The following is a 47341-nucleotide window of genomic DNA, read 5'->3' as shown; positions in this document are numbered from 1 at the left end:
CACATAAATAAGAGAGGAAAAGTAACTTAGCAGTCACTTTTCGTTTTATTACATTAATTAATTCGCCTCAGGTACTCGGACAACGCCTTCCATTAGCACACGAGCACTACGACTCATACTGGCCTTGGTAACCTGCCACTTACCGTTTTGAAGTATCGCTTGCGCGCCTACAGTTAATGTACCTGACGGATGGCCAAAATTAACTTCGCTCAACTGACCGCCACCAGCTGCAAGATTAACGAGCGATCCTGCTATCGCAGCTGCGGTGCCGATTGCAACAGCGGCAGTACCCATCATGGCATGATGAAGTTTCCCCATCGACATGGCACGTACCAGTAGGTTGATATTATCACTGTGAATTTCTTTACCGCTTGAAGCTAGGTATGTCATTGGTTTATTAATAAATGCCACTTTTGGTGTATGTTGACGCGCTGCCGCCTCACTAATATGAGCGATCAAGCCCATTTTAACTGCCCCATGCGCTCTAATAGACTCAAGCTTAGCTAATGCTTGTTCGTCATTATTTATATCATCTTGAAGTTCAGTGCCGGTATAGCCGATATCTGCTGCATTAACAAAAATAGTAGGGATACCCGCGTTGATCATAGTGGCTCTAAGTACACCAAACTCAGGGACTGCTAGTTCATCGACCACATTGCCTGTTGGAAATAGCGCTCCATCGCCATCCGCTGGCTCAATGAACTCTAATTTCACCTCAGCGGCGGGAAATGTCACCCCGTCGAGTTCAAAGTCACCCGTTTCTTGTACTTCACCGTTGGTCATTGGCACATGCACTAAAATGCTTTTTTTAATATTAGCTTGCCAAACTCGCACTATAGCCACACCGTTTTCTGGAATACGGCTAGCATCAACAAGACCATTACTAATTGCAAATGCGCCAACTGCAGAAGTTAAATTGCCGCAGTTTCCGCTCCAATCAACAAACGCTTTATCAATAGCAACTTGGCCAAATAAGTAATCAACATCGTGATCAGCTTGCTCACTTTTACTTAAAATAACGGTTTTACTGGTACTAGAAGTAGCCCCCCCCATACCATCGGTTTGTTTGCCATATGGATCTGGGCTACCAATCACTCGCAGCAATAAATTATCTCGCACAGAACCTGCCACTTGTGCAGCCTCTGGTAAATCGCTGAGATTAAAGAATACCCCTTTACTAGTGCCACCGCGCATGTAGGTGGCAGGTACTTTAATTTGTGGTTTAAATGTCATAGCTGTTTTCCTTATACACTTTGCGTGGCTTCTAAAAAGTCTTGAGCAAAGCGTTGTAATACGCCACCTGCAGCATAAATGGATAGTTCTTCTTGAGTATCAATACGGCACTTTGTTGGCACATTTAATACTTCACCATCAGTGCGGGTAATCGTTAAATTAACGCTCGCACCTGGTGTTAATTCACCAGTTACATCGTAACTTTCACTACCATCTAGCTTAAGCGTTTTACGGGTGGTGCCCGCTTTAAATTCCAGCGGTAATACCCCCATACCAATTAAGTTAGTACGGTGTATACGCTCAAAACCTTCTGCAGCAATAACTTCAACGCCTGCTAAACGCACGCCTTTGGCTGCCCAATCACGAGAAGAACCTTGGCCATAGTCAGCTCCTGCAACAATAATTAATGGTTGTTTGCGCTGCATATAGGTTTCGATTGCTTCCCACATCCGAGTAACTGTGCCCTCAGGCTCAATACGGGCATATGAGCCTTGTTTCACTTCGCCATTTTCAATCACCATTTCATTAAGTAATTTAGGATTAGCAAAGGTTGCACGTTGTGCAGTTAAATGGTCGCCGCGGTGCGTTGCATACGAGTTAAAGTCTTCTTCTGGCACACCCATATGCGTTAAGTACTCACCTGCTGCACTACTGGCCATAATTGCATTTGACGGTGATAAATGATCAGTTGTGATGTTATCGCCAAGTACCGCTAATGCGCGCATACCTTTCATGGTACGCTCACCAGCGAGTGCGCCTTCCCAATATGGCGGGCGGCGAATATAAGTACTTTGTGGGCGCCAATCGTAAAGTGGGTCGTTATCTTCACCGTAATCAACGGTTAAATTAAACATCGGCTCGTAAACCTTCTTATACTGCTCAGGTTTTACGCTTTGTTTAATCACTGCATCAATCTCTTCATCTGATGGCCAAATATCTTTTAAGGTTACGTCATTGCCCTGCAGGTCTTGTCCGAGTACGTCTTTTTCAATATCAAAACGAATAGTTCCTGCAATGGCATAGGCAACTACTAATGGCGGAGACGCTAAAAATGCTTGCTTAGCGTATGGGTGAATACGGCCATCAAAATTACGATTACCAGAGAGCACTGCCGTGGCGTATAGGTCGCGATCAATCACTTCTTGTTGAATAACGGGATCAAGCGCGCCACTCATACCGTTGCAGGTAGTGCACGCAAAGCCAACAATACCAAAACCAAGTTGCTCTAATTCTGACAGTAATTTGGCATCTTCAAGATACGATTGCACTGTTTTTGAACCCGGTGCTAATGAGGTTTTAACCATGGCTTGCGAGTTAAGCCCTTCGCATTTGCATTACGCGCAATAAGACCAGCTGCAATGACGTTACGTGGATTACTGGTATTCGTACAACTAGTGATAGCAGCAATAATACAGGCACCGTCCGGCATTAAACCATCTTCATTTTCAACAACCCCAGAGATCCCCTGCACTGCCAAATCACTGGTTGAAACACGGCGATGCGGATTTGACGGTCCAGCAATATTGCGGCCAACGCTTGATAGATCAAATTTTAATACCCGATCGTACTGCGCTGTTTTTAGGCTGTCGCTCCACAGACCGGTAGTTTTTGCGTAATTTTCAACTAAGGCAATTTGCTCTTCTTCACGTCCTGTTAGGCGTAAGTAATCAATGGTCATCTGGTCGATATAAAACATCGCTGCGGTGGCACCAAATTCTGGTGTCATATTTGAGATAGTAGCGCGATCGCCTAATGTCAATGCATCTGCGCCTTCACCATAAAACTCTAAATAGCTTGATACGACACGCTGGCCACGTAAAAACTCAGTGATCGCAAGCACGATATCCGTTGCTGTAATACCCGGTTGACGTTTGCCACTGAGTTCAACACCAATAATATCGGGCAAACGCATATAAGAGGCGCGGCCAAGCATCACGCTTTCGGCTTCAAGGCCGCCAACACCTACTGCAATGACACCTAACGCATCAACATGCGGTGTGTGGCTATCAGTACCGACTAAGGTATCAGGAAAAGCAATCCCATCGCGGCTTTGGATCACCGGCGACATTTTCTCAAGGTTGATTTGATGCATAATGCCGTTACCCGGAGGGATCACATCAATATTTTTAAACGCAGTTTTAGTCCAATTAATAAAGTGGAAACGGTCATCGTTACGTCTATCTTCAATAGCGCGGTTTTTTTCAAAAGCATCAGGATCAAACCCTGCGTATTCAACGGCTAATGAGTGATCAACAATCAGCTGTGTTGGTACTACTGGGTTAACTTTAGCTGGATCGCCGCCTTTGGCTGCAATGGCATCACGCAAGCCAGCTAAATCAACCAGCGCTGTTTGTCCCAAAATATCGTGACAGACTACGCGCGCGGGATACCAAGGGAAATCTAAATCTTGTTTGCGTTCGATAAGCTGCGACAGAGCTGCGGTTAGCATTTGCGGCTCACAGCGGCGTACTAAATTCTCTGCTAAAACACGTGATGTATAGGGTAAGGCTGCGTACGCACCAGCCTTAATTTCATCAATTGCAGCTTGGGTGTCAAAATAATCGACATTAGAGTTAGGTAAGGGTTTTCTGTATTTAGTATTGTTTATGATAGTCATTACAAGACTCGCTAATTTGGTGACGGTGGTCGCACACGTATAGCGTGTTTAAGGGATGTATGAAAAAAGAGGCCTTAAAAACTATGCGCTAGTGGCAATGTGCAAAAAATAAAAGGTGAGCGTATTTTCGCCCACCTTTAATAGTCTTAACGTGATTCGATTGGCGTATAACTACGCGCTTCTGGCCCAGTGTAATCTGCACTTGGACGAATAATACGGTTATTAGCGCGTTGCTCTTTTACGTGTGCGGTCCAGCCTGTTACACGGCTCATAACAAAAATAGGGGTGAATAACTTAGTTGGAATGCCCATAAAGTGATACGCCGATGCATGGAAAAAGTCTGCGTTACAAAATAACTTCTTCTCACGCCACATAATTTCTTCACAGCGCACTGATACTGGATAAAGTACCTCGTCGCCTAGCTCTGCAGCGAGTTTTTCAGACCACTTTTTAATGATCACATTACGTGGATCTGATTCGCGATAGATTGCGTGACCAAAGCCCATAATTTTATCTTTACGCTCCAGCATGCCCATGATTTCTTGCTCTGCATGGTCTGCATCTTTAAAGCCTTCAATCATATCCATTGCCGCTTCATTCGCGCCGCCATGTAATGGGCCACGTAACGTGCCAATGGCACCTGTTACACAAGAGTGAATGTCAGATAATGTCGATGCACAAACGCGACCAGTAAAGGTTGAGGCATTAAATTCATGCTCTGCATATAAAATCAGCGATACATTCATCACTTGAGCAAATAACTCTGATGGCGCTTTATCATGTAGTAGCGTTAAAAAATGCGCGCCAACTGAGTCATCATCAGTTTGTGTTTCAATACGCACACCGTCGTGAGTAAAACGATACCAGTAACAAATAATGCTTGGGAATACCGCAACCATACGGTCAATGGCATCATTAGCCTGACTAAAGTCATGCTCCATTTCAAGGTTACCTAGCATAGAGCAACCTGTACGCATAACATCCATTGGGTGCGCGTCTTTTGGAATGTTTTCAAGTACAGTTTTCAGTGCCGGTGGTAAACCACGTAAACTTTTTAGTTTAGCTTTGTATTCGCTAAGCTCTGCAGAGGTCGGTAATTCACCGCGCGAAAGCAGGAAAGATACTTCTTCAAACTGCGCTTTTTCAGCAAGCTCTGCAATGTCGTAACCACAATACGTTAAGCCTGAACCGGTTTGCCCTACTGTACAAAGTGCTGTTTGGCCTGCTACTTGTCCGCGAAGTCCTGCGCCGCCTAATGCTTTATCTACCATGATGTGTCTCCTGTTGAATTTATTATTATTTATCAGATTTTGCTGAAAAAAGGTTATCGAGTGTATTTTCATACGAGTGATAATCTAAAAAGTCATAAAGCTCAGCACGTGTTTGCATATTTTCAATTTGGCTCTGTTGAGACCCTTCATTTAAAATTGCTGAATAGACGTTAAGTGCCGCTTTATTCATTGCTCTGAACGCGCTGAGTGGGTAAAGCACCATTTCTACGCCTACATCACTTAGTTGCTCTTTAGTATAAATTGGCGTTTGGCCAAACTCAGTAATGTTGGCCAAAATAGGCACATTAATCGCTTTGGTAAAGGCTTGATAGTCGGCAAGATCGTGTACGGCTTCTGCAAAAATCGCATCGGCGCCGGCTTCAACACAGGCTGCTGCACGTTCAATCGCGGCATTTAAGCCTTCTTTTTGAAACGCATCAGTACGCGCCATAATGTAAAAGTCACTGTCAGTTTTAGCATCAACAGCTGCTTTAATACGGTCAACCATCTCGCTTTGCGAGACAATTTCTTTGTTCGGGCGATGGCCGCACCGCTTTTGCGCTACTTGGTCTTCAATATGAAACCCCGCCGCGCCAGCTTTGGTCATCTCTTTGACTGTGCGAGCAATATTAAATGCTCCACCCCAACCAGTATCGGCATCAACAAGTAATGGTAAATCGCTGGCACCTGTGATGCGGCGAATATCTTCCAAAACATTATCAAGACTGGTCATCCCCAAATCAGGCATACCAAATGAAGCATTCGCGACACCTGCACCTGAAAGGTAAATTGCTTGATGACCCATTTTTTCAGCCATCATCGCCGTGTAAGCGTTGATTGTGCCGACGACTTGTAATGGATGATTATTGGCAATCGCCTGTTTAAATTTTAATCCTGCTGACATTACATTCTCCTAACTTTGAACGGGGTTGCTTTATGACAACTTATATTTTTTAATGGTTTAATATGACGTTTTTACTGCTCCGCGCGCTCATTTTGCGCGGCATGTAAATTAAACTTCGTTTGTATATTGGCTTGCGATGCACTGATATGGCGCTTCATCAATAACTCAGCTAATTCCCCATCATGGTTTTCAATCGCATTAATAATGGCTAAGTGCTCATCAAACGCTTTTGATACGCGAGGCCCAACCATACCCATTTGCACACGATACATACGAATTAACTGATAAAGTCCGTTACTCAATAAGTGAATAAGGTGGTCGTTTTTACTGCCTTTAATAATGCGATAATGAAAATCCAGATCGCCGGCTTCTTGATAGTAAGATTCACCCTCTTTTACACGTTGTGTTTTCAGATGCTGATTAAGTAATTGCTTTAAACTTTGTACTTCATCGGGTGCCATATTGTCGGCAGCTAAACGACACGCTAAACCTTCAAGCGCACTGCGAACTTGATATACTTCTATTAAACGTTCAGCTGTAAGTGCCACAACACGACAACCCACATTCGCTTTACGCTCAACTAAATAACAACTTTCAAGGCGGTTAAGCGCTTCACGAAGCGTTGCACGGCTTACACCATAACGCTTTGCCAGTTCTGGCTCGGATATCTTGCTACCTTGAACAATACTGCCTTCGACAATTTCTCGACGCATATCCACAAATACCTGATCTGAGGCGGTAGTAATAGGTGTTTCACTAAAAGCATCTTGCGTCATTATTCACCTTTCCAAGATTGTCGACAATTTACGGATACACTATGGTCTTTAGCTGTAAATGTGTCAACCCTAAATCAGTAAAAACTGCGTTTTAAAACGGCTATTGTCGACATAAGTATAATAAATAATGTTTAAAAACACTTAAAACACACATTTATGCACCAAGTGTCGACAGGTTTGCATACTTTAAAAGATTATTTAAGGCACTGCTCTGAGCCACTAATAATGCTAGAATACAACTTTAAAATTCTCTGTGAGCACGACCTTGGACGCCAATACCTATATTCCCCAGCATTTTATAGATGACGTAAAGACCTATTTACCTGCACACCTAACATTGGATGACTTTCTCAATGCCTGTCGCAGACCGCTTCGTAAATCTGTACGTGTCAATACGCTTAAAATGTCGGTTGAGGATTTTCAGCAGTATGCCCTTGATAGAGGCTGGACATTAAGCCCAATCCCATGGTGTAGCGAAGGTTTTTGGTTAGAGCGCAGTGAACATGAAGAGCAAGCTCTGGCACTGGGTAACACGGATCTACATTTAAGTGGCGCTATGTATGTACAAGAAGCCAGTTCGATGCTGCCACCAATAGCACTCAAAGACGCATTAACTGATGCAACTCATGTGCTCGACATGGCATCCGCTCCTGGCTCTAAAACTTCACAATTAGCAGCATTAATGAATAATCACGGGGTATTGGTTGCCAATGAATTGTCGTCATCTCGTTTAAAAGTACTCAGCGCAACCTTAAAGCGTATGGGAGTTGGCAATTGTGCATTGTCGCATTTTGATGGGGCTATTTTTGGCGATTATATGTATGAATGCTTTGACAGTATTTTACTCGATGCCCCATGCTCTGGCGAAGGTACGGTTCGAAAAGATGCTGATGCCTTAAAGAATTGGTCGATTGAGTCAAACATTGATATTGCCAAAGTGCAAAAAAACTTAATAAAAAGCGCTTTCTATGCATTAAAACCAGGCGGTACATTAGTCTATTCAACCTGTACTTTAACCCCGCTCGAAAATCAGCAAGTGTGCGAATATCTTCTCACTGAGTTTACAGAACATCTTGAAATACAACCATTAGATCATTTGTTTGCAGGTGCAGAGCGAGCCACAACCAGCGAAGGCTATTTGCATGTCTGGCCGCAAACATTCGACAGCGAAGGCTTTTTTATTGCTAAGTTTAAAAAGCTTGCTAGCTGCGATAATCCAAATCAAAAAGTAAAAAAAGGTGCATTCCCTTTTCAGCCGTTTGACAAAAAATCCAGCCAAGCATTTTACACTGAGCTAAAAAAACAATTTGACCTGACATCACTCAGCGGCTCACTAATGCAGCGCGATAAAGAACTGTGGCTATTCCCTGAGCAGTTTGCCGCCATTGAAAACAAAATAAAATACGCGCGACTTGGTATCCACCTCGGCATGATCCACAAAAATGGGGTGCGTCTTAACCACGAATTTGCCACCGTATTTGGTGGCCAATGTAAGGCTAATGTAATTGCGCTAAGTAACGAGCAGGCCAATGACTACTTTCAAGGTAAAGATATTCGTTTAAGCGAACCTAGCAACGCACTTGGCGAAGTGGTTTTAACCCTTTGTGGCTGTCCGATAGGGCTTGGAAAATGGCAAAAAAATAAAATTAAAAACTCCTTACCTCGAGATTTAGTACAAAACACTCAACTGATCAGCTGGTGATAATAATAAGGTGTGGATAAGTTGGCAACAACCAATGTATAAAATTTAAGCTTTGCGCTTCGTTTTAAGACAAACAGTTGTTTTATAAGCAGTATAAAAAATCATCATTTATTGGGTTTTTTTACATATGTTAACTACACTTAATATTACTTTCTACTTCTCCCTTAATGAACTTAGAAGGTGTTTTTAAAGTTAGCGCAGGCTCATTAGAGCCATCCCCTAAGCCCAGAACAATGCGGATTCGTTCTGGGCGTTTTTTTGTCTATAAATAAGCTATCGTCTTGAAATTTATTCAGTCTCAGTCACATAGGTAATCATTGCTTTATTACACATAACTTGTTTCTATATATAGACTAAGAAAGTGTAAGGACTACCATGTTAAAAATATCTTCATTGATCATGACTATTTCAGTACTGTCATTCTCTGTTATTGCCAATCCTGAGTCGCAAAAATACCTTGGTTTTAATTACCCGCATAAAGCGCAAAATGCTGTGAGTATCACGTTTGATGATGCCCGTCACAGCCAAGTCGATGTTGGCGCTGCGATTTTGAACAGGCACCAAGTCAAAGCAACTTTTTATGTTTCCCCTTTTAACGTCAAGCAGCGCCTAACTCAGTGGCAAGACGCGGTAAAATCGGGCCATGAAATTGCAAATCATACCAGCAGCCACGTATGTACAGGGAATTTTGAATGGTTAAGAGCACAAGACTTATCACTTGAACACACTACACTCAAGTGGCTTGAAAATGATATTTTATCAGCGCAGCAATACCTAAAAGATCATTTAGGAGTGACCCCTCGCGCCTTTGCTTATCCGTGCGGCAATACATTTGTTGGCCGGGGCATTGATACTAAGAGCTACGTGCCTTTAATCGCTAAACATTTTGACAGCGGCCGAACTTGGTTAGATGAGTCAGCTAATAATCCTAATTTTACTGATTTTGCACAGCTAACAGGACTTAGGATCGACGGAATGAGTTTTGATGAAATCATTACCATGCTGGATCAATTACGGGAAAATAATGCTTGGTTGATTTTGGCGGGCCATGAAATTGGTAACGGAGATCAATATACCACTGACGCAAAAGTACTCGAGCAATTGCTTGTTTATCTGAAAGATCCTGCTAACGGTTATTGGTTAGATACAGTAAGTAACGTTAGCGACTATGTAAGACAACAGCGCAAACCATTAAATTAATCATTGCTTAAATCAAACTCTGTGGTGCGATTATCGGGATGGAGTAACTGATAACGCGCCAGCTTTCCTTGTTGTAATTCAATCAAACTAATCGCTGAATCACTCACCAAGTATTTTTGCCCCTCCCCGATGGTTTGATGTTTATCGACTTCCATCTGCCAACGCTTTGTAAAAAAGTTTAACGGGCTTTTCGGCGCGTATAAAATCGAGTCTAACTTATCCAGCACGTTAATTAATTTACGCGGAAACTCATTTTTAATACCACTGGCAGTAAGTTGCCAAATTCTATTGGGGTGCTTACCAAAGCGTTTCTGTACGGAAAAACAGAATGAGTAATGTACATCACCCGATAAAATAAGCGTTTCTTTAGGGGTATCGTCACGGCGAAAGGTATCCAGTAACTTTTTAGCTGAGCCTTCGTGGGCCATCCAGTTTTCAACATCAACTAATAGTGGCTGTCCGCAAATATTAAACAATGACTGAATAGCTTCAATTGATTTAACGCCAAACACCGGTGCGGGTGAGACAATGATCACTTGTTCATGAGTCACTAAACTTTCTTCGAGCTCAGTGAGACGCTCCCAATCAAGTAGACCAGAGGGCTCATTAAAGTTTTGCTCATTACGCCAACGATGAGTGCGGGTATCCAGCACGACCACTTTAGGCACAGTATTCAGCTCATAATGCCAATGATTAAACTCGAGAATGGTTTTATCAAACGCTTTAAATTGCCATTGTTTTTGCTCAGAAAAACTCGTCTTAAACGCATCAAGTAAAGCGGCTGTTTTATGACCTGCATCATTGCCAAAGCCTTGCATCAGCCAATAACTGATCAAGCCATTATTAACAATACGGCGGCTAACTGGATGTTGGTAAATAACCTGCTCCCAACCAGCCGTCAAGTTCCAATCATCGGTAACATCATGATCGTCAAACATCATTAACGTTGAAATATTTGCCAGTAGCACCTGAACGTGTACTAAGCCATTTTTAAAATCCGTTAAAGCTGCTTTTTCATTATCAAAAACTTGCTGGCATTTGGGCGAGCTTGCTTGATAGCTAATACTATCAAAGTCAATTAAGTCCCACAGTAACGGGCTAAAATTGAGTAAATAAAGGGCTATAAACTCTTCAAAAAAGATCAAGTGATTTGCAGCTTTTAAGCTTGAAAAATGTGGCTCATCTTTTTTTAGCCAATAGCCAACCCCTATTTTATTGCGTTTTTGCCAAGGGACCGTCGGTAAATATAAGTGGCGCTGATAAAGTTGTTCACTTAACTGTGCAGGTAAATCAATTGCCAGTGGTTGCTCTTGGTATATTCCTAATACGCTGATCAGTCGTTCAATTGCTAATAACATCGCACCAGCAACATCATCGGCATACACTTGATCACCAGAGAGCAGTAAAACATCCGCCCCGGTTTTATTTACACTGCGATTTTGCTGTTGAAAATCATTCGCAGCCACTAAGCTATCTTTTGCAGGATGATGTGGGTTACGGCATGAGCCATGTAAAATCTGCTCAAGTTTTTGCGGGATCACAAATTCAGGGGTGGCTTTTCCTTGATAACAAAAATCACTTAAATCAACGTCTAAGTTGCTGTTTAATAGGCGGTAGCTGATCAGCTGATTAACAGGCAATGTTGCGGCAATCGGTTTTACGATCACAAAGTGCAAGTAAAGATGAGTACCTAAAGCAATGCTCTGTTGCTCACTAAAAACGTCTATATCATCAAATTCAATACTAAATTGTGATGCTACAGACGTTGCAAACTGTATGCAAACCTCTGCAGCATCAGCTCGGCGCACCATCGGCCCCATTATTAATAGAGGAAGTGATGCTGTGCTCATATGCTAATTAACCTTTGTTCACTAAGTTGAACAATGAGTAGAAGTTTTCCGTAGTCGCTTTGGCTAGCTCTTTGTAGCTAATACCTTTTAAATCAGCAATGTAATAAGCAACATCTTGCACATAAGCGGGCTGATTAGTTTTCCCACGATACGGTACTGGCGCTAGATAAGGCGAGTCTGTTTCGATTAATAATCTATCAAGTGGAATTTGTTTAACAACATCTTTAAGCTCTACGGCATTTTTAAAGGTCACAATGCCAGAGATAGAAATATAAAAGCCTAAGTCGATGGCTTTTTTAGCCATATCCCAATCTTCAGTAAAGCAATGCAATACACCACCACACTTTTGTGCGTTATGTTCACGCATTAAGTTTATGGTGTCGTCGCGCGCATCGCGAGTATGGATTATAAGTGGTTTTTGTAACTCGTTCGCCACTTCAATATGACCCACAAAACTTGCTTGTTGCACGGCATGGGTGTCTTTCGAATAATAGTAATCAAGCCCTGTTTCGCCAATTGCTACTACTTTATCGTGGCTTGCTAAATCAATTAAGCGTTGTTTATCAAGTGCGTCTTTTTGATCAAGCGGATGAACACCACACGAGGCAGAGACATCACTATAGCCTTGAATTTTTTCTAGCATACTAGGGAATTGATCAAGTGTGACACTCACACATAAAAAGTGTTCAACTTGTTTAGCCCGTGCACTATCAAGTACTTGGTCTAAGTTTAAATCGAGTTTATCAAAATCGAGTCGGTCTAAATGGCAATGAGAATCTACAATCATGTTACTGCTTACTACATGGTATAAGTTGGATTACCAGAGTTTAACATAGTCCCTAGTAGTTTTTCGATCTTCACATTTAGGTTAGTTTTATCATCGATAAAACTAATACCAATGCCCGGTGGATTAGAACTTTGCGCGCCTTGTGGCGTGATCCATGTAACTTTTCCGGTTATTACATCATCTTCAAGCGCATCCGGTAATGTCACTTTTAATGCCAATGAATGACCCATCTCATAACGCATATTAGTGCGCACAAATAGTCCACCATTTTTTAAATACGGCATATAGCAGCGGTATAATTCATCTAGATCATCTAAATCGACTAATAATTCTTGCACAATAATCCTACTTATAGCTTTTACGTAAACGATACGCTAAACGAGACACTGCCAACGGCAAGTTCAATCCTAATATCTGTGTACTGTTTTGCACAAATTCGGCCAATGCATTTTGCGCACTCTGATATGAATCAAAATCCATTCCAGCAATGAGTTGTTGTTTTAATTGTTCGCTTAAAAATAAACAAAAGACGCGAACACGCTCTGTATCTTTACTGATAATATCAACTAACGCACTGAAATTATGGCCTTGTTTTAGCTCAGTTGCAAACTTATACAATTCATCGATTACCTCCAGCTGCTCATCTTGTTGCCAACGGGCAATCAATAATGGCTGCTGGGTAAACATTTTTAACCATGGATATGCAGGAACGTGCAGTTGGGAAATCCAATTCATAGCAACATTGGCGTCATTCACTTTTACTTGTGTAAGCGCGCAGCGACTTAAAATAGTGGCCGGTAATTGCGTTGTCGCACTCGTTGTTAGTAACAAAAATCGCTGCGGGCTGGGCTCTTCTAACGTTTTAAGTAAGGCATTGGCCGCCGCTGTGGTCATTTTATGGCAATCATTGATCACCACCACTTTATTGGCATTTTGCGCCGCTGATTGATGCATGAAATCGCTGACACTGCGAATATCATCCACACCAATGCTTTGTCCATCAGCTTGCACTACATATTTGTCAGGATGAGTAACCGCTTGATTTAAATGGCAGCTCTTACAATGCCCACAAGGGACTAAGTTAGTTGCAGACAAGCACAATAATGCATTAGCCAGCTGCTCCACTAAGGCGCGCTTACCAACACCTTGTTGACCATTAAATAATTGTCCATGGTGAAAACGCCCAGCATTAAAACTGGCTGCTAATTGCTGCTCAACATTGCTAAGCCAAGGATAAATCATGTTAATTGTTACTTTTCATAAATTGTTCAAGCACGGTAATAATATCTTGATGTACTAATTGCATACTTTGACCTGCATTAACTGTTTTAATAGTGTCATCACTATTTGCGAGTTCTAAATAGCGTGCGCGGGTACGTTCAAAAAAACTCAATGCTTGTTGTTCTATACGATCCAGTTCACCGCGTCCTTTCGCACGGGCAAGGCCCACCGCAGGTTCAATGTCCAAATAAATGGTCAGATCTGGTTTTAAACCTTTTAATACAATATTGGCGAGAGAATCTAACGTAGTAGCGGCAATTTCACGTCCGCCGCCTTGGTAAGCTTGCGATGATAGATCGTGACGATCGCCTAATACCCATTGTCCTTTAGCAAGTGCTGGACGAATAACATTATGTAGCAGTTGCGAACGGGCTGCATACATCAGCAGTAATTCTGTTTCGCTGGCAATCTGTTCGACATGGTTATCTTTTACAATAGTGCGCAGTGCTTCAGCGATGGGTGTCCCGCCGGGCTCGCGTACATTAATAAAATCAACTTTGTGCTGCTCTAAAAACTGTTGGCAAATTGCTATAGCTGTCGATTTACCGGCCCCTTCTAAGCCTTCAATCACAATAAATTTTGCTGCTGTCATGATCTCTCTTTTTAGTTTGAGAAAGCATTAATCGGCTTTCTCGTTTTATATTTTTTACTCTGATTTGCTTAACTGTTTTTGATAACGTAAGTAATCTTGTACTGCTTTGTTATGTTCTTTTAAGGTTTTAGAAAATTGATGGCTACCATCGCCTTTGGCAACAAAATAAAGGTACTCAGACTCAGGTGGATTGACTGCTGCAAGTATTGCCGCTTTTGACGGCATAGCAATCGGCGTAGGCGGTAAGCCATTAATTTTATATGTATTATACGGAGTATGATTAGTTAAATCTTTACGTTTTATATCACCATCAAAGTCAGCACCAATGCCATAAATCACGGTTGGATCAGTTTGCAAGCGCATTTTTGTATTTAGTCGATTAGTAAATACAGAGGCTATTAATGGCCGTTCGCTGGCAAGGCCTGTTTCTTTTTCAATAATTGAGGCCATAATCAATGCTTCGTAGGCCGTTTTAAACGGTAAATCAGCAGCCCTGTTTTGCCAAGCCTCATCAAGTACATTTTGCATTATTTTATGCGCTCGTTTGAGCACTGAGCTTGTCGTATCATTAGCATGATAATAATAGGTATCAGGAAATAACCACCCTTCTAAATGCTGATCAGAGCCGACTATTTGCTGAGATAACTCACCAAGACTTAAATCTTGACGAAGGTACTGGGCTTTACTTATTGCCGCTAACACGTCACGAAGTGACTGACCTTCAATAATTGTAAAACTAAAGCTTACTTGTTTACCTTGATTGATTTGCCGAATGTTATCAAGCACCGTGGCGTTATTAAGTTGATATAAACCAGCTTTTAAATCCGTCAGTGTCGGATCGAGTTTCGCGAGTATCTGATAACGTAAGCACCCATCTAACCATTTTTTTGCTTGCCACTGTTGGCAGAGTTGATTAAACCCCGTGCCTTTTTTAACTTCAAACAACGTATTCGCTGGCGCTTTTAAACTACTGTTAATAGTAGCTTGCAACTGTTGATAACCAACTCCAGTTACCAATAATGCTAGCAACACAATCGATATAATCACTCTTAACACGCAGACTCCTTGGTAAATAAACCATGCAATAATACTAAACTGTTTGCTAACTCAAACTGCATACCATCAATCGCTGTAACAGGCACAATTCCCATTAAGCTATTACAACTAAATACTGCCTCCATTTGCAGCAATTGTTCTAGCTTAATATCAGTAAATTCAATGGTTAACTTATCACACAGTGATTGCAGATAAACCCCTTGAATGCCACAGTTTTGCAAACTTGGACTAAAAACTCGACCATTTTTAATAGCAAAAATATTTGCCGCAGAGGTTTCAATCACATTATTGTGATAATCACACACCATCACATCATCACAATCTTGCCCTTGCATGGCACGTTTGATCATTACTTGCTCTAAACGATTTAACGTTTTCAAACCAGCAAGCAGTGGTTGCGATGCAAGTTGCACAGGACTAATAGCAAGTTTAATACCTTGTTGTGCTAATTGAGCGTAGTGTGAAGGAAACGGTAATAGCGACAGTACAATCAATAAATTGCTTTGTTCAGGAAGGCCATAACCACGCCCTCCTTCACCACGTGTAACCACTATTTTTAACACGCCCAGCGAAACCGTCTTAATATACTCAGCGATTGCTTGCTGCAGTGCCGATAAATCCAGCTCACCAAAACTAAGTCGCTGCGCGCATTCAACTAATCGTGCCCTGTGAAGTGGCCAATGCTCTACTTCAGCATCAACTATTTTTGCAGTTGTAAAAAAGCCATCGCCATAATTAAAGCCGCGATCATTGCTACTTATGCTAACGCCTTGCTGTGGCGTGACTAATTTTATTGTTTGCGCTATGTGAGTTTTTTGTTTTGGCATATTTTGCATATAAAAAAGCCCAGTAACAACTGGGCTCTTATTTTGTCTCGTTGTTAAAAAAGATTATACCTTTTTAAATACCAACGAGCCATTAGTACCACCAAAACCAAATGAGTTACATAATGCGTAATCAAGTTTCGCATCACGAGCCGTGTGTGGAACGTAGTCCAGATCACAGCCTTCATCAGGGTTATCAAGATTAATTGTTGGTGTTACTTTTTGATCTTGTAACGACAAAATAGTGATAATTGATTCAACAGAGCCTGCTGCACCGAGTAAATGACCCATCATAGATTTTGATGAACTCACCATCACATCTTTGGCAGCATTACCAAAAATTGACTTAACTGCAGAGGTTTCTGCTTTATCGCCAGCGTTAGTCGATGTACCGTGAGCATTAATATAACCCACTTGATCTGCATTGATTTGCGCATCGTTTAAAGCATTTTCCATTGCCAAGGCTGCACCGGCACCATCTTCTGGTGGCGACGTCATGTGATAAGCGTCACCGCTCATACCAAAACCAACCAACTCAGAATAGATTTTTGCACCTCGGGCTTTCGCATGCTCGTATTCTTCAAGTACGATAACACCTGCACCATCAGCAAGTACAAAGCCATCACGGTCTTTGTCCCATGGACGTGATGCAGCTTGCGGATCGTCGTTTCGGGTTGATAACGCACGTGCAGCGTTAAAACCACCCATACCAATTGGCGTTGAGGCTTTCTCTGCACCACCGGCAACCATCGCATCAGCATCACCATAAGCAATCATGCGCGCAGCGTGACCAATGTTGTGTAAACCTGTTGTACAGGCTGTCACGATAGAGATATTTGGACCACGTAGACCGTGCATAATCGATAAATGACCAGAGATCATATTGATAATGGTCGACGGCACGTAAAAAGGAGAAAGCTTACGTGGGCCACTGTTTAATAACTTTATGTGGTTTTCTTCAATAAGCGTTAAACCACCAATGCCCGAACCCACAGCAACACCAACGCGGGCTGCGTTTTGCTCTGTGATCTCAAGGCCAGAATCTTGTAGTGCTTGTACACCTGCGGCAATGCCATACTGGATGAACAAATCCATTTTTTTAGCATCTTTTGCCGGCATATAGGCTGACGCATCAAAATCATTCAGCAAACCAGCGAACTTGGTGCCAAAACTAGATGTATCAAAATGAGTGATAGTTTGGATACCACTTTTGCCATTTAACAAGCCTTGCCAGGTTGATTCAACATCATTACCTAGCGGCGTCAACATTCCTAAGCCAGTTACGACGACTCGACGTTTAGCCACGGTTTGCCTCCAATAAGGGAATTATTATTTTTCTGGTGGGTATTAATACCCAAATGCGTGGAAATACAGGGTATAGATAGATTAAGGGCAGCGAACGCTGCCCTTAATATGCGATTGATTACTCAGCGTGAGCCGTTACGTAATCGATTGCAGCTTGTACTGTAGTGATCTTTTCAGCTTCTTCATCTGGGATCTCAGTATCGAACTCTTCTTCAAGAGCCATTACTAATTCAACAGTATCAAGTGAATCTGCGCCTAAGTCATCAACGAAAGAAGCTTCATGCTTTACTTCTTCTTCTTTAACACCTAGTTGCTCAATGATGATTTTCTTTACGCGTTCTTGGATGTCGCTCATTCTTCTTTCCTTTATTAAAAACGCCAATGCGTTATTTTCAGATTGCGGCGTAGTTTACGGCGCATAATTCTGTGATTCAAGGATTTGCTGATAATTTTTTATCTGGTCAAACCTCTTGACGGTTATTTGTGTCTTTTATCGCTTATTTTCAGCACGAATTCAAGTATGTTTAAAGCAAGTTAACAAAAAATTCAACATTTTTCGACAAGCCGCCTCAAAACAAAATAGGAACAAAGTTCCTTACACCATGTACATCGCACCATTTACGTGCAAAGTTTCGCCTGAAACATACGCTGCTGCATCAGATGCTAAGTAACATACTGCGGCGGCAATTTCATCCGGTTGGCCTAAACGCCCAGCAGGAACATTAGCAAGCGTAGCTGCTTTTTGCTCGTCAGTTAAGCTGTCGGTCATATCTGTTTGAATAAAACCAGGAGCAACTACGTTGACTGTAATACCACGAGAAGCAACTTCACGCGCTAACGACTTAGAAAAACCAATTACACCCGCTTTAGCTGCTGCGTAGTTAGCTTGCCCTGCATTACCCATTGTACCAACAACTGAACCTATATTGATAATTCGACCGTTTTTCTTTTTCATCATCGGGCGTAACACTGCTTTAGATAAACGAAAAACTGAGCTCAAGTTAGTATCAATGATATCGTCCCACTCTGCATCTTTCATACGCATAAGTAAGTTATCGCGGGTAATACCAGCATTATTTACTAATACGTCGATATCGCCTAAATCTGCTTTTATCGCAGCAAGTGTCGCCTCGATCGACGCAGGATCAGTTACGTTTAACGCATAACCTTTACCATTCTCGCCTAAGTATTCGCTGATATTTGCAGCACCAGACTCGCTGGTTGCAGTACCGGCAACTTTAGCACCTTGTGCTACCAATGTAGTGGCGATTGCTTTACCAATACCGCGACTAGCGCCTGTAATTAGGACAACTTTGCCCTCTAACGAAAATAAATTTGCCATTTTTTCCTACTCTTATTTTGCTTCGTCAATGGCAGTTTGGCTATTCACCGAACCACATACCATTGCTTTATCAATGCGTTTAGCAAGACCCGTTAACACCTTCCCAGGACCAAACTCGTAGCTTTGGGTAATGCCCTGTGCTACCAATGCTTGTACTGTTTCTGTCCATCGTACTGGACTGTATAGTTGACGTACTAATGCATCTTTAATAGCATCCGCTGAACTTGCAGCTGTTACATCAACATTATTAATTACATCACACTTAGGTGTATTAAATGTTAAAGCAGCTAAATCTTTTGCTAATTTTTCTGCCGCTGGTTTCATTAGTTCACAATGTGAAGGTACGCTTACCGATAAAGGCAACGCACGTTTTGCACCAGCTTCTTTACACGCTTCTGATGCTCTGTCTACTGCGGCTTTATGACCTGCAATCACAACTTGACCCGGTGAGTTATAGTTTACTGGTGCAACCACTTCACCTTGTGCTGATGCCAAGCACGCGGCTTTAATTTCGTCATCACCTAAACCAATGATCGCAGCCATTGAACCCACGCCTGCTGGCACAGCTTCTTGCATATATAAACCACGGTTTTCAACCAATTTTACAGCTTCGCCTAAGCTCAACACATCAGCACATACCAGCGCTGAGTATTCACCTAAACTGTGACCTGCCATCGTTACGTCTGCATCTGGATTTGCAGCAAGCCATTGGCGGTAAATTGCCACTGATGCTGTTAATAATGCCGGTTGCGTACGATGGGTTTGATTTAATTCTTGTTCTGGACCATTAAGTACTAATGCAGCCAAATCATAACCAAGTGCCGCTGATGCTTGCGCAAACGTCGCTTTAACAATATCAGATTGCTCTAATAGTTCACTTAACATACCCACAGATTGTGAGCCTTGACCCGGAAAAACAAGTGCAATTTTTTGTGCCATACTTTGCTCTTTTAATTAAACAAATAAATAAATGTTTAAGTACACACCTGACATAGTAATTAATCGTCAGTTGCGACTTTTTTAGTTGAATGTGTTTGCTCGAAGATAGCTGCAATTTTTTCAGGAAGTTGACGTTCCACCTCTCTAGCAGCTTCGTCGATAGCAGCATGAAATGCTTTAGCTGAGGCATTTCCATGGCTTTTTACGACAATACCGCGCAATCCTACCAGAGAAGCGCCGTTATACTGGTCGGGGTTCACCCGTTTATAGAGTTTTTTTATTACTGGCTGTAACATAAATGCTAAACATTTATAGAAAAAGTGCTTTTGCAGTGCTTTGGTAAGCTTAAACATAATCAGCTTGGCAATCCCTTCACAGGTTTTCAAAGCCACATTGCCCACAAAACCTTCACAGACGATCACATCTGATTTACCAGTAAAAATATCACTACCTTCGCTGTAACCAGTATAATTAAGGTAGCTACATTGTTGCATCAGTTGTGCAGCTTGTTTGATATCTTCATGGCCCTTAATGTCTTCGGAGCCAATATTTAATAAACTCACTTTTGGACTATCACAGCCCAGTGCTTGCCCTGCGACAACCGAACCCATAATGCCAAATTGATATAAGGTTTGTGCATCACAATGCACGTTCGCACCTAAATCAAGTAAGTAAACCGGATTTTTTCGCTCAGTTGGCACAGCCGAGATCAATGCAGGACGTTTTACGCCTGGCAACATTTTCAGCACATAGTGAGCCATAAATAATAATGCACCGGTATTTCCGGCACTAACGCACGCTTGTGCCTCACCTGATTTAACTAAATCAAGAGCAACGCGCATTGAGGAATCTTTTTTAGATCGCACAGCAGAAGACGGTTCACAACTATTGGTGACTACTTGACTACAATGACGAATTATTAAACGAGGATGAGATAGAGAATCGAGAGACTCAAGTTCTTTAGATATTACTTGTTCGTTGCCACATAAGATCAATCTTAGATTGGCATTTGCATTTACCGCGTTAACGGCTGCGGGGATAGATGAACGGGGGCCATAATCGCCCCCCATCATATCTAACGCAATTGTTAGATTGGTCAGCATAAAAGCAATCTCTTATTTAGAAATTACTTGAACGCCTTTGTAGTAACCATCTGCAGTCACATGGTGACGACGATGAGTCTCACCAGATGTTTGGTCTACAGTTAAAGTTGGACCACTGATCGCATCGTGTGAACGGCGCATGCCGCGTCTTGCACGAGACTTTTTGCTTTTTTGTACAGCCATAGTCTTCTCCTAAGAATCTTTCTTAAGTTGTTTCAAAATATCAAATGGATTTGGTTTATCATCTTCCGCTTTTAAAACACCAAAGCTGGCAGGCTTTGCTGAATAACTGCATGAAGCTTCGTTGTGGGTAGCAACTAATGGCACGGCTAAAATTAGTTCGTCTTCGATTAAATCAAAAACGTTAACTTCACCATTTTCATCAAGCGCTACTTCATCGTAGTCTTCTGGAAAAATCTCTAACTCTGTATCCTCACCGACTGGTGAATAAACAAAGTCTTGAACCAAATCCAACCCTAAATCACCATTACAACGTTGACAAGTGACAGTAACATGTGTGGACAAATTGCCTCTAATCACAGCGAAACCTTGATCATCGTTTTTGCAATGAATTTTTACCGCTATTTCACCTACTTCTTCCTGCACAACTTCCCGTAAACGGGTAAGTTTTTCAAGCGGTACAATGCCGTCATACTTTAAACGGTGTTGCGCTGCCTTGCCTGGATGAAGAGTGATGGGAATTTTCACCTTTTGCATAGGGGCTGCATCATATAGATAGTTACTTGGTTAGTCAAAGTAAAAAACCAATTTTAGCTGGTTTTTCGCGATTCATTTCTTTGTTTTGCCAACGGATCTGATTTATCCTAACTCAATCTAATTTTCATTAGGAAAACAATCCATGCAGCACCCGCTTATTTTAGCCTCAAGTTCACCCTTTCGTCAGTCTTTATTGCAAAAATTTAATCTGCCGTTCGACAGTTTTTCACCTGGTATTGACGAATCAGCACTACCCGATGAAGCCCCAGTTGAACTTGTAAAACGCTTAAGTGAACTCAAAGCACGCGCAGCCACTACACTTTTTAAACAAGGCTTAGTAATTGGCTCTGATCAAGTTGCCGTATTTGAGCAACAAATCTTAGGCAAACCACACAACAAAGAAAATGCCATTAAACAACTGAGTTTATTTAGCGGTAATACAGTCACATTTCTAACGGGCTTATGTGTTTATGATATTCAAAGCAATAAAACAAAAACCCTAGTTGAACCCTTTAATGTTACATTTAGAACACTGACACAAGCACAAATATCTGCTTACTGCGACGCAGAGCAACCCTACAATTGTGCAGGCAGCTTTAAAAGCGAAGGCTTAGGTATTTGTTTATTTGAAAAGCTTAGCGGTGATGACCCTAATAGCTTGATTGGTTTACCACTTATCAAACTCAGCCAATTATTGACTGAGTTTGATCTGGATGTGTTAAGTAATCAAGACTAACTATTTATTCACTACGACTTAAACTAAACGCGCAGCTAGTTGCTGATACGAATCAACTGTCGCAATCGGTGTAAACTCGTTTAGCTGCTGGGCGTTATGCACCCCCATAGTTACACCTAAACGGTCAATATTGGCCGCTTTTGCCATCGCCATATCTATTTTGGTGTCGCCAATCATCAGCGCATCATCATGGCTAATATTGAGTTCATCGAGCAGTTGCAACAACATATCAGGAGCTGGTTTTGACAATGCATCATCACTGGTGCGGGTCGCTACAAAGTAATCCCGTAACTGTGTTTCATCCAGCAAGCGTTCAAGGCCGACTCGGCTTTTGCCGGTAGCAACAGCTAATAATACGCCACGGTTTTTTAATGCCGCTAAAGTCTGTTCTACATCAGCAAATAAGGGTGTAGGCGTGTTATCAAGATGTTTATACTGATGCTTATAACCGGCGATTAAATCAGCGTGTAAATGGCTCTGCTGAGGAAATAACACCGTCACGGCCTGCTCAAGTGATAAACCAATGATATTTTTAACCGCCTCGTCACTGGGGCAAACTACACCACAGACTCTCGCAGATTGATGCATGCAGTTAACTATTTTAGCCACTGAATCCATCACCGTGCCATCCCAATCAAATATAACTAATTTATAGGGTTTCACGGTTTTGCGGCACGTAACGTTTTAATACAATTAGCCAGCGCTTTATCAAGCGGCGCTTCTACTCGCATAGTAGTTTCATTTTTTGGATGATAAAAACTCAAATCGTGCGCATGTAAAAATAATCGCCCTAATCCCACTTTACGCATCGCCGCATCAAATGCTTGGTTGCCATACTTATCATCACAAGCAATTGCATGACCTTTACATTGTGTATGCACACGAATTTGGTGAGTACGACCTGTTACTGGTGATGCCTGCACTAACGAACATTCAGCAAAGCGCTCCAGTACTTTAAAACGAGTATGTGAAGGTTTACCTTCAACGTTATCCACACGTACTACTCGTTCACCTGATTGTAGGGTGTTTTTACGCAGCCCTTCGGTGACATTTTTAGTTTTAGAATCCCATTGCCCATCAACCAATGCCCAGTAATTCTTTTCCATGGTTTTTTCACGTAACTGTTCATGCAAGCTGGTCAACACTGAACGACGTTTCGAGATTAACAAACAGCCTGATGTATCACGGTCTAAACGATGTACAAGCTCTAAACTGCGCTCATCTGGGCGCAATACGCGCAATGCTTCAATTAAACCATAACTGAGCCCACTGCCGCCATGCACAGCCATGCCTGATGGTTTGTTAATGACGATAAGGTATTTATCTTCAAATAAAATAGCCTCTTCAAGTTTGGTTACTACATCAAGGTTTTTAGGCACAAACTCTTCACGTTCAGCTATTTGTATTGGTGGAATACGAACGATGTCATCGAGTTGTAATTTATACACAGGTTTGATGCGTTTTTTATTAACCCGCACTTCCCCTTTGCGAAGAATTCGATACACAGCGCTTTTAGGCACCCCTTTTAAATGAGTAATAAGAAAGTTATCAATCCGTTGACCTAAATGGTCTTCGGTAATCGTGACGAAAGATACTTGTAAGCCGGTTTTTTCTGACATTGCCTAATCACTGATTTAAGTAAAATAATTTTAGTTGCTAACACAGTTATAATAATGGGATAATCACCGTCGCAAATATATATTTGCAAATAACAACGGTGCTTTTTAACACATTAAAACATTCGTGATGCACATTCTGGGTAATTGATCATACAGATCCGAGATAAGTTTTCCAAAGCTTTTATACATACCCAGTTTACACGTGCCTTCAATTAACTCCGATGCGTGTAATATATCGCCAGTTAAGTTTGAGCATGAAGTGTTATTTAATGTTGATGAAAAAAGCAATTTGAACAGATAATTTGTCTGATCGTGACGGCGTACAATACGCCGTTCAGCAGATGTGTTGTAACCGTACAAGTTAATTTAATTAATGGTCGACTCTGGACAGAACTCGAATACGTCACTGTAAAAAAACAGCCGATAGTTTTGGCACCATAATAGAATTTAATAACGTGACAACACGTTATTGTCAGCCAGCACCATAAAGATACTTAGAGTACGGATACAGTACCAAGCTCCCCCACAGACCCAGTCGTGAGATTGTACAAAAAGAAGCGATGGGAGCAACTGAACAGGCGAAAAGTTTCGTCATGTCAGAGACATAACACAGTAGAGTAACAATATGAAACGTATGCTAATCAATGCGACGCAGCAAGAAGAAATGCGCGTAGCACTGGTTGATGGCCAGCGCCTGTATGATTTAGATATCGAAAGCCCGGGTCACGAACAAAAAAAAGCCAATATTTATAAAGGCAAAATCACTCGTATAGAACCGTCATTAGAAGCCGCCTTTGTTGATTACGGCGCTGATCGTCACGGATTCCTTCCTTTAAAAGAAATAGCCCGTACTTACTTCCCACAAGGTTATACTTTCCATGGTCGTCCGAATATTCGTGACGTGATCAAAGAAGGTCAAGAAGTTATTGTCCAAGTAGACAAAGAAGAACGCGGCCAAAAAGGCGCAGCCCTCACCACTTTTATTAGTGTTGCAGGTAGCTACTTAGTCTTAATGCCTAATAATCCTCGTGCTGGCGGTATTTCTCGTCGCATCGAAGGTGATGAACGCACTGAACTTAAAGAAGCTTTAAGTCGTTTAGAACTGCCTAAAGGCATGGGTTTAATCGTGCGTACTGCCGGTGTTGGTAAATCGTTTGAAGAACTAAACTACGATTTAAAAGCGCTGCTTGTTCATTGGGATGCGATTCAGCAAGCCTCTGATGGCGGTAAAGCACCGTTCTTAATTCATCAAGAAAGCAACGTGATTTTCCGTGCGATTCGCGATTATTTACGCCGTGACATAGGTGAGATCCTAATTGATAAAGCCCGTGTATTTGAAGAAGCTAAAGCGCACATTGAGCGTTTTCGCCCTGACTTCATGAGCCGTGTAAAACTTTATCAAGGTGAAGTGCCTCTTTTTACTCATTATCAAATCGAAAGCCAAATTGAGTCTGCGTTTCAACGTGAAGTACGCTTACCTTCTGGTGGTTCAATTGTTATTGACCCAACTGAAGCACTTACTTCTATCGATATCAACTCATCTAAAGCCACTAAAGGCGGCGATATCGAAGAAACTGCGCTTAATACCAACTTAGAAGCTGCAGACGAAATTGCTCGCCAATTACGTTTACGCGACTTAGGTGGCTTAATCGTTATCGACTTCATTGATATGACACCACCGCGCCATCAACGTGAAGTAGAAAATCGCTTAAAAGATGCTGTTCGTCCAGATCGTGCCCGTGTACAAATTGGTAAAATTTCGCGTTTTGGCTTACTTGAAATGTCGCGTCAGCGCCTACGCCCTTCATTAGGTGAAGCGAGCCAAGGCCCATGCCCACGTTGTAGTGGTCAAGGTACTATTCGTTCAAACGAGTCGATTGCATTGTCAATCCTGCGTTTAATCGAAGAAGAAGCGATTAAAGACAATACCTCACAAGTTAATGCCCAAGTACCTGTAGCGGTTGCCTCATATCTGTTAAATGAGCAACGCCGTAGCGTGCATCGCATCGAAAAACGTCACAACTGTGATGTGGTGATCATTCCAAATCAACATATGGATACACCACATTATGAAGTAATGCGTTTGCGTAAAGATGAAACAATTGAAGCAGCAAGCTACGAGCAAATCACATTACCTGAACAAGAAGTGTATGAAACATCAAAAACACCAACGGTCGCGGTACGTGAAGAGCCGGTGTTAAAAGGCGTAGTTATGCCATCAACACCAGCTCCACAAGCTCCACAAGCTCAGGCTCAAGCAGCCCCAGCAGCGGCACCACAAAGTGTTGCAGCCCAGCCGCAGGTAAGTTTATTTACTACTATCAGCAATTGGTTTAAGGCTTTATTTGCAACGCCTGCTGAGCAAACAGAAAGTAAAGAGCAACAGCAGCAAAAAACAGCGAGTGAATCTCGTAATAATCCACGTCGTAACAATGACGGTGATACACGTCGTCGTAATAACCAACGTCGTCGTAACAATAATTCACGCACTAAACCGCAAAGCGAGCGTACAGAGAGCGTAGCTGAAGAAACGCCAGCAGTTGGAAACACGCAAAACAACGAGCAACAGGAAAGAAACGATAACCGTAACAAACGTCGTCGCAATCCTAACTCACGTAAGCGTAACGATAACCGTAACGATGACAGCAAAGTAGTAGCAGAAAAAACCGAAGCAAAAGCTGACGTAAAAGACGTTGCACCAAGCCAAGATGTCGTTGTTGAAGCAACGGAGCAAAAACCTAAGGTTCGTCGTCAGCGCCGTAACTTACGTAAAAAAGTTCGCCTGCAAGATGAAAATGCACAACCGGCTACAACCAACAATGACGCAGAGCAACAAGCTACGCCTGTTGTTGATGACAAGCCGGCTAAGCCAGTTGTAACTCAAACTGAAGAAGTTAAAGCACCGGTTGAGGCTACTGCTGTTGAAACAACGGCTGTTGAAGCGCCTGAGCAAAAAGCTGAACAGACGGCACCAAACGAGCAAGAGACAGTAACATCGACTGATGAAGAGCAAGGCCAAACGCGTACGCGTTCACGCCGTTCTCCACGTCATTTACGTGCTGCTGGGCAACGCCGTCGTCGCCCTGAGGGTGAAGAAGCTACGCCAACGCAAGGTACACAACCACCAGCATTTATTCCAGTTGCAGATCAAGCCGCTGCTGAATATGAAGCTGAGTTAAAAGCCAAGCAAAATAAGCAAGCTGCAGAAGTAGTTGAAGAAAAACCTGCCGTTGCTGCAGAACCTACTCCAGAAGTGGTTGAACAAGCGCCTGTTGCTGCTGAAGCAACTGAAGAAGTGGTTGAACAAGCGCCAGTTGCTGCAGAACCTACTGAAGAAGTGGTTGAACAAGCACCAGTTGCTGCTGAACCTACTGAAGAAGTGGTTGAACAAGCGCCTGTTGCTGCTGAAGCAACTGAAGAAGTGGTTGAACAAGCGCCTGTTGCTGCTGAAGCAACTGAAGAAGTGGTTGAACAAGCGCCTGTTGCTGCTGAAGCAACTGAAGAAGTGGTTGAACAAGCGCCTGTTGCTGCTGAACCAACTGAAGAAGTCGTTGAACAAGCGCCTGTTGCTGCTGAACCAACTCCAGAAGTGGTTGAACAAGCACCAGTTGCTGTAGAACCAACTGAAGAAGTCGTTGAACAAGCGCCTGTTGCTGCTGAACCAACTGAAGAAGTGGTTGAACAAGCGCCTGTTGCTGCTGAAGCAACTGAAGAAGTGGTTGAACAAGCGCCTGTTGCTGCTGAACCTACTCCAGAAGTGGTTGTTGAGGAAGCACCAATGGCAGAGACTAAGCCTACTGCAAAACCTGTAGCACACACTAAAACAGTGATCACTTCAGGTAAAGCAAGTGCGCCAATGGCACAACCTACTGCCGTTGCAGATAGCGAAGTCGCCCATACGCCAAAAGCGATGGCACACGACAAACGTGACGCTATTCCAGATAGCGGCTTACGTGCCGGTTCTATCAAACCAGCTGGTCGCGCGAATGCTGCAATGACTAAAACCATGAGTGTTGACTAACACTTTTGGTTTAGCTTAAAAGCACACTAAAAAGCCGCGTTAATGAAAATTAACGCGGCTTTTTTAATAGCAGTTATAAGGTTAAAGAGAACGATTTACTAGGTTCTAGCTAAAGCAGACTAGCCTAAGCAGAGATACTAGATAAATAGTGATGGAAAACAAACAGCACATTGCACTTGTTATTTATAAAAAGCGCATGAAGGGTAATGCTATATTTATCCTTGTTTTTGCGCATACTCATGCAGCAATTCAGGAAACTTTTCCTGCGGTGGAAACTTACAAAAACTGTGCTTTGCCCCCGTACTCGCCCACTCAAGTTTTTCATCCGTGTAAGTTTCAATGAATGGTTTGTAGGTGCGAGAGTCATCTAGCATTGTTGAGCGAACATTTACAAAATCATCCAAACCTTCTAGGTGGGTAAATAACCAGCTCATACAATGTCCACAAAAAAAGTGCTGCGTACTACTGTCATGCAGCCCGCCAATAACAGGCGCTCCAGATGTAATAGAAAAGGCAGCTCGCTGAAATAATGAGCTTAAGCTAAATGCGCTAGACGTCATTTTCTGACAGCCAGTGCAATGACAAGCCATAGTGATCATTGGCTTTGCGCTAACTTCAAACTTTACCTGTCCACAACGACAATGGCCTTTTGTTTTATGAGATGTACTGTCCATTATAATCTTCCTTTAAGTTCAATTTTATCAACGCCGATGCTACGTTGAATGTATCACAAATAACCTTAGCACATGCTACAGGGTTTGATTGCGCTATAAAATGTCCGCCTTCAATCTCAACTTGGCTGAAGCTGGAACACATTGACGCTAAGTACTTCACCGCACTCGCGCTTACCAGTAAATCTCTACTAGGGCGAATATAAGTCACTGGGCAATCTAACTCGCACTGTTGTTTTGAAAGGCCAGCTATGTTGCCTAATCTTAATTTGAGTTTACGTTTATTCGCTGTTTGCAGCGAAGCAAATACGGGATAAACCAACGTTTGGCTACCCGTTAAACTAAAACCAAACAGATAAAGTAGCTTTTTACTTAAATAATTTGCTGACAGTAAGCTAACGGGTAAAAAGCCTGCCAACTTAGATAACAAAGAAGGCGCTGAGATAAAGCTGGCCAAAAATACGATGCCTTTCACACGACTGCCAAGTAGCTTATAAAGCTCATAAGCCACCGGCCCAGAATAAGACTCCGCGACAATATAAATATCAGTATCTTTAAAACGCTTTGCTATTTCTGCCGCTTGTTTAGCATAAGTTACGCCTTCAAGTGATTCATATGAGATCACTTCAGTATTTATATTTTCAGGCAAGTTTTTTGTCAATTTAGCAAACAGACGGCCAGTCCCGTCAAGGCCAGGAAGCAGTATAATTTTCATATTTAAATTCAGCACCCAACGTTAGCATTCAAATACTTGAACTTTGATTTTGGCCAAGTGCTTTTGTGCACAAAAATCATGAGCAAAAAATATGAAACGCTAAAACGGCAGCAGGCACTTACTCTAACTCTAACCAATTTTCTATCACCCAATCTTTGAAATCACCATTGTGTAGATTGTGTGTAAGATCATCATGATCGTAGTATCCAATATTACCTTTTTCATTTATGGTGAAATAATTTCCATTCTCTTCGCAGAAAACAATAAAATCCTTAGGAACTCCAGATTGACGACCATCTTTTGTCATTCTTCTTAGGCAACAATACGGTTGTAAATCTGGTAGTACTAAACCTGGCTCTCTTACACCGAAAGTAACGCAACTAGCTTCAAGCATAAACTTGCGATATTGAGCTGGAAATTTAAAAGATAAGTCTTTTTCAGCACAAGACACTTCGTCTTCCGTTGGTAATAGTAAAGGCTTTGGGACCGGTTCATTCTTTTCTTTTAATAGTGCTATGACTTCTTCAATTTGCATTGTATTTTCCTGACTTATAAATACCTATCAAACGTGGTAGCTTTAAACAACAAAACAGCACAAAAGTGGTAACCGAGATGTCGATTTTATGCAATATTTAGTTTGATAACACATTTCGCACTTGTTCTTCATTCTCTGCATATTCGTCTACAAGATAATTAATCAGCTCGTCGACACTGCGGCCAATTTCTCTAACTGCACTTGGGCTATCGATGTAATATACGATGAAAACAGGCGTCGCTCCCTCAAAATAAAAACCTGTTATCATGTCGTCTGATTCCCACAGCGGAATTACGTCTAAACCAGGTGATGAAAACCCGTCTGGTTCAAGATAATACTTTGGTTTATTGCACCTAAACTCAAGGTCTTCGTGCACAAAACCGCCTAGAGTGAGCTTCATTAAGCCACTCGTCAAATTGAGCTTAGCAATTTTTAGCACTCTAGCGTGCTCAGTGATCCTCATAGCATCCTACTCTTTGGTATAACAACCTTAGAAGGATTATACAGGACCTTCTTAGGTATTAAAGTTACAATAGTTCTTATTTGAAGTATCATCTGAATTTAACACGCGCATTTCAAAATCGTTCGCTAGCGAGTATGTTGCCAACACTTCTTTGACTTCTCTAGATTTAACTACAGCAGCACATGCAGAAAGAATTCGTCTGCTTTAGCAGATGGCTCGCTTGCAGACTCATAACTTTGTTGCATTTCAATTGCCAGTTCAGTAGCTTGAGGCCACTTGGAGAGGTACGTAGATGTGAAATCGTATAGTCTCCACTGTGCCATAAAGTCTACGTCTCGTGAAAACATTTCCATCTCTGGTTCATCGTTCGTTAAAAAGCTCAATTCAAAATAGCCATGCCATGCAAAACATCCAAAATCGAAAACTAACATTGTTTGATTGCACAGCCGATGTCTCCACATTTTTAGTTCGTTTACAAGTATAGTTTGTAGTCGTTGACGAAATTCTAAAACTTCCATTTTAATACCCTATTTTTATCTGATCAGAACCCATGGCAAATCAGTCAGGTAATATGCGCTCATTAAGTGAATTTACAATAAATAGAGCCTATTACTCCCAAACTCTACCAAACTATGGCAAGACACTTCTGCCATTTCAATTCGAAACCCCTGAACCTCAATTATCCCTTCATTTTTATCAAAACTAACCGAATACACCTGGCCAGTTTTAGGTAAAACGAATTTATAGGCGTTAATTTTTCAAAGCTTTGCGCCAAATATAACTATGACCATTACATTGTCTGAAGTAACTCAATACTCATAATTCATTGTTTTAAATTAATGTTTACTCATGGATCAAAGTTAGTCTTTAATTCTGCCTAACAGTTCGATTACTTATTGCACCACCCTATCTGGTTCATCATTTTGAGGGTAATGATAGCTCTTATCTGTTAATACAGCTTTGCCTTGTGGAAAAGACTCAGCCCAAGCGGAATGCAATTCGCCCAACATTTTCGGCTTTCATCGGTAAAAAAGAGTAATGGCGGATTTTTATACTTTTTCACGGATGCAATGACGGTTACTGAAATATCTGGGATCTGTGGATAATCTGGCAATGGTCTTTTCGACCAAAAATCCAGATACTGGTTGGATATACCATTAGCCATATCATCCAGTTTCACTTGTGCTATTTCTTGCTCAGCTTTGGCAAGATCAATTTGGCGCATGATATCAACATCATGCTCCGAAGCAGGCTCAATCAGCATGAGGGCTGAAACCCACTCAAGGTAAGTTGCAGCGAATCGTCTTGCGATATAAGCACCATATGAATGAGCAATATAGACGATTGGTTTTTCAACGTGTAACCCTTCAAATAGCATGAGAGCTTCGTTTGCATACTCTTCCAAGCTGTAGTTTTTTCTCAATTGCGTAGAACCGCCGTTACCAATTCTTGAATAACGAATGATGCGGGCTTCCTTTGCAAACTTTTCAAAAACCGGCTCCCAATCAGACAACCCCGCAGAGCCACCAGCCTCTAAAAATACAGTATGCTTGCCACTCCCCGCGATTTCGTACTCAACATCATAGCCATTAACCTTAATAAAACTAGGCTTGGCAAACACACTTGCCGTGACAAAAAAATAGCAAAGCATCAATCCAAATTTGACTTTTCCTCCTTAACGACTAAACCTGTAGATAAACTCATTTTAAATTCACTTTTATTAATGAACCATAGCCAAGTTACTATTTTTGTTCAATTATTTATTGTATTAAAAGCTAGAGTAATAATCTTATTCGCGGTGTTTTTTCAGACAATTTAATTAATTTAGTATCGACTGTAACTATGCTTCGGCAAACACACAAAAAAAAGCGCGGTGTAAACACCACGCTTTCAACTAACTCAAATCTGCTTAAAACTTACCGCTTATGGCTTAAAGCGCTAGTCTTCACTTTCCATAAACCGTTGCAATTGGTCTTTAAGGTTCGGCGGTATACCTTTAATAACTAACGTATCAGTGGCCTCATTGTACATTACCCGTTCGCCTAAGTGTTTGCGCTCAAAACTGATGCTCACGCCGCCGCCAAGGCCAGAGAATTTAACCATACTGGTAACAGTTTTTTTATCGACCGGGAATGACTCTTCTAAATCATAGCTTTGCTCTTTGCAAAAGCTTTCAAATGGGTTGTCGTCACCTTTGGTGAGCGTTGCTGATAACTCGCTGACGTTAGCATCTTCACCAGTAGTAACGCAGTCATTACAGTAATCAAATACTTGTTTACGCAGATCGTCTTTTTCAGATTTATCAAATTGTTGCTCTGATAAATAATCTTCAACTGCATTGAGCATTACTTGGCTTTGCTGTTTAGGATCGATGCCTTCTTCGCAACCTAAAAAGTCTAAGAAAAAGTCGGCGACTTTGCGCCCTGCTCGGCCTTTAATAAATGAGATATAACGATTGTCTTCTGCTTGGGTGTCCCACGCAGTTAAATCGATGCGTGCAGCTAGTTGCATGCGGGAAATATCTAAATGGCGTGACGAGGCTAAATCAAGCTCAGAGGTAATAGAGTAATGCTCTTTGATGTTGATCATTGCAATCAGCATATAATCGGTTGCTACGTATTGATAATGACAAAATACTAAATAGCCAGTTTCGTTAAACGCGTACTTATCAAGTTCCTCTTTAAGTACAGCTGAAGCTTGCTCTGTCATGTGCCAAAAGCCAAGCTCGCTATTGCGGTAACTTTGCATGGCTGATGCAACTACAGAGTTTTTATCACCACTAAAAGCACAGTACCCTTTACCTGGTTTGCCGTTGTATGCGTGATGAAGTTGCTCGATGAATACAGCGACTTTATCATTCACTGCCATTTCGTCATTGCGCAAATGAATTTGCGTATCGTCGTCTTTTTTGTCTACATAATGAACGACTAACTTTTTAACATCTATTGCCATCTTTGTTTTTCACGCCTCTGGTGTTAAAATGTGGGAATATAACTCTTTTATTGAACCAACTGATGCCAATCTTATCAAAATATTCTAATGATGAAGTAGAACAAATCGTCGATCAGCTCATTGATGTGTTAACTAAGCACAATGCGCCGGTTGATTTAAGTCTTATGTGTTTAGGAAATTCTATCACGCATATCTTAAAAGAGCATGTACCAACAGGGAAAAGACAAGCGGTTGCAGACAATTTTGCCAAAGCACTTGCGCAATCGGTTAAATAGACTTTATGAATTTATCGCAGCACAATCAGTTTTCGTCTAAAGCGAGTCAATTATTAAGTTGGGGGCATTTGTTTACTTTTGCCAATATCGGCTTAGTGTTGCTTATAAGTTTAAGTTACTTATTTGCTGACTCTCCTCCCACCAGCTTTATGGGTATGCTTTATATGCTAGTGACATGGCTTAGCCACACTAGTTTTATTACCTTTATTGCCTTTGTGCTGACGGTATTTCCGCTAAGTTTAATATTTCCTTACCCACGTCATATCCGCGGTATGGCAGCAATACTTGCCACCTGTGGTGCATCACTACTGACGCTTGATGCCTATGTGTATTTTAATTTAGGCTACCATTTAAGTAGCTCTGCATTACCTGAAATTATTACCTTATTATGGCATCGTTTAACCAGCTCTCCAGCGCTGACAACCCTGCTCGCTGGCGGAATTGTGATGCTTATTTTTGCATTTCAATTATTAGCAAGTAACTATACATGGCACCATTTAGCCCGCTTAAAACAATATAAATTTGCTCGTTACGCCAGCTCATTGTTATTAGTCTGTTTTGCGATGAGTCACAGTATTCATATTTGGGCTGATGCAAATTTGAAGTTTGATATTACTAAGCAAGATAATGTCTTACCCTTGTCCTACCCAACGACAGCAAAAAGTTTATTGGCAAAAAATGATTTACTTGATATTGAAAGCTACGAGCAAGCACATAACGTAAAGGTTAATACACAAAATGTAGATTACACGGCTCCAACACCAATTGCTCGCTGTGAAGAATTTACTGCTGCGACAGTCGATATTTTAGTGTTTAGCTCTGCGCCTGCGTTAACTAATTTTGCTAAACAGCACAAAAATTTAAATAAAACCGAGCAGCTTTTACAACCCGTTCATCATCAAGATGTGCTATTTAGCTTGATTTACGGTTTACCTGCATACTACAAGCCAGCCTTAATGACAGAGCAAACATTGCCGGTGTGGCAAAGTAATCGCCGTAGTATTAGTGTCAGTGGCTTTGATGATTTTAACTATATCAATAGTACAACAGCGGGTGATGCAGCAATTCGTATCATTAACGCCGATGAAAACACTGCGCTTCGTGAGGGAGTCAATCAAGTATTTGCATTTAGTTTAGCCGATGTTGATCACGGTATTGTGAGTGCTTCATCTTTATACAGCACGGATAGAAAAGTAACCCGTACTGAAGGCTTGATCCAACCAAGCGATTTAATTGCCACAAGCGTTGGCCAATATTTAAATTGTGCTGATATCGCAAAGCAAAGCATGCTAGGCGTTAATTTGTATAACAAAAAAGGCGATATGGGCGTTAATTATTCGCAAGGCGTATTTATTGCCTATAAGAAAGACCGTATTACATTAATTGATTCTGATGGTAATTATAAAAATATCTCTGCTGCACAAGGCTTTTCAATAGAGCAAGGTTTAGATATTCCGTTTTTAGCACAAAGCATTAAAAAGCTAAAAACTTTTACCGAATAACTGCTACTGGCAATTTACCCAAGTTAGGTTATAGTTTTCATATATGATTATGCCCTAACTAGGGAAGGCTAGCGTAATGAAACTGTGTACTCTTTTCGTTATTTTTATTAGTTTGCTATTTGTTGCTAATCCGGCGGCTTCCGCAGATCAATATTACAAGTGCGTAACCGACAGAGGCACTACATTTAGCCAATTTCCCTGTGGCGGGCAGGCAACGCAACATAAAATAGCAGTGTCGCCCAACGTCACTCCGGCTACTGTAAATCATGTCAAAGCGCTTAATTTCCTTGAGCGTGAACAAATTATTCGTAATCTCAACGCTGAGATACGCAGCGTTAAATATAAACTCGCCATTTTGAGTCGCGACCGTGACCGCGCTGAATACGAGCAACTGCAACGGCTAAATCGTTTAATGAGTGATGATGATAAAAAAAAGCTTAGCAAAGAGATAAAAAAGCAGGTAAAAGTGATCAATAAAACGTTTGCCAAAAACACCAAAACGACCAACAAACAGCTCTCCGCACTCGAAAAAAAACTGAAACGTTATGAATAAACTATTGGGTTTTACCAATATTTAGCATACTCTTAACATGTGTAGAGCATATACTCTACAGGTCATTTTGGAGTACCCGTTCATGCAACCACAAAACATTGCCGAGCTAATTTTAAATGGCTTTAAAAAGCATTATAAATTATTTCAGCAGATCACCGCACAAGCACCTCTGGCATTTGCAAATAAAAACTGGACAAAAATGCACGACATTAGTCGCTTGCGGATCACTTATTACGATGATCGGGTTAACGAAACCACCCAACAACTACAAAATCAGCAATTAGCCAATCAATTGGATGAATCACTCTGGCTGCAAACAAAACAAATCTACCAGCACTTTTTAACGTTTCATCCACAAGCAGAATTAGCCGAAACATTTTATAACTCTGTGTTTTGCCGCTTATTTCATCGACGTTATTTTAATAATGATTTTATTTTTGTAAAAGCCACCTTGGCAGATGCTCCTGCGCTTCCTGTAGAAGCAGAATACCGCAGCTACTTTCCTGTTGTAGACGGCTTAAAGCCCACTATCCGTAAAATAATTAATCAATTTGATTTTAAAGCCGATTTTGTTAATTTAGAGCGCGATATACGACTTTTAGTAAAAGCGTTTTATAAACAAGCACCCGACACCCATCACCGTGCGTGGCAAATGCGCTTTGACATATTACAAACGCCGTTTTATCGCAACAAAGCAGCCTATATTGTCGGCCGTGTAGTATCACAAAGTGGTGTGCAGCCATTTATTATTGCGGTGTTACATCATCAAGAGCAAGGTCTGTATCTCGATGCTTTACTGACTAACTCATCGCAAATGCGGGTTATTTTTGGCTTTGCTCGTGCTTATTTTATGGTTGAAACCCACGCTCCTTCCGCATTAGTTCGGTTTTTAAACCAACTAATGCCCAACAAAACCTTAGCAGAGCTTTACAATGCCATTGGCTTTCATAAACAAGGTAAAACCGAGTTCTATCGCGAGTTTTTAACCCATTTACAACGCTCCAGTGATGATTTTGTGATTGCCCCTGGCACACCGGGCATGGTGATGATGGTATTTACCCTACCTTCATTTGATTATGTATTTAAAATAATTAAAGACAAATTTGGTGAAAGTAAACCATTTGGCCGCGATACCGTTCTCAAACGCTACCAATTAGTTAAAAGCCATGATCGGGTTGGTCGTATGGCAGATACCATAGAGTATTCTAACGTCGTATTCCCTGTTGCGCGTTTTAACGCTACATTGCTTGCACAGCTTAAACAAACTATTGGTTCATCAATGATCATCGAAGGCGACTTACTGATCATCAAACATATGTATATTGAGCGACGCATGACGCCACTGAATTTATATTTAGAAAAAGCTAATACTGAAGATGCCGCTGTTGCCATTGCAGAATATGGCCAAGCACTCAAGGAAATGATCGCCGTTAATATTTTCCCAGGCGATATGTTGCTTAAAAACTTTGGTGTCAGTAAACACAAACGCATTATTTTTTATGATTATGATGAAGTGCAATATTTAACAGACATGAACTTTAGAGCACTGCCTAAAGCCAAAAGTTATGATGACTACTTAACCAATGAGCAAAGTTACTCTGTGGCACCACAAGATGTATTTCCAGAGCAGTTATGCACTTTTGTAATGCCGAACCCGCAATACAAAGCAGTTTTCAGCCAAACACATCCAGAACTATTAGACGTCGCATTTTGGCAGCAAGCGCAACGAAATATAAAAGCAGGGGTCGTTAGCCATATCTACCCTTATCCAGCAGCGCAGCGTTTTATCCATCAATGGTAGACGAAAGGACACACAATGAATATCAGTAAAATAGATTTAAACTTACTCGTTTATCTCGACACATTATTACGCGAATGTAATGTTACTCGCGCCGCAAACCAGCTTAGCATTACACAGCCGGCAATGAGTAATGGTTTAAAACGTTTACGTAACCTGTTTAACGATCCGATCTTAGTACGCACCAGTGATGGTATGGTGCCCACTGAACGAGCTATTGAATTGCAGCCGGTGATCCGTGGCATCTTAATGACATTAGAAGAAACGCTTGCACCAAACCGTGAATTTGAGGCCAGCCAAAGCAAACGGGTATTTAGGATTATGGCCAGTGACTATGCTGCCAGCACCTTAGCACCTAAGCTACTGAGTAAATTACACGATGAAGCGCCGGATACCACACTCGATATTCTCACTCCAAGTGATGTTACTTTTCATGATGTAGAAAACGGTAAAGTTGATATGGCAATAAATCGTTTCGAAAACCTACCGCAGTCGTTTCATCACAAACGTATTTGGAAAGATAGCTTTTGTTGTTTAGTAAAAGCTGACAACCCGATCATTGAAAATTTTAGCCTCGATAGTTATTTAAAAGCTCGGCATATTTGGGTAAGTAAAACAGGTTTTGGTGTCGGGGTTGGTATGGATCCTAAAGACGTACAAAAACTTGGCTGGGTTGATGAAGCGCTCGCCCACTTTGGTAAACACCGAAATATTGCCACATTCACCCGTAATTACCACGTTGCAATACATCTAGCGAAAGAGAAGAACCTGATTGCGACACTCCCTTCAAAAGCCGCTAATATTTATTTAGATGATCCTGGTTTGCAAATTCTGGAGCCTCCCTTCCCTATACCACCATTTGAGTTAGATATGATTTGGAGCCCATTACTTCACAGAGATGCCAGTCATATTTGGTTACGCCAAAAAGTAGCCGAAGTTGCTGATGAGTTAAAATAACACTCTTACATAGTCTGTGTAAAATTTGCTTACTGAGCTTAGCTTAATAAGCATTCCAGTTCCCGCTAGCTTTCTTTACCACATAAAATACAACTAGTTATAATTATTTTTTATACTGGAACATGACTTGCTTTGCTTAATGTGAATTTCATTAAACTTAAAGAGGTCATAATTATGAATACCCATCAAGGACAAGACGTTAATCATATCACTGACATTATCCAAGTAATGAACAGCGGCATCGACTTTTATGAAAAAGCCCAACAGAAAGTTCAAGATCCAGCAATTGGCGCACTTTTCCAACGTATGATAGATGCCCGTAAAGTGAGTGTTGAAAACCTTCAGCCTTATGCAATCAATGAGCAAGGAGAGCGTGAAGATGGCTCTTCTTTTGCTGTTGAAGCTCGCCGCGCGTATACCACGCTTATCACTAAATTTAGCTCAGATAACGACCAAACCTACGTTAAAGAGCTTGAAGAAGTGGAAGATAAAACACTTGCAGAAATTAAAGCCGCTATGAAAAAGCCACAGCCACATGACTGTGAAGCGGCATTATCTAAAGTGTTATTGACAATGCAAAGCTGCCATACAGAAATGAGCCGCATGCAACAAAAGCACTAATATAATTCGTTAAGTCAAAGCCCAGCCACGTGCTGGGTTTTTTTATGCCTAATAAAGAATGACAAAAAACTTCTACAATAAAAAAATAATTCTGTCACGTAATTGTAAACATTAGCCTCTATTATTACCTTTATCACAGCTGGTCTAGACCAGGATTAAACTTAAGGTAAAACTAATGATGAAAAAAAATGCAATAGCAACAGCTATCTTACTGTGCACCAGTACGTTATTTGTTAACCAAAATGCCGTAGCCCAAAATGCCGTTTTTGTAGGCTCAGTTAAAGACAATCAATCACTATTACCTGGCGCATTAATTGCCATTGTCGGGACCGATAAAACTGCTGTCACTGATTATCAAGGGCAATTCGAACTACCAAAACTTGATGCAGGAAATTACAAACTAAAAATTACTTATTTAGGCTATCAACCATACTTTATTGACCTAACCATTGGCGATGGTGAAGTGAAAAAAATACAACCAATCACACTATTTGCAGCTAACAATGACACCATTGAAGAGATAATTGCCGTAGGGCAAATTCAGCGCGGCGAGATGGCAGCAGCAAACAATCAAAAAAACGCCAAGAGTATAAAAAATATAATCTCTGCAGATGGTATTGGTAAACTCCCCGACCGAAATGCTGCTGAAGCTGTACAACGCATTCCTGGTGTCTCAATAGAGCGAGACCAAGGTGAAGGCCGCTTTGTTGCAGTTCGTGGTTTACCAGCACAATGGAGTTCAGCAAGTATAAATGGCGACAGACTACCAACAGCAGAAGAGGAAACCACCAGCCGAGCCACAGCTTTTGACTTTTTTCCCAGTGAGCTGATTGAGTATGTTGAAGTATCTAAAGCATTAACCCCAGACATGGAAGGCGATGCCATTGGCGGTAATGTAAACTTCATAACTAAAAAGGCCCCTGATGATTTTGTATTTAATACTAATTTCGCTATTGGTCAAAATGAACTTGCTGGGGGGACTAACTATTCAGCTAACGTGCTTTATGGCGATCGTTTACTTGACAATAAATTAGGCTTTTTAATCAATGCCACCGCGTGGCAACGTGATTGGGCAACAGATAACTTTGAGCCTCGCCGAGGTAATGATGGCATCGGGATCTATCGTCTTGAACTGCGCGATTATACAGGCACCCGTGAAACATATGGTCTAAATGGCGCTGTTGAATATCAATTAGATCAGGGCACACTCAGTGCAACCGCAATGTATGGCACTTTAATTGATGATGAAACTCACTATAAACACCGTATGCGCTTCGATAAAGACCGCGCTGAAGTACAACATATTCGCAATGAATTAATCACCGAAATGACCGGTTTTGAGCTAGCTGGAGAACATTATTTTGGCTACGATAAAACGCTTAACTGGAAGCTTTCTAGTTACGAAAATGAATTTCGCTATGGCAATACACCAAACGGTGAAGATAACAGTTATTTTGTTGTTCGCTTTGATCAAAAAAATGTCGGTTATCAGGGTTTAGAGGATAGAAACACTGGTAAAAATTACGCCTACAACACAATTGATGGTGGCAATGATCCCTGGAATGCTATTAGTACCCACCTGCCCACCGACTTTTCATTTAACCCTGCTCAAACAAAACTTTCATGGGTAGAGCTGTATAAAGTATATGTAAAAGAAAAAGATAAAATAGTTGCAAGTACTGATTTTGAATGGCAAATAGATACCGATATTACCGTAAAAGTGGGTGCTAAATATCGCGATAAAGAACGAGTTGCGCGATTCAGTGATGAGTTTTATGCATGGGATGAAGCCAACCATGGCCCTGCGCCAACTTTAAATGACTTTGCTTTATCAGATCAACCTGGGCGCAGTGATTATTTAAATGAACTTTCAATCGACTATCAAAATCAGTTCTCTCAAGTTGCCTCTACGGATGACTTAGCTCAGTTTTGGAATACGAATAAAAGCAAATTTGTACTTGATAAGACTGAATCAGCATTAATTGAAAACGGAGGAGCTCTAGGGCGCAACTTTGATGTGAATGAGCAACATACTTCACTCTATGGTATGGCAAACTATATAATAAACTCGCAATGGGAGATGGTTGGCGGCTTACGCCTTACGAAAACAAACACTAACGTGGATGGTTATATCTATCTTGCAGATGAAAGTCGTGTCGTGCCAACAAGTGCTAAAAATGACTATTTATCAGTGCTCCCAGCCCTACATGTAACCTATCACAGCACTGAGCAGACAAACTATCGTCTTGCGTTAACGCGCTCGTTTTCTCGTCCTGACTTTGGTTCATTAACCCCAGGGGCAACCTATTTAGAAGCCGATAATGAGTTAATCACCGGCAACCCTGAGCTTGAACCCACATACTCTAATAATATCGATTTTATGGCTGAACACTTTTTTGAACGCGTTGGATTAGTCTCAGCTGGATTATTCTATAAAGATATAAGCGATCCCATTTTCCAAAGCAGCACTATTGGCGACTTTGGCAGTAACAGTGGGGTAAATATCATCCGCCCGGAGAATGGTGACAGTGCTTGGCTAGCAGGTATTGAAATGGCATTCAACCGGGATTTAGGTTTTGTGACAAAAACCCTCGAAAATTTTGGCATGATGGCCAATGCAACATTTATGGATTCACAAATGAGCATTCCCAATCGTGCCGATAAAGTTGCTATTCCACGCCAAGCTGACAGCCTATACAACTTTACTTTGTATTACGACGATACCTTCTTTGCTGCCCGAATTGCTGTTAATTACAAAGGTGAATATATAGAAGAGCATGGCAACAATCCGAAATCAGATAGCTATTATGGCGATAACACCAGTGTTGATTTTACTACGTCATATCAGCTTAACGAAAATGCGCTAATTTACATTGAATTAAACAACCTCACTAACGAACCACTCAAGTATTACTTAGGTGATGAAAGTCGCCCCTTACAAGTGGAGTATTACGGTGTTCGAGGCATGATTGGTGTTAATTACCAATTCTGATCCCTTTAGTATTATGCGAGGCGCTAGTCTCGCAAAAGGATAAACTATGTTTTCGCAACATCAATGGCTACAACGTGCACATGGATTAGGGTTTGTATTATTTGCAGCAAGCTCTGCGTTTATGACTTATTTTTGCATGTACGCATTTCGCAAGCCTTTTACTATAAATAGCTATTCTGAGTTTGATGATCCTAGTTGGCAAGTCAGTTTTAAAATTGCTCTGATTCTGGCACAAGTATTTGGCTACCTCTGCGCTAAATTTATCGGTGTGAAAGTGATTGCTGAAATGCGCCACCAACAACGTGGTTTAGCTATTATAAGCATGATTGCTGCGGCTGAGTTGTCACTTATCTTGTTTGCCATCACCCCAGTTGGTTTGAATGTAGTCTGGCTTTTTTTTAACGGCTTATCACTTGGCATGATTTGGGGCATTGTATTTAGCTTTTTAGAAGGTAGACGAACATCTGAAATTCTTGGTGCAATTCTAAGTGTTACATTTATCTTAGCGTCTGGCTTAGTACGTAGTGTTGGTAAATGGTTAATAGACAACCTCAATGTGGCTGAGTTGTGGATGCCAGCTGCAACAGGCGCACTATTCTTACCACTTTTATTGCTTAGTGTAAAATGTATCACCATGCTACCTGAACCAACGCAAGCAGATCAGCAAGCTCGTCAAAAGCGTTTACCCATGGACGCGAAAGCCCGCTGGATATTTTTCAAACAGTACTGGTTCGGTATTAGCTGTTTAATTTTGAGTTTTTTACTGTTTACTGGCTTTCGCGATTTTCGCGACAATTTTGCTGCAGAAATTTGGCAAGCCCTCGGCTATGGGCAAGAGCCTGCCATATTTGCATACGCTGGTATACGCATGGCACTCATCGTATTAATAGCGCTTGGCGCCATGGTATTAGTCAAAAATAATAAAACTGCTTTTTATGTTAATCATGGTTTTATTTTATTTGGCGCATGCTTATTCGTCGGCAGTACATTCGCATTTGAAAGTCAACTACTCACCCCGAAAGCATGGATGGTACTACTAGGTGCGGGTCTCTACATCAGTTACATCCCCTACAATTGCTTTTTATTTGACAGAATGATCTCTGCTGTAGGCTCTACAGCCAATGCTGGTTTTTTGATTTATTTAGCCGATTCAGCTGGGTATTTAGGCTCGGTTGGTATTTTACTTTATCGAACCTTTGTAATGCCAGAGATCAGCTGGCTCAGCTTTTTTATCAATGCTTGTTATTGGGTAGGGAGTGTCGCAGCAATGCTCGTTATGTTGTCCCTTGGCTATTTTGTAACGCGTTTATCCCCTTTTAATCAATCTCGCAGGCTATTGCCTGTATCACCATCATCTTAATAAGAGAATAATATGAAACATTTAGAAGCACTAATCTTAGATTGGGCTGGTACCGTTGTTGATCACGGCTCTGTTGCACCAACCACTATTTTTGTTGAGGCGTTTAAAAACGCATTTAATTTTGACATTACACTCGCTCAAGCACGTATTCCTATGGGAATGGGCAAGTGGGACCATATCGCTACATTAGGCAAGCTGCCAGAGATAGACACACGGTGGCAAGCACAATTTGGCGCGCCAATGAGCGATGAGCAAATTGATCATATTTATAATACCTTTATGCCATTACAAAAAGCTAAAGTAGCAGATCGTGCTATGCCTATTGCTGGTGTGTTACCCGTCATAGAGCGTTTAAAAGCGCAAGGTATTAAAATTGGGAGTTGCTCAGGCTATCCTCGCCAAGTAATGGACGTACTTGAAGTTGCTGCCGCAGAATATGGCTATAAACCCGACCACAGTGTAGGTAGTGATGAGTTATCTGCAGGCTCTCGCCCAGGCCCATGGATGGCATTAGAAAACGTTAATGCTCTGGGTATCAAACGTGTTGCTCACTGTGTAAAAGTGGATGACTCTGCCCCAGGTATCGCTGAAGGCTTAAATGCAGGCATGTGGACAGTGGGAGTTGCACTCAGTGGTAATGCAGTCGGCCTAACTGAACAAGAGTGGGCTGCATGCTCAAATGATGAGAAATTGCAGCTAACTCGTCAAGCATACCAACAATTACATCAAGCAGGTGCCCATTACGTGATTAATTCTTTAGCTGATATTGAGCCTGTTCTGATGCAAATTGAAGCTAAGGTTGCAAGAGGAGAACGTCCTTAATGTCCTACCAACCCTTTTGGTTTGATAAGGCACTGGATGAGGAGAAAGCCACTGTGCTTTCTCCAAAACTATCGCAAAACCACCACACGGATATATGCATCATCGGCGGCGGCTATACTGGTTTATGGACTGCTATCCAAATCAAACAGCAACAACCAACCAAAAAAGTGACTGTCATTGAGCAAGGACTATGCGGTCAAGGTGCCTCTGGTCGCAATGGAGGTGCCATGCTTACATGGTCTACCAAACTACCAAGCCTAATAAATTTAGTCGGCATTGAGAACGCTTTATTTTTAGTTAAAGAGTCAGAACGTGCTGTTCACAGTATTAAACAATTTGCCGAACAAAATGCGATAGACTGTGATTGTAGAATTGACGGCTGCTTTTATACGGCATCAAACCAGAACCAAGTTGGCCTTTTAAGTAATGCATTAACCACGCTAGATAAATACAATCTCAATGCTTGGCACCAATGTAGCTCTCAAGAGCTAAAAAGCACAGGCTCAATACAAAACTTAGCCGCATATTACAGCATTCATGGAGGCAGTATACAGCCAGCAAAATTGGTCAGAGGGTTGAAAAAAGTAGCTCAAAAACTAGGGGTTAATGTGATTGAGCAATGCAAGTACGAAAGCCATGGTGGGAATCAACCATTAACAGTACAAACCAGCCAAGGCCCCCTATTATGTAGCACGCTTATTTTTGGTGTTAATGCATGGCTACCTAGTCTGCATAAAGCCTTTTCACGCTCAGTAGTGCTTGTTTCCAGTGATATGATAATCACTAAACCAATTCCTAGCTTATTAGAGCAACTTAATTTAAACCACGGAAGCGCTGTAATAGATTCACGCATTTTTGTTAATTACTACCGCACTACAAGCGACGGACGCTTAATGTTAGGTAAAGGCGGGAACTTTTTTAGTTTTAATAACCATATGCATGCTAGATTTGACATGCCAAGTAAGTACGATAATATTTTGCAATCATCGCTCAGTCATTTTTTTAAAGGTTGCGATTTCCCCATAGAGCGTACCTGGACTGGTCCTTCGGATCGTAGCGTGACCGGTTTTCCATTCTTCGGCCATTTAAACGGACAACGAAATGTACTTTATTCTGGTGGCTATTCTGGAAATGGTATTGTGCAGTCTTTTTTAGGAGCGAAAATTCTAAGCGCTATGGCACTTAAAAATAATCTGCAATGGCAAAACTGTGGCTTAGTTAATCAGCAGTTAAAGCAATTCCCTCAAGAGCCAATTAGAACCGCTGGTGCTTACCTAGTCAGAAACGCAATCAGACGTAAAGAATTTGCTGAAGATTGTAATGCAACAGTGCGAAGCATCGATAAGTTTTTGGCCCGCTTTAGCGGCAGCGCAGGTAAAGTAGATACCAAAACAGCATCATAGTAATACCCTTAGGTAAAAATAACCATTATACTCAGCTAGGTTGATTACTATTAAGTGGTAAATAATTACACGATGCTTTTATATCAAGAGATCCGCAATTACATTCATACGCTGCTGCAAAAAGATGCAATTTCAGCAGGTCATAAATTACCTTCAGAGCGGGAGTTACAACATCAATTTAACTCCACTCGAATTACTGTCCGTGAAGCTTTGCTCAGGCTGGAAGCAGAAGGTTTAATATTTAGTCAAAAACGTAAAGGATGGTTTGTCACTCCTAAAAAACTAATGTGGCACCCAGCAACAAAAGTTAACTTTTACGAGCTTGCAAAACAACAAGGATTTGCAGCAAAAACCGAACTTATTGAATCGAAAAAAATAACCAATATTGATTTAAAAAATTTAGTGAATGCCCCTACTTTGCACCATCTTCAGCGGGTGCGTAGCTTAGACAACCGTGCTGTTATGTTTGAGCATATATACTGTGATGCTGAACGCTTTTCTGAGCTCGAATTTCATCCTCTTGATACATCTATAACCGATATCATGTCCAAACAATACGCCACTAATGTAGTTAAAGAGCAGAGCGTTATTAGTATCACAGTGCTGCCCGATGAAATAAGTAACCTTCTTGAAAAAAACAGCGGTACCCCCTGTTTAAAAGTCATCCGTCAACGCTTCGATGAAAGCCAAGTGCTCGTCGATTATAATATTGAATATTGGCTACATAATGCAATTGAAATGGTAGTTGAAGGGCAATAAAAAAGCGGTGTTTAAAACCAATTAAACACCGCTTTCACGGGTGAACACATTAAGCCTAATTTTTCCAATATTGATTTTTTTCTATTGCCTCGAGTAAACGAAGTATGTCTATTTCACTTACTTCGCCGATATTCCCTATTCGGAAACAATCAGCATTGGAGACTTTGCCAGGATAAATAACAAAACCCTCTTGCTTTAAGGCAGTGTAAAATAATTTAAAATCATAACGCTCAGATGTAGGTGAAATAAATGAGGTAATGATTGGGGAATGTTTTTGCTCATTTAATAGTGGCTCAAAGCCTAGTTTTTCCATACCTGCCACTAAGGATTTTTGGCTGCGAGTATATCGGTTAAAACGGGCTGTGATACCACCTTCTTCTTCGAGTTCGAGTAGCGCTTGGTAAAATGCGCGAACAACATGAGTAGGTGAGGTAAAGCGCCATTTGCCGCCGTTTTTTTCCATACACAACCATTGCTGATATAAATCTAAAGACAATGAACGAGCTATCCCCTCACTATGCTCAATAGTGCTATACTTACACACTACAAAGCCAAAGCCTGGGACTCCCTGTATGCATTTGTTTGATGAGCTAATCATCACATCAATATGCCAATCAGCTAAATCAAACGGGATCCCGCCAAAGCTGCTCATGGCATCAACAATAAAGACTTTTTGATATTTTTTAGTAAGTAATCCGACTTCTTGAATAGGATTAAGCATACCTGTGGTTGTTTCACAATGAACCATTACAACATGGGTGATATCAGGGTCGTTATTTAAAACAGTGTCAATTTCCTCAATATTCGGAAGTACAGTTTCAGGGTAATTTAAAACATGGTACTCAATTGCTAGATAATCTGCGATTTCTGCGATACGTTCACCGTACGCACCATTATTAATTACAAGTAGCTTGCCTGCTTGTGGGATAATACTCCCTATTGCAGACTCTACACTTGCCGTGCCACTGCCTTGCATTAATACACTGGTATAGCCAGGTTTTGATGTTGCTAATGACACTAATTTTCTGCGAATGGTCTGCACTATGTCACGATTATAATCATCATCCCACGTGCACCAATCTTTAAGC

Annotated in this window: 43 protein-coding genes and 2 pseudogenes; 15 read left to right on the top strand and 30 right to left on the bottom strand. The window is 41.4% G+C overall.

Annotation, left to right across the window (positions count from 1 at the left end):
* Positions 1 to 57 precede the first annotated feature (57 nt).
* The 6 genes and pseudogenes from prpF to H5232_RS10975 all read right to left on the bottom strand — a co-directional run bounded on the left by prpF (position 58) and on the right by H5232_RS10975 (position 6801).
* Positions 58 to 1233 (bottom strand): 2-methylaconitate cis-trans isomerase PrpF, encoded by a 1176-nt coding sequence (prpF, locus tag H5232_RS10995; RefSeq protein ID WP_182760814.1) that lies wholly within the window; start codon positions 1231 to 1233, stop codon positions 58 to 60.
* An 11-nt stretch (positions 1234 to 1244) separates the two neighbouring features.
* Positions 1245 to 1856, bottom strand: a complete 612-nt coding sequence (locus H5232_RS24220) for a hypothetical protein (protein ID WP_259400127.1) — start codon at positions 1854 to 1856, stop codon at positions 1245 to 1247.
* Positions 1857 to 2300: 444 nt separating this feature from the next.
* A pseudogene (gene acnA / locus H5232_RS24215) lies at positions 2301 to 3682 on the bottom strand (aconitate hydratase AcnA); the annotation flags it as partial.
* A gap of 314 nt (positions 3683 to 3996) precedes the next feature.
* On the bottom strand, positions 3997 to 5121 hold the full coding sequence (gene prpC, locus H5232_RS10985) for a 2-methylcitrate synthase (RefSeq protein WP_145233600.1): 1125 nt from the start codon (positions 5119 to 5121) through the stop codon (positions 3997 to 3999).
* 25 nt (positions 5122 to 5146) lie between these two features.
* A complete protein-coding gene (gene prpB / locus H5232_RS10980; RefSeq protein ID WP_145233598.1) occupies positions 5147 to 6025 on the bottom strand; it encodes a methylisocitrate lyase in 879 nt (292 codons plus the stop codon).
* 71 nt (positions 6026 to 6096) lie between these two features.
* Positions 6097 to 6801, bottom strand: coding sequence for a GntR family transcriptional regulator (locus H5232_RS10975; protein ID WP_145233596.1), 705 nt, complete (start codon positions 6799 to 6801; stop codon positions 6097 to 6099).
* Between the two features lie 265 nt (positions 6802 to 7066).
* Here H5232_RS10975 and rsmF point away from each other — a divergent pair, with 265 nt between their 5' ends.
* Both rsmF and H5232_RS10965 read left to right on the top strand, forming a co-directional pair.
* On the top strand, positions 7067 to 8503 hold the full coding sequence (gene rsmF, locus H5232_RS10970) for a 16S rRNA (cytosine(1407)-C(5))-methyltransferase RsmF (protein ID WP_182718766.1): 1437 nt from the start codon (positions 7067 to 7069) through the stop codon (positions 8501 to 8503).
* Positions 8504 to 8878: 375 nt separating this feature from the next.
* Complete coding sequence (locus tag H5232_RS10965; protein WP_182731435.1) at positions 8879 to 9703, top strand: polysaccharide deacetylase family protein; 825 nt, start codon at positions 8879 to 8881, stop codon at positions 9701 to 9703.
* Here H5232_RS10965 and H5232_RS10960 read toward each other — a convergent pair.
* The 14 genes from H5232_RS10960 to yceD form a co-directional block, all read right to left on the bottom strand.
* Complete coding sequence (locus tag H5232_RS10960) at positions 9700 to 11553, bottom strand: metallophosphatase (RefSeq protein WP_149982362.1); 1854 nt, start codon at positions 11551 to 11553, stop codon at positions 9700 to 9702. The two genes, H5232_RS10965 and H5232_RS10960, sit on opposite strands and share 4 nt — an antisense overlap.
* Before the next feature lie 7 nt (positions 11554 to 11560).
* The gene (locus H5232_RS10955; protein ID WP_145233593.1) at positions 11561 to 12340 is read right to left on the bottom strand and encodes a TatD family hydrolase; all 780 of its coding nucleotides are present in this window, start codon (positions 12338 to 12340) and stop codon (positions 11561 to 11563) included.
* An 11-nt stretch (positions 12341 to 12351) separates the two neighbouring features.
* Complete coding sequence (locus tag H5232_RS10950) at positions 12352 to 12678, bottom strand: PilZ domain-containing protein (RefSeq protein ID WP_145233592.1); 327 nt, start codon at positions 12676 to 12678, stop codon at positions 12352 to 12354.
* A gap of 7 nt (positions 12679 to 12685) precedes the next feature.
* The gene (gene holB / locus H5232_RS10945) at positions 12686 to 13582 is read right to left on the bottom strand and encodes a DNA polymerase III subunit delta' (RefSeq protein ID WP_149982363.1); all 897 of its coding nucleotides are present in this window, start codon (positions 13580 to 13582) and stop codon (positions 12686 to 12688) included.
* Position 13583: 1 nt separating this feature from the next.
* A complete protein-coding gene (tmk, locus tag H5232_RS10940; protein ID WP_149982364.1) occupies positions 13584 to 14213 on the bottom strand; it encodes a dTMP kinase in 630 nt (209 codons plus the stop codon).
* A gap of 54 nt (positions 14214 to 14267) precedes the next feature.
* A complete protein-coding gene (gene mltG / locus H5232_RS10935) occupies positions 14268 to 15269 on the bottom strand; it encodes an endolytic transglycosylase MltG (RefSeq protein WP_182760809.1) in 1002 nt (333 codons plus the stop codon).
* Positions 15263 to 16105, bottom strand: a complete 843-nt coding sequence (gene pabC / locus H5232_RS10930) for an aminodeoxychorismate lyase (protein ID WP_259399427.1) — start codon at positions 16103 to 16105, stop codon at positions 15263 to 15265. The genes mltG and pabC overlap by 7 nt, the downstream gene beginning before the upstream one ends.
* Before the next feature lie 54 nt (positions 16106 to 16159).
* Positions 16160 to 17398, bottom strand: coding sequence for a beta-ketoacyl-ACP synthase II (fabF, locus tag H5232_RS10925; RefSeq protein ID WP_149982366.1), 1239 nt, complete (start codon positions 17396 to 17398; stop codon positions 16160 to 16162).
* 118 nt (positions 17399 to 17516) lie between these two features.
* Entirely contained in the window at positions 17517 to 17753 is a 237-nt protein-coding gene (acpP, locus tag H5232_RS10920) for an acyl carrier protein (RefSeq protein WP_016707440.1), read from the bottom strand.
* Between the two features lie 240 nt (positions 17754 to 17993).
* The gene (gene fabG, locus H5232_RS10915; RefSeq protein ID WP_145233587.1) at positions 17994 to 18740 is read right to left on the bottom strand and encodes a 3-oxoacyl-ACP reductase FabG; all 747 of its coding nucleotides are present in this window, start codon (positions 18738 to 18740) and stop codon (positions 17994 to 17996) included.
* Between the two features lie 12 nt (positions 18741 to 18752).
* The gene (gene fabD, locus H5232_RS10910; protein ID WP_145233586.1) at positions 18753 to 19679 is read right to left on the bottom strand and encodes an ACP S-malonyltransferase; all 927 of its coding nucleotides are present in this window, start codon (positions 19677 to 19679) and stop codon (positions 18753 to 18755) included.
* Positions 19680 to 19738: 59 nt separating this feature from the next.
* On the bottom strand, positions 19739 to 20782 hold the full coding sequence (gene plsX / locus H5232_RS10905) for a phosphate acyltransferase PlsX (RefSeq protein ID WP_145233585.1): 1044 nt from the start codon (positions 20780 to 20782) through the stop codon (positions 19739 to 19741).
* Between the two features lie 12 nt (positions 20783 to 20794).
* Complete coding sequence (gene rpmF, locus H5232_RS10900; RefSeq protein WP_002962381.1) at positions 20795 to 20965, bottom strand: 50S ribosomal protein L32; 171 nt, start codon at positions 20963 to 20965, stop codon at positions 20795 to 20797.
* 9 nt (positions 20966 to 20974) lie between these two features.
* Positions 20975 to 21499 carry a 23S rRNA accumulation protein YceD gene (gene yceD, locus H5232_RS10895; protein WP_145233584.1) on the bottom strand — a complete coding sequence of 175 codons (525 nt, stop codon included), beginning with the start codon at positions 21497 to 21499 and terminating at the stop codon, positions 20975 to 20977.
* Positions 21500 to 21641: 142 nt separating this feature from the next.
* Here yceD and H5232_RS10890 point away from each other — a divergent pair, with 142 nt between their 5' ends.
* Entirely contained in the window at positions 21642 to 22235 is a 594-nt protein-coding gene (locus H5232_RS10890) for a nucleoside triphosphate pyrophosphatase (RefSeq protein WP_182718734.1), read from the top strand.
* 18 nt (positions 22236 to 22253) lie between these two features.
* On the opposite strand, the gene H5232_RS10885 is transcribed toward H5232_RS10890, so the two are convergent.
* Together H5232_RS10885 and rluC are read right to left on the bottom strand one after the other, a co-directional pair.
* A complete protein-coding gene (locus H5232_RS10885; protein ID WP_182718733.1) occupies positions 22254 to 22898 on the bottom strand; it encodes an HAD-IA family hydrolase in 645 nt (214 codons plus the stop codon).
* Complete coding sequence (rluC, locus tag H5232_RS10880; RefSeq protein WP_145233581.1) at positions 22895 to 23854, bottom strand: 23S rRNA pseudouridine(955/2504/2580) synthase RluC; 960 nt, start codon at positions 23852 to 23854, stop codon at positions 22895 to 22897. Before rluC ends, H5232_RS10885 begins: the two co-directional genes overlap by 4 nt.
* Before the next feature lie 625 nt (positions 23855 to 24479).
* Here rluC and rne point away from each other — a divergent pair.
* Positions 24480 to 27875, top strand: coding sequence for a ribonuclease E (gene rne / locus H5232_RS10875; RefSeq protein ID WP_182830865.1), 3396 nt, complete (start codon positions 24480 to 24482; stop codon positions 27873 to 27875).
* A gap of 215 nt (positions 27876 to 28090) precedes the next feature.
* On the opposite strand, the gene H5232_RS10870 is transcribed toward rne, so the two are convergent.
* From H5232_RS10870 to yejK, 7 genes and pseudogenes are all read right to left on the bottom strand, one after another.
* Complete coding sequence (locus H5232_RS10870; RefSeq protein ID WP_145233578.1) at positions 28091 to 28549, bottom strand: GFA family protein; 459 nt, start codon at positions 28547 to 28549, stop codon at positions 28091 to 28093.
* Positions 28530 to 29261, bottom strand: a complete 732-nt coding sequence (locus H5232_RS10865; protein WP_182767561.1) for an alpha/beta fold hydrolase — start codon at positions 29259 to 29261, stop codon at positions 28530 to 28532. The genes H5232_RS10870 and H5232_RS10865 overlap by 20 nt, the downstream gene beginning before the upstream one ends.
* Before the next feature lie 118 nt (positions 29262 to 29379).
* On the bottom strand, positions 29380 to 29796 hold the full coding sequence (locus H5232_RS10860) for an SMI1/KNR4 family protein (protein ID WP_182760807.1): 417 nt from the start codon (positions 29794 to 29796) through the stop codon (positions 29380 to 29382).
* A 97-nt stretch (positions 29797 to 29893) separates the two neighbouring features.
* The gene (locus tag H5232_RS10855) at positions 29894 to 30196 is read right to left on the bottom strand and encodes a hypothetical protein (protein WP_182718594.1); all 303 of its coding nucleotides are present in this window, start codon (positions 30194 to 30196) and stop codon (positions 29894 to 29896) included.
* A gap of 233 nt (positions 30197 to 30429) precedes the next feature.
* Positions 30430 to 30777: a hypothetical protein gene (locus H5232_RS10850; RefSeq protein WP_182740231.1), complete on the bottom strand. Its 348-nt coding sequence runs from the start codon at positions 30775 to 30777 to the stop codon at positions 30430 to 30432.
* 375 nt (positions 30778 to 31152) lie between these two features.
* Positions 31153 to 31910 (bottom strand): annotated as a pseudogene (locus tag H5232_RS10845) (alpha/beta fold hydrolase).
* Positions 31911 to 32197: 287 nt separating this feature from the next.
* The gene (gene yejK, locus H5232_RS10840) at positions 32198 to 33211 is read right to left on the bottom strand and encodes a nucleoid-associated protein YejK (protein WP_149982371.1); all 1014 of its coding nucleotides are present in this window, start codon (positions 33209 to 33211) and stop codon (positions 32198 to 32200) included.
* A gap of 62 nt (positions 33212 to 33273) precedes the next feature.
* On the opposite strand from yejK, the gene H5232_RS10835 reads away from it, so the two are divergent.
* The 11 genes from H5232_RS10835 (at position 33274) to H5232_RS10785 (ending at position 46253) form a co-directional block, all read left to right on the top strand.
* Entirely contained in the window at positions 33274 to 33486 is a 213-nt protein-coding gene (locus tag H5232_RS10835; RefSeq protein ID WP_016707302.1) for a DUF1414 domain-containing protein, read from the top strand.
* A gap of 5 nt (positions 33487 to 33491) precedes the next feature.
* Positions 33492 to 34988: a DUF3413 domain-containing protein gene (locus H5232_RS10830; RefSeq protein ID WP_182760806.1), complete on the top strand. Its 1497-nt coding sequence runs from the start codon at positions 33492 to 33494 to the stop codon at positions 34986 to 34988.
* Between the two features lie 76 nt (positions 34989 to 35064).
* Positions 35065 to 35541: a DUF4124 domain-containing protein gene (locus tag H5232_RS10825; RefSeq protein WP_182767562.1), complete on the top strand. Its 477-nt coding sequence runs from the start codon at positions 35065 to 35067 to the stop codon at positions 35539 to 35541.
* An 82-nt stretch (positions 35542 to 35623) separates the two neighbouring features.
* On the top strand, positions 35624 to 37342 hold the full coding sequence (aceK, locus tag H5232_RS10820) for a bifunctional isocitrate dehydrogenase kinase/phosphatase (RefSeq protein WP_145233564.1): 1719 nt from the start codon (positions 35624 to 35626) through the stop codon (positions 37340 to 37342).
* Positions 37343 to 37357: 15 nt separating this feature from the next.
* Complete coding sequence (locus H5232_RS10815; protein WP_145233562.1) at positions 37358 to 38296, top strand: LysR family transcriptional regulator; 939 nt, start codon at positions 37358 to 37360, stop codon at positions 38294 to 38296.
* Positions 38297 to 38470: 174 nt separating this feature from the next.
* The gene (locus H5232_RS10810; RefSeq protein ID WP_182718590.1) at positions 38471 to 38917 is read left to right on the top strand and encodes a PA2169 family four-helix-bundle protein; all 447 of its coding nucleotides are present in this window, start codon (positions 38471 to 38473) and stop codon (positions 38915 to 38917) included.
* Positions 38918 to 39092: 175 nt separating this feature from the next.
* The gene (locus tag H5232_RS10805; RefSeq protein ID WP_182718589.1) at positions 39093 to 41909 is read left to right on the top strand and encodes a TonB-dependent receptor; all 2817 of its coding nucleotides are present in this window, start codon (positions 39093 to 39095) and stop codon (positions 41907 to 41909) included.
* Positions 41910 to 41955: 46 nt separating this feature from the next.
* Positions 41956 to 43269, top strand: a complete 1314-nt coding sequence (locus H5232_RS10800; protein WP_182718588.1) for a DUF5690 family protein — start codon at positions 41956 to 41958, stop codon at positions 43267 to 43269.
* Positions 43270 to 43281: 12 nt separating this feature from the next.
* The gene (phnX, locus tag H5232_RS10795) at positions 43282 to 44091 is read left to right on the top strand and encodes a phosphonoacetaldehyde hydrolase (RefSeq protein ID WP_182718587.1); all 810 of its coding nucleotides are present in this window, start codon (positions 43282 to 43284) and stop codon (positions 44089 to 44091) included.
* A complete protein-coding gene (locus tag H5232_RS10790) occupies positions 44091 to 45494 on the top strand; it encodes an FAD-dependent oxidoreductase (protein WP_182718586.1) in 1404 nt (467 codons plus the stop codon). Before phnX ends, H5232_RS10790 begins: the two co-directional genes overlap by 1 nt.
* A 72-nt stretch (positions 45495 to 45566) precedes the next feature.
* Positions 45567 to 46253, top strand: coding sequence for a GntR family transcriptional regulator (locus H5232_RS10785; protein WP_182718585.1), 687 nt, complete (start codon positions 45567 to 45569; stop codon positions 46251 to 46253).
* A gap of 55 nt (positions 46254 to 46308) precedes the next feature.
* Here the strand turns inward: H5232_RS10785 and phnW are convergent.
* The coding region (gene phnW, locus H5232_RS10780) for a 2-aminoethylphosphonate--pyruvate transaminase (RefSeq protein ID WP_182830864.1) at positions 46309 to 47341 on the bottom strand (1033 nt) is incomplete at its 5' end.

Origin of the sequence: Pseudoalteromonas sp. SG41-5, assembly GCF_014164495.1 — a bacterium.
Taxonomy (GTDB): Bacteria; Pseudomonadota; Gammaproteobacteria; order Enterobacterales; family Alteromonadaceae; genus Pseudoalteromonas; species Pseudoalteromonas rhizosphaerae.
This window is presented reverse-complemented; position numbering and strand designations above follow the sequence as displayed.

Bases quoted from the DNA above. Each gene is read 5' to 3' on its own strand.
- H5232_RS10960 (WP_149982362.1), bottom strand. From the start codon at position 11,553: ATGAGCACAGCATCACTTCCTCTATTAATAATGGGGCCGATGGTGCGC.
- H5232_RS10860 (WP_182760807.1), bottom strand. From the start codon at position 29,796: ATGCAAATTGAAGAAGTCATAGCACTATTAAAAGAAAAGAATGAACCG.
- rpmF (WP_002962381.1), bottom strand. From the start codon at position 20,965: ATGGCTGTACAAAAAAGCAAAAAGTCTCGTGCAAGACGCGGCATGCGC.
- aceK (WP_145233564.1), top strand. From the start codon at position 35,624: ATGCAACCACAAAACATTGCCGAGCTAATTTTAAATGGCTTTAAAAAG.
- H5232_RS10785 (WP_182718585.1), top strand. From the start codon at position 45,567: ATGCTTTTATATCAAGAGATCCGCAATTACATTCATACGCTGCTGCAA.
- fabD (WP_145233586.1), bottom strand. From the start codon at position 19,679: ATGGCACAAAAAATTGCACTTGTTTTTCCGGGTCAAGGCTCACAATCT.
- H5232_RS10855 (WP_182718594.1), bottom strand. From the start codon at position 30,196: ATGAAGCTCACTCTAGGCGGTTTTGTGCACGAAGACCTTGAGTTTAGG.
- prpC (WP_145233600.1), bottom strand. From the start codon at position 5,121: ATGGTAGATAAAGCATTAGGCGGCGCAGGACTTCGCGGACAAGTAGCA.
- H5232_RS10870 (WP_145233578.1), bottom strand. From the start codon at position 28,549: ATGGACAGTACATCTCATAAAACAAAAGGCCATTGTCGTTGTGGACAG.
- H5232_RS10830 (WP_182760806.1), top strand. From the start codon at position 33,492: ATGAATTTATCGCAGCACAATCAGTTTTCGTCTAAAGCGAGTCAATTA.
- phnX (WP_182718587.1), top strand. From the start codon at position 43,282: ATGAAACATTTAGAAGCACTAATCTTAGATTGGGCTGGTACCGTTGTT.
- H5232_RS10815 (WP_145233562.1), top strand. From the start codon at position 37,358: ATGAATATCAGTAAAATAGATTTAAACTTACTCGTTTATCTCGACACA.
- H5232_RS10825 (WP_182767562.1), top strand. From the start codon at position 35,065: ATGAAACTGTGTACTCTTTTCGTTATTTTTATTAGTTTGCTATTTGTT.
- plsX (WP_145233585.1), bottom strand. From the start codon at position 20,782: ATGCTGACCAATCTAACAATTGCGTTAGATATGATGGGGGGCGATTAT.
- prpF (WP_182760814.1), bottom strand. From the start codon at position 1,233: ATGACATTTAAACCACAAATTAAAGTACCTGCCACCTACATGCGCGGT.
- acpP (WP_016707440.1), bottom strand. From the start codon at position 17,753: ATGAGCGACATCCAAGAACGCGTAAAGAAAATCATCATTGAGCAACTA.
- rne (WP_182830865.1), top strand. From the start codon at position 24,480: ATGAAACGTATGCTAATCAATGCGACGCAGCAAGAAGAAATGCGCGTA.
- H5232_RS10790 (WP_182718586.1), top strand. From the start codon at position 44,091: ATGTCCTACCAACCCTTTTGGTTTGATAAGGCACTGGATGAGGAGAAA.
- H5232_RS10850 (WP_182740231.1), bottom strand. From the start codon at position 30,777: ATGGAAGTTTTAGAATTTCGTCAACGACTACAAACTATACTTGTAAAC.
- H5232_RS10975 (WP_145233596.1), bottom strand. From the start codon at position 6,801: ATGACGCAAGATGCTTTTAGTGAAACACCTATTACTACCGCCTCAGAT.
- pabC (WP_259399427.1), bottom strand. From the start codon at position 16,105: ATGCAAAATATGCCAAAACAAAAAACTCACATAGCGCAAACAATAAAA.
- holB (WP_149982363.1), bottom strand. From the start codon at position 13,582: ATGATTTATCCTTGGCTTAGCAATGTTGAGCAGCAATTAGCAGCCAGT.
- H5232_RS10835 (WP_016707302.1), top strand. From the start codon at position 33,274: ATGCCAATCTTATCAAAATATTCTAATGATGAAGTAGAACAAATCGTC.
- H5232_RS10865 (WP_182767561.1), bottom strand. From the start codon at position 29,261: ATGAAAATTATACTGCTTCCTGGCCTTGACGGGACTGGCCGTCTGTTT.
- H5232_RS24220 (WP_259400127.1), bottom strand. From the start codon at position 1,856: ATGGGTGTGCCAGAAGAAGACTTTAACTCGTATGCAACGCACCGCGGC.
- H5232_RS10965 (WP_182731435.1), top strand. From the start codon at position 8,879: ATGTTAAAAATATCTTCATTGATCATGACTATTTCAGTACTGTCATTC.
- H5232_RS10890 (WP_182718734.1), top strand. From the start codon at position 21,642: ATGCAGCACCCGCTTATTTTAGCCTCAAGTTCACCCTTTCGTCAGTCT.
- H5232_RS10955 (WP_145233593.1), bottom strand. From the start codon at position 12,340: ATGATTGTAGATTCTCATTGCCATTTAGACCGACTCGATTTTGATAAA.
- H5232_RS10805 (WP_182718589.1), top strand. From the start codon at position 39,093: ATGATGAAAAAAAATGCAATAGCAACAGCTATCTTACTGTGCACCAGT.
- yejK (WP_149982371.1), bottom strand. From the start codon at position 33,211: ATGGCAATAGATGTTAAAAAGTTAGTCGTTCATTATGTAGACAAAAAA.
- fabG (WP_145233587.1), bottom strand. From the start codon at position 18,740: ATGGCAAATTTATTTTCGTTAGAGGGCAAAGTTGTCCTAATTACAGGC.
- H5232_RS10810 (WP_182718590.1), top strand. From the start codon at position 38,471: ATGAATACCCATCAAGGACAAGACGTTAATCATATCACTGACATTATC.
- rluC (WP_145233581.1), bottom strand. From the start codon at position 23,854: ATGTCAGAAAAAACCGGCTTACAAGTATCTTTCGTCACGATTACCGAA.
- H5232_RS10800 (WP_182718588.1), top strand. From the start codon at position 41,956: ATGTTTTCGCAACATCAATGGCTACAACGTGCACATGGATTAGGGTTT.
- prpB (WP_145233598.1), bottom strand. From the start codon at position 6,025: ATGTCAGCAGGATTAAAATTTAAACAGGCGATTGCCAATAATCATCCA.
- yceD (WP_145233584.1), bottom strand. From the start codon at position 21,499: ATGCAAAAGGTGAAAATTCCCATCACTCTTCATCCAGGCAAGGCAGCG.
- tmk (WP_149982364.1), bottom strand. From the start codon at position 14,213: ATGACAGCAGCAAAATTTATTGTGATTGAAGGCTTAGAAGGGGCCGGT.